53 protein-coding genes and 2 tRNA genes (2 of these 55 running past the window's edge) are annotated in these 57,671 nt (G+C 64.2%); 33 read left to right on the top strand and 22 right to left on the bottom strand.

The features are described from left to right. The 7 genes from HOP03_13610 to HOP03_13640 all read right to left on the bottom strand — a co-directional run. On the bottom strand, positions 1-387 hold the 5' portion of the coding sequence (locus HOP03_13610) for a type II toxin-antitoxin system death-on-curing family toxin (protein ID NOT89200.1). The gene continues 42 nt to the left of window position 1, outside the view; the window shows 387 of its 429 coding nt (coding positions 1-387); the start codon lies at positions 385-387; the stop codon falls past the left edge of the window. 16 nt (positions 388-403) lie between these two features. Then, positions 404-625: an AbrB/MazE/SpoVT family DNA-binding domain-containing protein gene (locus HOP03_13615; GenBank protein NOT89201.1), complete on the bottom strand. Its 222-nt coding sequence runs from the start codon at positions 623-625 to the stop codon at positions 404-406. A 277-nt stretch (positions 626-902) separates the two neighbouring features. Then, on the bottom strand, positions 903-1,904 hold the full coding sequence (locus HOP03_13620) for a magnesium and cobalt transport protein CorA (protein ID NOT89202.1): 1,002 nt from the start codon (positions 1,902-1,904) through the stop codon (positions 903-905). 85 nt (positions 1,905-1,989) lie between these two features. Beyond that, a complete protein-coding gene (locus tag HOP03_13625; GenBank protein ID NOT89203.1) occupies positions 1,990-3,204 on the bottom strand; it encodes a DUF4105 domain-containing protein in 1,215 nt (404 codons plus the stop codon). Then, on the bottom strand, positions 3,194-4,093 hold the full coding sequence (locus HOP03_13630; GenBank protein ID NOT89204.1) for a CBS domain-containing protein: 900 nt from the start codon (positions 4,091-4,093) through the stop codon (positions 3,194-3,196). Before HOP03_13630 ends, HOP03_13625 begins: the two co-directional genes overlap by 11 nt. Positions 4,094-4,178: 85 nt before the next feature. Beyond that, on the bottom strand, positions 4,179-4,670 hold the full coding sequence (gene ybeY, locus HOP03_13635) for an rRNA maturation RNase YbeY (GenBank protein NOT89205.1): 492 nt from the start codon (positions 4,668-4,670) through the stop codon (positions 4,179-4,181). Beyond that, a complete protein-coding gene (locus HOP03_13640) occupies positions 4,667-5,671 on the bottom strand; it encodes a PhoH family protein (GenBank protein ID NOT89206.1) in 1,005 nt (334 codons plus the stop codon). The genes ybeY and HOP03_13640 overlap by 4 nt, the downstream gene beginning before the upstream one ends. Positions 5,672-5,753: 82 nt before the next feature. On the opposite strand from HOP03_13640, the gene HOP03_13645 reads away from it, so the two are divergent. The 5 genes from HOP03_13645 (at position 5,754) to HOP03_13665 (ending at position 10,070) form a co-directional block, all read left to right on the top strand. Beyond that, the gene (locus HOP03_13645; protein ID NOT89207.1) at positions 5,754-6,482 is read left to right on the top strand and encodes a TetR/AcrR family transcriptional regulator; all 729 of its coding nucleotides are present in this window, start codon (positions 5,754-5,756) and stop codon (positions 6,480-6,482) included. Further along, positions 6,475-7,422 carry an HlyD family efflux transporter periplasmic adaptor subunit gene (locus HOP03_13650; protein NOT89208.1) on the top strand — a complete coding sequence of 316 codons (948 nt, stop codon included), beginning with the start codon at positions 6,475-6,477 and terminating at the stop codon, positions 7,420-7,422. Before HOP03_13645 ends, HOP03_13650 begins: the two co-directional genes overlap by 8 nt. 22 nt (positions 7,423-7,444) lie before the next feature. Beyond that, entirely contained in the window at positions 7,445-8,380 is a 936-nt protein-coding gene (locus tag HOP03_13655; GenBank protein ID NOT89209.1) for an ABC transporter ATP-binding protein, read from the top strand. Further along, positions 8,377-9,471: an ABC transporter permease gene (locus HOP03_13660; protein ID NOT89210.1), complete on the top strand. Its 1,095-nt coding sequence runs from the start codon at positions 8,377-8,379 to the stop codon at positions 9,469-9,471. The genes HOP03_13655 and HOP03_13660 overlap by 4 nt, the downstream gene beginning before the upstream one ends. Positions 9,472-9,635: 164 nt before the next feature. Then, a complete protein-coding gene (locus HOP03_13665; protein NOT89211.1) occupies positions 9,636-10,070 on the top strand; it encodes a hypothetical protein in 435 nt (144 codons plus the stop codon). On the opposite strand, the gene HOP03_13670 is transcribed toward HOP03_13665, so the two are convergent. Next, positions 10,051-10,194: a hypothetical protein gene (locus HOP03_13670; protein NOT89212.1), complete on the bottom strand. Its 144-nt coding sequence runs from the start codon at positions 10,192-10,194 to the stop codon at positions 10,051-10,053. The genes HOP03_13665 and HOP03_13670 overlap by 20 nt on opposite strands. Before the next feature lies 1 nt (position 10,195). On the opposite strand from HOP03_13670, the gene HOP03_13675 reads away from it, so the two are divergent. Continuing rightward, on the top strand, positions 10,196-11,551 hold the full coding sequence (locus tag HOP03_13675; protein NOT89213.1) for a DUF2252 family protein: 1,356 nt from the start codon (positions 10,196-10,198) through the stop codon (positions 11,549-11,551). A gap of 155 nt (positions 11,552-11,706) precedes the next feature. On the opposite strand, the gene miaB is transcribed toward HOP03_13675, so the two are convergent. Beyond that, positions 11,707-13,116, bottom strand: coding sequence for a tRNA (N6-isopentenyl adenosine(37)-C2)-methylthiotransferase MiaB (gene miaB / locus HOP03_13680; GenBank protein NOT89214.1), 1,410 nt, complete (start codon positions 13,114-13,116; stop codon positions 11,707-11,709). A gap of 155 nt (positions 13,117-13,271) precedes the next feature. Between miaB and HOP03_13685 the strand changes: the two genes are divergently transcribed. From HOP03_13685 to HOP03_13710, 6 genes are all read left to right on the top strand, one after another. Next, positions 13,272-14,210: a lytic transglycosylase domain-containing protein gene (locus HOP03_13685; GenBank protein ID NOT89215.1), complete on the top strand. Its 939-nt coding sequence runs from the start codon at positions 13,272-13,274 to the stop codon at positions 14,208-14,210. Between the two features lie 204 nt (positions 14,211-14,414). Then, positions 14,415-15,056 (top strand): ubiquinol-cytochrome c reductase iron-sulfur subunit, encoded by a 642-nt coding sequence (petA, locus tag HOP03_13690; GenBank protein NOT89216.1) that lies wholly within the window; start codon positions 14,415-14,417, stop codon positions 15,054-15,056. 3 nt (positions 15,057-15,059) lie between these two features. After that, positions 15,060-16,331, top strand: a complete 1,272-nt coding sequence (locus HOP03_13695) for a cytochrome bc complex cytochrome b subunit (GenBank protein NOT89217.1) — start codon at positions 15,060-15,062, stop codon at positions 16,329-16,331. 22 nt (positions 16,332-16,353) lie between these two features. Next, positions 16,354-17,100 (top strand): cytochrome c1, encoded by a 747-nt coding sequence (locus HOP03_13700; GenBank protein NOT89218.1) that lies wholly within the window; start codon positions 16,354-16,356, stop codon positions 17,098-17,100. Positions 17,101-17,177: 77 nt separating this feature from the next. Continuing rightward, positions 17,178-17,810: a stringent starvation protein A gene (locus HOP03_13705; GenBank protein ID NOT89219.1), complete on the top strand. Its 633-nt coding sequence runs from the start codon at positions 17,178-17,180 to the stop codon at positions 17,808-17,810. Between the two features lie 100 nt (positions 17,811-17,910). Continuing rightward, the gene (locus tag HOP03_13710) at positions 17,911-18,360 is read left to right on the top strand and encodes a ClpXP protease specificity-enhancing factor (GenBank protein NOT89220.1); all 450 of its coding nucleotides are present in this window, start codon (positions 17,911-17,913) and stop codon (positions 18,358-18,360) included. 87 nt (positions 18,361-18,447) lie between these two features. Here HOP03_13710 and HOP03_13715 read toward each other — a convergent pair whose 3' ends face one another. Then, positions 18,448-18,774, bottom strand: a complete 327-nt coding sequence (locus HOP03_13715) for a DUF3301 domain-containing protein (GenBank protein ID NOT89221.1) — start codon at positions 18,772-18,774, stop codon at positions 18,448-18,450. A 61-nt stretch (positions 18,775-18,835) separates the two neighbouring features. Here HOP03_13715 and HOP03_13720 point away from each other — a divergent pair, with 61 nt between their 5' ends. Beyond that, positions 18,836-19,594, top strand: coding sequence for an FHA domain-containing protein (locus HOP03_13720; GenBank protein ID NOT89222.1), 759 nt, complete (start codon positions 18,836-18,838; stop codon positions 19,592-19,594). A 25-nt stretch (positions 19,595-19,619) separates the two neighbouring features. Here HOP03_13720 and nadC read toward each other — a convergent pair whose 3' ends face one another. Both nadC and HOP03_13730 read right to left on the bottom strand, forming a co-directional pair. After that, positions 19,620-20,501, bottom strand: a complete 882-nt coding sequence (nadC, locus tag HOP03_13725; protein ID NOT89223.1) for a carboxylating nicotinate-nucleotide diphosphorylase — start codon at positions 20,499-20,501, stop codon at positions 19,620-19,622. Next, positions 20,498-20,758, bottom strand: coding sequence for a Trm112 family protein (locus tag HOP03_13730; protein ID NOT89224.1), 261 nt, complete (start codon positions 20,756-20,758; stop codon positions 20,498-20,500). Before HOP03_13730 ends, nadC begins: the two co-directional genes overlap by 4 nt. Positions 20,759-20,829: 71 nt before the next feature. Between HOP03_13730 and purE the strand changes: the two genes are divergently transcribed. The 3 genes from purE to HOP03_13745 are packed head-to-tail and all read left to right on the top strand — an operon-like array spanning position 20,830 to position 23,548. Beyond that, positions 20,830-21,333 (top strand): 5-(carboxyamino)imidazole ribonucleotide mutase, encoded by a 504-nt coding sequence (gene purE / locus HOP03_13735; protein ID NOT89225.1) that lies wholly within the window; start codon positions 20,830-20,832, stop codon positions 21,331-21,333. After that, on the top strand, positions 21,330-22,466 hold the full coding sequence (locus HOP03_13740; GenBank protein NOT89226.1) for a 5-(carboxyamino)imidazole ribonucleotide synthase: 1,137 nt from the start codon (positions 21,330-21,332) through the stop codon (positions 22,464-22,466). The genes purE and HOP03_13740 overlap by 4 nt, the downstream gene beginning before the upstream one ends. A gap of 14 nt (positions 22,467-22,480) precedes the next feature. Continuing rightward, on the top strand, positions 22,481-23,548 hold the full coding sequence (locus HOP03_13745) for a hypothetical protein (protein ID NOT89227.1): 1,068 nt from the start codon (positions 22,481-22,483) through the stop codon (positions 23,546-23,548). Positions 23,549-23,561: 13 nt separating this feature from the next. Here the strand turns inward: HOP03_13745 and HOP03_13750 are convergent, their stop codons facing one another. Together HOP03_13750 and HOP03_13755 are read right to left on the bottom strand one after the other, a co-directional pair. Continuing rightward, positions 23,562-23,990, bottom strand: a complete 429-nt coding sequence (locus tag HOP03_13750; protein ID NOT89228.1) for a hypothetical protein — start codon at positions 23,988-23,990, stop codon at positions 23,562-23,564. Positions 23,991-24,174: 184 nt separating this feature from the next. Further along, positions 24,175-24,753 carry a superoxide dismutase [Fe] gene (locus tag HOP03_13755; protein NOT89229.1) on the bottom strand — a complete coding sequence of 193 codons (579 nt, stop codon included), beginning with the start codon at positions 24,751-24,753 and terminating at the stop codon, positions 24,175-24,177. 153 nt (positions 24,754-24,906) lie between these two features. Here HOP03_13755 and grxD point away from each other — a divergent pair, with 153 nt between their 5' ends. From grxD to HOP03_13780, 5 genes are all read left to right on the top strand, one after another. Beyond that, positions 24,907-25,227 carry a Grx4 family monothiol glutaredoxin gene (gene grxD, locus HOP03_13760; GenBank protein NOT89230.1) on the top strand — a complete coding sequence of 107 codons (321 nt, stop codon included), beginning with the start codon at positions 24,907-24,909 and terminating at the stop codon, positions 25,225-25,227. Then, positions 25,227-25,970, top strand: a complete 744-nt coding sequence (locus HOP03_13765) for an SDR family NAD(P)-dependent oxidoreductase (GenBank protein ID NOT89231.1) — start codon at positions 25,227-25,229, stop codon at positions 25,968-25,970. The genes grxD and HOP03_13765 overlap by 1 nt, the downstream gene beginning before the upstream one ends. Continuing rightward, entirely contained in the window at positions 25,967-26,563 is a 597-nt protein-coding gene (locus tag HOP03_13770; protein ID NOT89232.1) for a hypothetical protein, read from the top strand. The genes HOP03_13765 and HOP03_13770 overlap by 4 nt, the downstream gene beginning before the upstream one ends. Positions 26,564-26,857: 294 nt before the next feature. Beyond that, positions 26,858-30,301, top strand: coding sequence for a TonB-dependent receptor (locus HOP03_13775; GenBank protein NOT89233.1), 3,444 nt, complete (start codon positions 26,858-26,860; stop codon positions 30,299-30,301). A gap of 143 nt (positions 30,302-30,444) precedes the next feature. Continuing rightward, positions 30,445-31,830, top strand: coding sequence for an LOG family protein (locus tag HOP03_13780; protein NOT89234.1), 1,386 nt, complete (start codon positions 30,445-30,447; stop codon positions 31,828-31,830). Positions 31,831-31,848: 18 nt separating this feature from the next. Here the strand turns inward: HOP03_13780 and HOP03_13785 are convergent, their stop codons facing one another. Beyond that, entirely contained in the window at positions 31,849-32,907 is a 1,059-nt protein-coding gene (locus HOP03_13785) for a histidine kinase (protein ID NOT89235.1), read from the bottom strand. 55 nt (positions 32,908-32,962) lie between these two features. Between HOP03_13785 and HOP03_13790 the strand changes: the two genes are divergently transcribed. The 6 genes from HOP03_13790 (at position 32,963) to HOP03_13815 (ending at position 39,412) form a co-directional block, all read left to right on the top strand. Beyond that, positions 32,963-33,649 carry a prepilin-type N-terminal cleavage/methylation domain-containing protein gene (locus tag HOP03_13790; protein ID NOT89236.1) on the top strand — a complete coding sequence of 229 codons (687 nt, stop codon included), beginning with the start codon at positions 32,963-32,965 and terminating at the stop codon, positions 33,647-33,649. Then, positions 33,650-34,126: a type IV pilus modification protein PilV gene (gene pilV, locus HOP03_13795; protein NOT89237.1), complete on the top strand. Its 477-nt coding sequence runs from the start codon at positions 33,650-33,652 to the stop codon at positions 34,124-34,126. Next, entirely contained in the window at positions 34,123-35,187 is a 1,065-nt protein-coding gene (locus tag HOP03_13800; GenBank protein NOT89238.1) for a type IV pilus assembly protein PilW, read from the top strand. Before pilV ends, HOP03_13800 begins: the two co-directional genes overlap by 4 nt. Next, a complete protein-coding gene (locus tag HOP03_13805) occupies positions 35,184-35,714 on the top strand; it encodes a pilus assembly protein (protein NOT89239.1) in 531 nt (176 codons plus the stop codon). The genes HOP03_13800 and HOP03_13805 overlap by 4 nt, the downstream gene beginning before the upstream one ends. Before the next feature lie 1,167 nt (positions 35,715-36,881). Continuing rightward, on the top strand, positions 36,882-38,939 hold the full coding sequence (locus HOP03_13810) for a pilus assembly protein (GenBank protein ID NOT89240.1): 2,058 nt from the start codon (positions 36,882-36,884) through the stop codon (positions 38,937-38,939). 2 nt (positions 38,940-38,941) lie between these two features. Next, a complete protein-coding gene (locus tag HOP03_13815; GenBank protein NOT89241.1) occupies positions 38,942-39,412 on the top strand; it encodes a type IV pilin protein in 471 nt (156 codons plus the stop codon). Between the two features lie 150 nt (positions 39,413-39,562). Here HOP03_13815 and HOP03_13820 read toward each other — a convergent pair. Then, a tRNA-Asn gene (locus tag HOP03_13820) sits at positions 39,563-39,639 on the bottom strand. Positions 39,640-39,725: 86 nt separating this feature from the next. Next, on the bottom strand, positions 39,726-40,289 hold the full coding sequence (locus tag HOP03_13825) for a prepilin-type N-terminal cleavage/methylation domain-containing protein (GenBank protein NOT89242.1): 564 nt from the start codon (positions 40,287-40,289) through the stop codon (positions 39,726-39,728). A 173-nt stretch (positions 40,290-40,462) separates the two neighbouring features. Between HOP03_13825 and uvrB the strand changes: the two genes are divergently transcribed. From uvrB to HOP03_13855, 6 genes are all read left to right on the top strand, one after another. Next, positions 40,463-42,484, top strand: coding sequence for an excinuclease ABC subunit UvrB (gene uvrB, locus HOP03_13830; GenBank protein ID NOT89243.1), 2,022 nt, complete (start codon positions 40,463-40,465; stop codon positions 42,482-42,484). After that, positions 42,481-43,143 carry a hypothetical protein gene (locus HOP03_13835; GenBank protein ID NOT89244.1) on the top strand — a complete coding sequence of 221 codons (663 nt, stop codon included), beginning with the start codon at positions 42,481-42,483 and terminating at the stop codon, positions 43,141-43,143. Before uvrB ends, HOP03_13835 begins: the two co-directional genes overlap by 4 nt. A gap of 32 nt (positions 43,144-43,175) precedes the next feature. Continuing rightward, positions 43,176-43,250: transfer RNA gene (locus HOP03_13840), tRNA-Val, on the top strand. A gap of 206 nt (positions 43,251-43,456) precedes the next feature. Further along, positions 43,457-44,884, top strand: a complete 1,428-nt coding sequence (locus tag HOP03_13845) for a protein kinase (protein ID NOT89245.1) — start codon at positions 43,457-43,459, stop codon at positions 44,882-44,884. Positions 44,885-44,887: 3 nt separating this feature from the next. Continuing rightward, positions 44,888-46,042: an AAA family ATPase gene (locus tag HOP03_13850; GenBank protein ID NOT89246.1), complete on the top strand. Its 1,155-nt coding sequence runs from the start codon at positions 44,888-44,890 to the stop codon at positions 46,040-46,042. A 125-nt stretch (positions 46,043-46,167) separates the two neighbouring features. Then, positions 46,168-47,457, top strand: a complete 1,290-nt coding sequence (locus HOP03_13855) for a hypothetical protein (protein ID NOT89247.1) — start codon at positions 46,168-46,170, stop codon at positions 47,455-47,457. 257 nt (positions 47,458-47,714) lie between these two features. On the opposite strand, the gene HOP03_13860 is transcribed toward HOP03_13855, so the two are convergent. The 5 genes from HOP03_13860 to HOP03_13880 form a co-directional block, all read right to left on the bottom strand. After that, positions 47,715-48,032, bottom strand: a complete 318-nt coding sequence (locus HOP03_13860; protein NOT89248.1) for a hypothetical protein — start codon at positions 48,030-48,032, stop codon at positions 47,715-47,717. 289 nt (positions 48,033-48,321) lie between these two features. Then, on the bottom strand, positions 48,322-48,999 hold the full coding sequence (locus tag HOP03_13865) for a response regulator transcription factor (protein NOT89249.1): 678 nt from the start codon (positions 48,997-48,999) through the stop codon (positions 48,322-48,324). Further along, the gene (locus HOP03_13870; protein NOT89250.1) at positions 48,996-51,968 is read right to left on the bottom strand and encodes a hypothetical protein; all 2,973 of its coding nucleotides are present in this window, start codon (positions 51,966-51,968) and stop codon (positions 48,996-48,998) included. Before HOP03_13870 ends, HOP03_13865 begins: the two co-directional genes overlap by 4 nt. 234 nt (positions 51,969-52,202) lie before the next feature. Beyond that, on the bottom strand, positions 52,203-52,661 hold the full coding sequence (locus tag HOP03_13875; protein NOT89251.1) for a hypothetical protein: 459 nt from the start codon (positions 52,659-52,661) through the stop codon (positions 52,203-52,205). A 132-nt stretch (positions 52,662-52,793) separates the two neighbouring features. Then, positions 52,794-57,671 carry the 3' portion of a hypothetical protein gene (locus tag HOP03_13880; protein NOT89252.1) on the bottom strand. The gene runs 1,575 nt beyond the window's last position, so 4,878 of the gene's 6,453 nt are visible here — the last part of the coding sequence; the start codon falls outside the window, past its right edge; the stop codon is at positions 52,794-52,796.

The following is a 57,671-nucleotide window of genomic DNA, read 5'->3' on the forward strand; positions in this document are numbered from 1 at the left end:
GGTGTCGAGCACGAGGTGCGCGCGCAACCACGTGGTGAGTTCGTCTTCGGTGAGGTTGCCTTCGGCGAGCTTCAGCATGGTGATGTATTTCTCTTCGTCCGATGCGATGAGCCGGGCGTCGTTGAGCGCGAGGAAGACGCGATAGCAGACGTGTGCCGTCCGTTTATTGCCGTCGACGAACGGATGATTGCGCGCCAGACCGAAGGCAAGACTGGCGGCCAGCGCCGCGAGATCCGGTGGTGGGTCGCCGTATGCGAACAACTGCTGTGGCCTCGCCAGTGCGGAATCGAGCAGGGCTTCGTCGCGTACGCCGGTGCCCCCGCCGTGTTCGGCGAGCTGGCGCTCGTGGATGGCAAGAGCGAGGGTTTTTTCGATCCAGACGATCATGATGGCCTCCCTCTTCTTATTGCGCGAGCTTGTGCAGGACGTGGCGGTCCTCGCGCATGACCTGTTCGGCCACTTCCATCTGCGCGGCGAGCTGCGGGTCGTAGCGGGTCAATTTGATGCCGTCGGGGGTTTCCAGCGCGTAGAGTTCGTCGCCTTTTTCCAGGCGCAGGCGGGCCAGCAGTTCTTTGGGCAGGATCACGCCGGCGGAATTGCCGATGCTGCTGATCTTCAGTTTCATGGCTTGCTCACAGAATGTAGTTATAACAAACGTAATACTACGGATGATTTCCGTAATTGCAAGCCAGCGCGCCGCGTTTCATGGCGGTCGCAATGCCGTCCGACCGGCGCCCGCCATGGGCCGAATGAAACGGGCCGAAATGAAACATCCGGTTTCAGATCGGCGACAAGTCATTGATGTGGCTGGCTTGGGTGATGTCGGTCCTGCAGGAATGGCGCGGTGCGCGATCTCGCCATCTCGGGTCTGGGCCCGTCCCCCGGTCGAGTCCGGTGCAGGCTTACAGCCACTTCACCTTTTTCAGATACCGGTACAGCGCGAAGCAGAAGACGGTGACGCCGCCGATCAGGATCCAGTAGCTGTTCGTGCCGGCGAGTTCGGGCATGTGCTCGAAGTTCATGCCGTACCAGCTGGTGACGAGGGTCGGCGCGGCGAGCAGTGCGGCCCAGCCGGCGAGCTTCTTCACCACTTCGCCCTGGTTGATGGTGACCAGCGACAGGTTGACGCTCATCGCGGCGCTGAGCATTTCGCGCAGGGTGTCGATGGCGTCGTTGAGGCGCACGACGTGATCGAGCACGTCGCGGAAGTAGAGCTTGGCTTCGTCCGTCACCTGGGTCATCTGGGTGCGGGTGAGCTGGGCGAGGATGTCCTGCAGCGGCGCCACGGCGAGTCGGAGCTGGGTGAGTTCTTTCTTCAGCTCGTAGAGTTTGACGATGGTTTCGCGGCGGAATTCGGCGGCGAAGATGTCGTGCTCCAGCACGTTGAGCTCGTCGCGGAACTCGTTGACGATCGGCTGGTAGTTGTCGACGATGAAATCGAGGATGCCGTACAGCGCGAACGCGGGTCCTTGCGCCAACAGCTCCGGCTCGCGCTCGAAGCGGGCGCGGACATGACGGTAGGACAGCGACGCGCCGTGGCGCACGGTGATCAGATAGCGGGAGCCGACGAAGGCATGGGTTTCGCCGAAACGGACATGGCCATCGAGCAGTTGCGACGTGTGCACGGCGAGGAACAGCGAGTTGCCGTAGGCCTCGATCTTCGGCCGCTGGTGCGCGTGCTGGGCGTCTTCGATCGCGAGATCGTGCAGGCCGAACTCCTCCTGCAGCTTGTCGAGCAGTGATTCCTCGGGCTCGTACAGGCCGACCCAGACGAAGCTGCCGTCGTCGATGGCGAGGGCGTCGCTGATCTGGTCGAGACCGATATCGACGCGCGCGCCGTTGCGGTACACGGCGCAATTGACGACGCATTGCGGCAGCGTCGGAGCGGAGGTGGGTTTGGTCATGGTGGGCATCGTGCCGGGAAGGTTCGGTTCCGGCAAGGTGGCCCGCTGCAGAAGCACGGCGTAGGAGGGCGGTTGCGGATGCGGCCTACGGGGTGCGCTCTGGCGAAGAGGGGTGCAACCAGGCGATGCCGAACGCGGCGTGGATCGGCATCAGCAGCGCGATCCAGTGTGCGTTGGCCTGCGGAACGGCAACGACCCAGTGCAGGAACGGCGCGAGCAAGGCGAAGCTCACTGTCGCCATCAACGCCAATCGGAACAGCCGCCCGGCCGACCGCCCGCGCGCGAGTCGCCAGCCGCCGGGCAGCAGCAGCCACGACAGCGGGCTGAGCAGCATCAGATTGTGGTTGGCCCAGCCGAAGCGGTGTTCGGTGCCGAGCCAGATCGCCAGCATCAGCGTGCCGAGCAGGGCGGCGGCGAACCAGAACGGCAGCGCGAGGCTTGCGGCGATGCGCGGACGGCGCAGCTGCAGCCACGACCATACTGCGGCGATGGCAAGGCCGGCGAGCAGCCAGCGCCACAAGGCGCGCTGGAATTCCGGTGGCTCGGGCGCGATCCGGTGCGGCGCGACGGTTTCTTCGCTGAACACCAGTGGACGGCCGTCGGGGCGTTTCGCTTCGCGCAGGCTGGCGGCCAGCCGCATCGGCACGTACGCCTCTTCCCAGCGCGACATCGGCTGGTCGGACAATGGGCCGAGGCCGATATCGAAGCCCAGCCACATCCAAGGCGCGGGCGATGCGAGTCGCACCGCTTCGCTGCGGAAGGTGTTGCCCTGCGAACGCGCGGTGAGCTGCGGTTTCAGCGTGCCGCCGAGCGCGCGGTCGATCGCGTCGCGCACGCGCGTGGCGCAGTTGTCGATGAAATAGTCGTAGCGGTAACGCGCGTTCTCGGGCCTGGCGTTCTCGGCCAGCGCGGCGGCCATCGCTTCGGCCTGCGCGTCGTCGAGATCGAGCCACTGGATCGATACACCGCGACCGCTGTCGAGGTAGTACTGCAGATCGTCGCGCCAGCGCAGCCGGGCGAGGTAATAGCGCATGTCGCCCTTGACGAAGCGGCCGGTGAACCCGGCTTCGCCCATGTCGAAGAAGCCGAAGTTGTACGACAGCGGTTCGCTCCGCGAAATGCCGCCGTCGTCGGAATCCTCGACGACGATCGCGTTGTGGCCGAAGCGCTCGAAGAAGATCTCGCCCGGCTGCATGGTGGCGATGCCGATCCGCGGCGCGGCCTGCGCGACCGACACGCAGCAGAGCAACGCCAGCCACAGCAGCGCGGCGAAGCGCGCGCGCAGGCGATCAAGCCGCATGCACGCTCACATGCAGGGTATGCAGGCGTCGTGCGTCCGCGCGCGCGACCCGGAAACCGAAGCGGCCGAGCGTGAGCTCTTCGCCGGCCTCGGGCAGATGACCGATGGCGGCGGTGATCAGCCCGCCGATGGTGTCGTATTCGTCGTCGTCGAAATCGGCGCCGAAACGCGCGTTGAAATCCGAAATGGGGGTCAGCGCGTCGACCAGGTACTGGCCGTCGGCCTGGGCGGCGATCAGCGCGTTCGGGTCTTCGGCATCGTCGTGTTCGTCGTCGATCTCGCCGACGATCTGCTCCAGCACGTCCTCGATGGTGACCAGACCGGCGACACCGCCGTATTCGTCGATCACGATCGCCATGTGGTTGCGCGACTGGCGGAACTCGCGCAGCAGGATGTCGAGGCGCTTGGATTCGGGTACCAGCACCGCCGGACGCAGCAGTTCGCGCACCGTGCTGGGGCCGTTGTCGGTGACCACGCCACGCAGCAGGTCTTTCGCAAGCAGGATGCCGAGGATTTCGTCGCGGTCCTCGCCGTGCACCGGGAAACGCGAATGGCCGGACTCGACCACGTCCTTCATCAGCGCGAGGAATTTGCCGTCGACCGGCAGCACCACCATCTGCGCGCGCGGGATCATGATGTCGCCGACGCTCATGTCGGAAATGCCGACCGCGCCTTCCATGATCCGCAGGGTGTCGGCATCGATCACGCCGTCGGCCTGCACGTCGCGCAGCAGCTCGACCAGGTCTTCCTGATTGTCCGGTTCGCCGGAGATCGCCGCGCTCAGGCGCGACAGCCACGAGCGGCGCTTGTCGACCTTCTTCTCGGCAGGCACCTTGTCGGCGGCTTTAGCACCTTCCGGCGCGGGGGTCGTACTGTCGTCCTCTGGCATTGCAGTCTTGGCGTCGCCCGGTGGGCGGAGGCATCAGTTTAGCGTGTCCGGGCGGGTGGGGGCTCGGGCATGGGCCGAAAAGCGCTCAGTCCTGGACCCGGTAGGGGTCCGCGATGTCCAGTTCGGCCAGGATCTCCCGCTCCAGCTGCTCCATGCACTCGGCCTCGCGTTCGTCCTGATGGTCCATGCCGAGCAGGTGCAGGACGCCGTGCACGGTGAGATGGGCGTAGTGGTGGGCGACAGGCTTGCCCTGTTCCCCGGCTTCGCGGGCGACCACCGGCGCGCACAGCACGATGTCGCCCATCAGCGGCAGGATCACGCCCTTGGGCAGTTTCACGCCCTCGGCCATGTCGGCCGGGAAGCTCAGCACATTGGTGGCGTAGTCCTTGCCGCGATAGTGGCGGTTGAGCGCGCGGCCCTCGTCCTCGCCCACCACCCGGATCGCCAGATCGGCTTCGCGGATGCGCCCCTGCAGCGCGGTGGCGACCCAGCGCCGGAAACTCGTCGCTGCGGGCACGCCGGTGCGTGGCGTGGCGTAACCCACGGCGACATCGAGACGGACGGGGCCTTGGGTCATTGCGGTTTCTCCGCGGCTGCGGTTTGCTCGGCGCTCTGCTTCTCGTATGCGCGCACGATCTTCGCCACCAGCGGATGGCGCACCACGTCGCGGGCTTCGAAGAACGTGAAACTCACGCCTTCCACATCGTGGAGCACATCGATGGCATCGCGCAGCCCGGATTTGATGTGCTTGGGCAGATCGATCTGGGTGAGGTCGCCGGTCACCACCGCCGTGCTGCCGAAGCCCAGCCGGGTGAGGAACATCTTCATCTGTTCGATGGTGGTGTTCTGCGCTTCGTCGAGGATCACGAAGGCGTCGTTGAGCGTGCGTCCGCGCATGTAGGCCAGCGGCGCGATCTCGATGACGTTCTTTTCCAGCAGCTTCGCGACCTTGTCGACGCCCAGCATTTCGTACAGCGCGTCGTACAGCGGGCGCAGGTACGGGTCGACCTTCTGCGACAGGTCGCCCGGCAGGAAGCCGAGTTTTTCGCCGGCTTCCACCGCCGGGCGCACCAGGATGATGCGCTGGATGCGCGCGGTGTTCAGCGCTTCGACCGCCATCGCCACGGCGAGGAAGGTCTTGCCGGTGCCGGCCGGGCCGACGCCGAAATTGATGTCGTGGGTGGCGATGAGGTGCAGGTATTTCTGTTGGTTCGCACCGCGTCCGCGCACGGTGCCGCGCTTGACCTTCACCGCGACGTCCTGCGGCTGGTAGGCGGGGGGATTGGCGGCGCGGCTGTCGTCGTTGCCGAGTCGCAGATGGATCGCCTGCGCGTCGAACGTGATGTCGGCGGATTCGTCGTACAGCGCCCGCAGCAGTTTTTCCGCATGCGCGACCACTGCATCGTCGTTGCCATCGACGCGGAACAGGTTGCCGCGGTTGGCGATCTGCACGCCCAGCCGCAGTTCGACCTGGCGCAGGTGGGCGTCGAAAGGCCCGGTCAGATTGGCCAGCCGTTCCGGATCGGCGGGGTCGAGCGCGAATTCGCGGCTGTGGGGGCTTCGTGCGTTGTTTTGCATCATCGAAGCGTAGCGTGCACGGCCGGACATGACCATTCCGACCAGCGGCAGGGTGTCTGCGTAGACATTAATTAATCGATCAATTAAATTAACGACATGTCCCGTACAGCCCCCGGCAGCGCCCGTTGGCCCGCCGAAAAGAACGCGCAATGCCGCAGTCGCCCGGCGTCGCCCGCCCGGACGCCCGTCGGGTGATGGGCGCGACCTGCGCCAGACGCTGCTCGACGCCGCCGTCGCCTGCTTTGCGCGGCAGGGGATCGCCGGCAGTTCGCTGCGTGCGATCGCGACCGAAGCCGGCGCCACGCCGGCGCTGCTGCATTACTACTTCGGCGGCAAGGATGCGCCGATGGACGCGCTCATCGCGGCGGTCATCGAGGAAAAACTGATGCCGGTGATGCAAAGCCTGCGCGATCCGCTGCTGCAGGCCGACGATGATCCGAAAACATTGATCCGGGGTTTCGTGCGCAGCGTGATCGCGACCGCATGGGCGCATCCGTGGCTGCCGCAGCTGTGGGTGCGCGAAGTGCTGCACGAAGGCGGCGGCCTGCGCCGGCTGATGTTCGATCGCATCGGTCCGCTGCTGCCGCAGCTGCTGGCCGAACGCTTTTCGCGACTGCAGGCCGAGGGGCGTTTGAACCCACGGCTCGATCCGCGCTTGCTGGTGCCGTCGCTGATCGGGCAGACCATGTTCATGGCGGCCAGCGCGCCGATCTGGCGCGGTGTTTTCGATGCCGGCGATGTGGGCGCGGACGCGCTCTGCGACCACGTGCTGGCCCTGCTCGAATCCGGTCTGGAGTTGCGCGATGTCTAGATACTGTCTGCCCGCCATGTTGCTGGCATGTTCGCTCGTCGGCTGTACCGCGGAAGCGCCGCAGGCGCTGGGCACGCTCGAATACGACCGCATCAGCCTGCCCGCGCCATCCGTGGAGCGCATCGTTTCGATCGAAGTGCGCGAGGGCGACCGGGTGAAGGCCGGCGCTGTCGTGATGACGCTCGAACGCACCCGCATCGCCGCGCAGACCGATGTCGTGCAGGCGCAGGCGCAGCAGCAGCGCGATGCCTTGGCCGAAGTCGAAGCCGGGACGCGCAGCGAACAGGTCGCGCAGGCGCGCGCCCGACTCGCCGCCGCACAGGCGCAGGCCCGCGACGCACGCGCCTATTTCGCGCGCGTGCAGCCGTTGGGCCAGCGCAGATTGATCGCGGCGGTCGAAGTCGACCGTGCCCGCGCCGCCGCCGACAGCGCCGATGCCAACGTGCGCAACGCACAGGCGTCGCTTGAAGAACTGGAAAACGGCGCGCGACGCGAGCGCATCGCGCAGGCGCAGTCGGCAGTCCGTGCGGCCGACGCACAGGTCGCGGCGCAGGCGGTGACGCTCGACAAACTGAAGATCGTCGCGCCGCGCGACGGACGCATCGACAGTCTGCCGTACAAGCTCGGCGACCAGGCGCCGCTGGGTGCGCCACTGGCGATCATGCTGGTCGGCGATGCGCCGTACGCCCGCGTCTACGTGCCCGAACCGATGCGGGCGAGCGTGAAGATCGGCGACCGCGCGACGGTGCATATCGACGGCAAGGCAGGGATGTCCGGGCACGTGCGCGCGATCCGCAGCGAACCGAGCTTCACGCCGTACTACGCGCTGAGCGGCAAGGATGCGGCACGGTTGAGCTATCTCGCCGAAATCGTCCTGGAGGGCGGCGACGATCTGCCTCCGGGCCTGCCGGTGCGGGTCGAATTCGTGGCGGAAAAATAGCGCGATGGACGCAGGACTCGCCATCCGTGCCCGTGGCCTCAGCAAGCGCTTCGGCGCATTGCTCGCGGTCGATCGCGTGGATCTCAGCGTGCCGCGCGCCAATGTCTACGGTTTTCTCGGGCCGAACGGATCCGGGAAATCAACCACCATCCGCATGCTGTGCGGTCTGCTCACGCCGAGCGAGGGCGACATCGATGTGCTCGGTTACAGCATTCCGCAGGAGTCCGAAGCGCTGCGCCGGCACATCGGCTACATGACCCAGAAATTCGCGCTGTACGAAGACCTGACCGTGCGCGAGAACCTGGAATTCATGGCCGCAGTGCAGGGCTTGTCGCGCGCGCAGCGCAAAGCGCGCATCGACGAACTGGTCGACGCCTACAATTTCACCGACCGTCAGAAGCAACTCGCCGGCACGATGAGCGGCGGGCAGAAGCAGCGCCTCGGATTGGCCTGCGCCATCGTCCACAAACCCGAGCTGCTGTTCCTCGACGAGCCGACCAGCGCGGTCGATCCCGAATCGCGCCGCGATTTCTGGGAAAAACTCTTCGACCTCGCCGACGCCGGCACCACGATCCTGGTGTCCACGCACTACATGGACGAGGCCGAGCGCTGCCATCGCATCGCGATTCTCGAAACCGGCCGTCTGGTCGCCGATGGCACGCCGGCCGAGCTCACGCGCGCACTGGTCGGGCGCACGATGGGCGTGCGTGCGCGCGAGCCGCGCAAGGTGCAGGCCGCGCTGCACGCGGCGCCGGGCGTGCTCAGCGTCGCCCAGATCGGCAACGAATTGCGGGTGCTGGTCGAGCCCGGCGGCGATGCCGCGCAGTTGCAGGCGCGGCTGCGTGCGTCGGCGATCGACGCCGAAGTCGCGGCCATCGAACCGAATCTCGAGGACGTGTTCGTTTCGGCGACGCATCGCGCCGTAACAACGGATCGGCATGCGGAGAGGGCGGCATGACATTCGCGCGGATCATCGCGGTGATGATGAAAGAACTCCGCCAGATGCGCCGCGACCGCTTGACCGCGGCGATGATGATCGGCATTCCGACCATCCAGCTGATGCTGTTCGGATTCGCGATCAACCCCGACGTGCGCAATCTGCCTGCCGCGATCGCCGACATGGCCGACAGCGCCGGCTCGCGCGCGCTGGTGCAGGACATGCTCGCGACCGGCATCGTCCGCCAGACCGCGTCCGCGCGCACACCGCAGGAACTGCAGGTGTTGCTCAATCGCGGAAGGATCAAGATCGGCATCGTGATTCCGCCGGATTACGAGCGCCGCAAACTCGACGGGCGCGAAGCGGTGCAGGTGATCGTGGACGGCAGCGACACCACGGTGCAGGCCACGGCGCGACAGCTCGCGGCGATGCCGCTCGATGGCGGCAGCGGCACGTCGTCGAAAAGCGGCGCGACGCCGATCAGCGTGCTGTCGCTGTACAACCCCGAGCGCCGCGCGGCGGTGAACGTGGTGCCGGGCTTGATCGGCGTGATCCTCACCATGACCATGGTGATGTTCACCGCGATGGCGATCGTGCGCGAACGCGAGCGCGGCAATCTTGAACTGCTGATCACCACGCCGGTGTCCAGCGCCGAACTGATGATCGGCAAGGTGGTGCCCTACATCGGCGTGGGCCTGATCCAGACCACGGTGGTCCTGTCGCTGGGCATGACCGTCTTCGACGTGCCGGTGCGCGGGCATCTGGTCGATGTCTACGGCGCGGCGATGCTGCTGATCGTGGCGAATCTCACCCTGGGGCTGCTGGTATCGACCAAGGCCCAGACCCAGTTCCAGTCGATGCAGATGGCGTTCTTCCTGTTCCTGCCGTCGATTCTCCTGTCGGGTTTCATGTTCCCCTTCGACGGCATGCCGGTGGCGGCGCAGTGGATCGCTGAAGTATTGCCGCTCACCCATTTCGTGCGCCTCATCCGCGGCGTGATGCTGCGCGGCGCGAACCTGTTCGAGCTGTGGCCGGATGTGCTGGCGCTGCTGGCTTTCACCGCCATCATGATGACGCTGGCGATTTCGCGGTTCCGCAAGCGCTTGGATTGACTCGGGATGCCGCTTCTGTGGGAGCGGCGGGAGCCGCGATCCAGGTCGGCGATCCCTGGTCGGCGATGGCGGCGCGCATGCCGCCACGCATTGCGCTACGCTGCCACCGCCGCAGGCAGGTGAAGGCACGACCTTTCCGGTGCCGCATCCAAGGGGAAATCGCGATGACGATGACATTCGCCCGCATACGCATTCTGCTGGTCGCCTTGGCGCTCGCCGCATCGGCGGCTGTCGCGCTGGCGCAATCCCAAGCCTCGCAAGGTGCCGCTGCTGCAGACACCAGTCCGAGAACGCCGCCGGAGCGCATCGATCGCCCTGCGCCGGGTGTCGCAACGGCCGAGGCGTCGGGACTGCCCGGGGCAGGCCCCCGCAAACCGACATATCCGGTGGTGAAAGACGCGCGCCTCGTCGCCAGCCCCAAGGTGCGTTACCTCGGCCCGCCGGGTACCACCAGTCCCTTCGACAGCACCAACATGACCGAGAACCAGTGCCGCGACATGGAACGCTGCCAGGTCGTGCAGGGGCAGGGCCCGTCGTATGCGACATGGTGCCGCTGCGGCAAGGGCAAGTTGACGACATTCACTTATATCCACGATTGAGTACATCCACGATCGAGTGGTCAGACCCGGCATCGCGTTCGCCAAGTGCCATCGCACTGACATCTGCCGCTGCTACAAAGCAGCGGATGGATATCAACAGGATGATGACGATGCGCAGGTTCACGATGTCGATGTTTTGCGGGCTGGTGTGCGCGGTATCAGGCGCGGCTTCGCAGGCGTATGCGGCGACGCCGCGCGCGAGTTGGGTGGTTGCCGAAGTGTATGGCTACAACCATCCGTACGCCGCGACCGCCAGCAATGAGCTGGACGTCAAGATGGCGACGATGTCGCTGAGTGCGTACAACTTCTACCGTGGCACCGATCACATCTTCTTCCGCGACATGCTCACCCGGCCGGCTTCCGCCTACGCCACCAGTCAGACCGGCTACGCCTGGATCGGTGGCGACGCCCATCTGGGCAACTTCGATGCCTCCCGCGACAGCGGTGGCAAGTCGGTGTTCAAGGTCTCGGACTTCGACGAAGGCTATCTCGGCCAGTACGTGTGGGATGTGCGCCGGCTCGCGGCCAGCATGGTCTTGGCGGGCCGCGAAAACGGTCTGGCCGACAGCGATATCCGAGCTGCGATCGATACGATGACCGGCGCCTACGCCGACAAGATGAGCGACTTCAAAGGCAGCAGCGCCGAGCTGGCTTTTCAACTCACGCCCGGCAACACCACCGGTGCGGTGGACGACACCATCGTCAAAGCCGACGGCAAGACCCGTTCAAGCCTGTTGTCGAAATACACGCAACTCAGCGGTAGCGCCCGCGTGTTCCAGAATCTTTCCAATCTGGCGCCGGTCCCGGCGGCCACATACAGCGATATTTCCGGCGCGATGGCTGCATATGTGAATTCCATCGCAGCCTCCAAGCGCTACGCCGCCGCCTACTACGGGGTCAAGGACATCCACCAGAAACTCGGCTCCGGTGTCGGCAGCCTCGGCAAACTGCGCTACTACATCCTGATCCAAGGACCATCTTCGGCGACGACCGATGATGTGATCCTCGAAATGAAGCAAGAAGCGACCAGCGTGGTTGCGACGGTGAACAACGGCCAGTTGCCGACTTGGGCCTACGGTTATCACGAAGGCGGGCGGGTGTCGAAGAGCGCCAAGGCGCAGCTCATCAACGTCGATGTGTTGACCGGTTACACCACGGTGGCAGGCAAACCGTATTACCTGCACGAAAAATCCCCATATCAGGAAGATTTCGACTACACCTTGCTCAGCACCGCAGGCAAGCTGAATACAGCCGCCGCCTACCTTGGCCAAGCCTTGGCTTCGGCACACGCGGTATCGGACCAGGATTACGACGCCACTATCGTGACCTACAGCATCGACAAACAGGTGGCCGACGCGATCACCAGCAAGAGTGGGCTGAAGACCGAGATCGCGAACTTCGCTTTCGATTATGCGGCACAAGTGCAGTTGGATTGGCAGGCCTTTGTCGCGGCTTACAACAACGGCACGCAGTTGTATTGATTTTCACGGGACCCGCTGCCGGGTACGCATGACGGTCGTGGAAGGTCGTGGAAAGTCACTGGGCGAACCCAATCGCGCAGTCCGGATGTCGCCACGCGGCATGCGGGCCATGAGCTGAACCGGCAGCAGTCGATCGATTGAGTGTCCGGTTCTGCTCAGCTCGCCAGCCGCCCCCGCAGCGAATTGCTCATCGCCTCCGTCACCACCACATCCACGAACTGCCCGGTCAGCTTCACGCCCGCCGGCGCCGGAAAATTCACGAAACGCATGTTCTCGGTGCGGCCGGTGAGTTCGCCCGGATCTTTCTTCGACGGCCCTTCGACCAGAACGGTTTGGGTACTGCCGATCATCGCCTGCGAGATGCGCCTGGCGTTCGCGCTGATGGTGGCCTGCAGACGCGCGAGGCGTGCGTGCTTCTCCTCGTTGCCGACGGTGTCTTCGATGTCGGCGGCGGGCGTGCCCGGGCGGCGCGAGTAGATGAAGGAATAGCTCTGATCGAAGCCGATGTCTTCGATGAGTTTCATCGTCTTCTCGAATTCGGCTTCGGTTTCGCCGGGAAATCCGACGATGAAGTCGGAGCTGATCGAGATGTCCGGACGCACCGCGCGCAGTTTTCGGATCTTCTGCTTGAATTCCAGCGCGGTGTAGCCGCGCTTCATCGCCGAGAGCACGCGGTCGCTGCCGGACTGCACCGGCAGGTGCAGATAGTTCGCGAGCTGCGGCACGTCGCGGTAGGCCTCGATCAGCGAGTCGCTGAATTCGAGAGGATGCGAGGTGGTGAAGCGGATGCGGTCGAGGCCGTCGATTTCGGCGAGGGTGCGGATCAGCAGGCCGAGGTCGGCGACTTCGCCTTCGCCCTCGCTTTCAATCGACGCGATGGGTCCGCGATAGGCGTTGACGTTCTGGCCGAGCAGATTGACCTCGCGCACGCCCTGGGCGGCGAGTTGGGCGACTTCGACCAGCACATCCTCGAACGGGCGGCTGACTTCTTCGCCGCGCGTGTACGGCACCACGCAGAAGCTGCAGTACTTCGAGCAGCCTTCCATGATCGAGACGAAGGCGGTCGGGCCTTCGGCGCGGGGCTCGGGCAGGCGGTCGAACTTCTCGATCTCGGGGAAGCTGATGTCGACCTGCGGCTGGCCGGTCTCGCGCTTGGCGCGCAGCAGGTCGGGCAGGCGGTGCAGGGTCTGCGGGCCGAACACCAGATCGACATAGGGCGCGCGCTTGAGGATGGCCGCGCCTTCCTGGCTGGCGACGCAGCCGCCGACGCCGATCACCACCGGCCGTTCGCCGCCCTTCAGTTTGCGCCAGCGGCCGAGCTGGCTGAACACCTTCTCCTGCGCTTTTTCGCGGATCGAGCAGGTATTGATCAGGATCACGTCGGCTTCATCGACGTTCTCGGTGATGACCATGCCTTCTTCGGCGCTGAGGACTTCGGCCATCTTGGCCGAGTCGTACTCGTTCATCTGACAGCCGTGGGTCTCGATGAACAGTTTTTTCGGTGCGGGTGTTTTCGGCGCGGCGGCGGGGTGTGCGGTGACGGCAGGAGCAAACGTGTCGGTCATGGGCGTGTCCGGGGCGCGGCGGTGATTCCGGGCCGGAAAGGTGGGAAGAGGCATCAGTGTAAGCCGGAGCGTCTCCGGCGTCCGCGAGTGATGGCGGTTGCCGTTTGACAATCAAACACTTGGCAAACCTTTCGAATCCGGGGACACTCCCGCGCATGACTTCGGGCAAGACGATCCTCAGGTGCGGGCTGTGGCTGGCGTTGGTGCTGGCAGCGCCCGCATTCGCCGGCACGGTCTACCGCTGCGAGAGTCCCGATGGCAGCCGCACTTACGGCAGCAAACGGGTCAAGGGCGCCAAGTGCAGCGTGATCAGCAGCTATACGCCGTCGCCTGCCGCCGTGCGCAGCGCCCCGGTCAGCGTCACCACCGCCCGCTCGGCGAGTGAAGCGCCCGCGGCCGGCGGGGGCATCGCTCCGACGCCGACGGCCGGTTCCTCTACGTTGCCAGAGGGCACGGTGACCGGAACGCCGACGGTGGCGATGACGGCCATCCCGCGTCAGGGCACGTCCCGGCGCGTCGAGGGACAGGTCTACTCCTATATCAAGGACGGCGTACGCAACTACACCAGCAAGCAGCCCAAGGGCGTGGCCGGTGCGACGGCGATCCGGTCGATCCGCTACAGCTTCCTCGAAACCTGTTACGCCTGCGCACCGCTGCCGGGCGTGAACTTCGGCACCCTGCGGCTCAATGTCGCCGCCTACGCGGCCGAAATCCGCACCGCCGCGACCCAGCATGGCGTCGATGAGGCCATCGTCCGCGCGATCATCCATGCCGAGTCCTCGTTCAACCCCAACGCGCGGTCGCGGGTCGGTGCGCAGGGCCTGATGCAGCTGATGCCGCCCACCGCGCGCCGCTTCGGGGTGAGCAACGCCTACGACCCCACCCAGAACATCCATGGTGGGGTGCAGTATCTGGCCTGGTTGCTCAAGCGCTACAACGGCGATCTCACCCTTGCCGCTGCCGGTTACAACGCGGGCGAGGGTGCCGTGGACAAGTACAGGGGCGTGCCGCCGTACAGCGAAACCCGTCGTTATGTCGAGCGGGTTCGGGTCCTCGCCGAGCGCTATCGCGGCATGCTGGCCGGGCGCGGCTGAGCGCCCCGGGCGTTTCGGCGCCCTTCGAAACTTCCGTTCCGCTTCCTCCCGCCTCCGGTCCGGCGCGACTTGTTGTGGGCGCGGGACAGGTAAACATTGTCGGCCGATTCAGCGTTCCGTTACACTTTGTCGTCTTTGCCGGCCGGCTTCGGGAACGAAACCGGCCGACAGTCCAAATGTAGCCTACGTTTTGCGGAGTGCCGGATGGCAACTAAAGTCGTAAGCGGGTCTGATCACCCCCAGGGTGACGGCGCGCAACCGGTGGACGCGGGGCGTCGCCGCTTCCTGACCGTGTCCACCGCTGTGGTGGGTGCCGTCGGTGTTGCCGGTGCCTCGGTGCCGTTCATCAAGTCCTGGATGCCGAGCGCCCGAGCCAAATTGGCCGGCGCGCCGATTTCGGTCGATATCAGCGCACTCGCGCCCGGGCAGCAGCTCGTCGTGAAGTGGCGGGGCCAGCCGGTCTTCGTCTCGCACCGCACGAAGGCGATGCTGGACGCTCTTCCCGGGATGAATGCGCTGGTCGCCGATCCGTCCTCGGAGAACACGGACCAGCAGCCGAAATACGCGCAGAACGAGTTCCGTTCGATCAAGCCGGAGTTCCTGGTGCTGATCGGGGTCTGCACCCATCTGGGTTGCGCGCCCGACTTCCTGCCGGAAGTGAAGCCGCAGGTCTTCGACGCCGACTGGAAGGGCGGTTACTTCTGCCCCTGCCACAAGTCGCGCTACGACCTGTCCGGCCGCGTCTACAAGTCGCAGCCGGCGCCGGCCAACCTGCCGGTCCCGCCGTATCGGTTCGACAACGACAGCACGCTTGTCATCGGTCTCGATCCGCAAGGGAGCGCATAAGTCATGTCGAACATCCTCATGCGTACCGCCGACAACGTGATGGAATGGGTCAACTACCGCGCGCCGGGGTTGATGCCGTTCTACCGCAAGCACATGTCCGAGTACTACGCGCCGAAGAACTTCAACCTCTGGTACATCTTCGGCATCCTGGCCACGGTCGTGCTGGTCAACCAGATCGTGACCGGCATCTTCCTGACCATGCATTTCAAGCCGAGCGCGGCGGAAGCCTTCGCCTCGGTCGAATACATCATGCGCGACGTCGATGGCGGGAACTACATCCGCTACATGCACAGTACCGGCGCCTCGATGTTCTTCATCGTCGTGTACCTGCACATGTTCCGCGGCCTGATGTACGGCTCGTACCAGAAGCCGCGCGAGCTGGTCTGGATCCTCGGCATGCTGATCTACCTCGTGCTGATGGCCGAAGCCTTCATGGGCTACGTGCTGCCTTGGGGACAGATGTCGTACTGGGGCGCCAAGGTGATCATCTCGCTGTTCGGCGCGATCCCCTACATCGGCACTTCGCTGACAGAATGGATCATGGGCGATTTCAACCCGGGCGACGCCACCCTCAACCGCTTCTTCGCGCTGCACGTCATCGCGATGCCGCTGGTGCTGCTGCTGCTGGTGGTCCTGCATCTGGGCGCGCTGCATGAAGTGGGTTCGAACAACCCCGATGGCGTCGAGATCAAGAAGGGCCCGAAGGGCAACCGCTGGTCGCCCACGGCGCCGGCCGATGGCGTGCCTTTCCATCCGTACTACACGGTCAAGGACACGTTCTTCGTCGGCTGCTTCCTGATCGTCGCGGCGTTCATCATGTTCTTCGCCCCGACCTTCGGCGGCTGGTTCCTGGAGCACGACAATTTCACCGAAGCCAATCCGCTCGTTACTCCTTTGCACATCAAACCGGTGTGGTACTTCACCCCCTACTACGCGATGTTGCGCGTGGTGCCGTCGTTCTTCGGCATCAAGCTGTGGGGCGTGCTGGTGATGTTCGGCGCGATCGTGATGCTGTTCCTGGTGCCGTGGCTGGACCGGGCCAAGGTCAAGTCGATCCGCTATCGCGGCACGCTGTACAAGGTCATGCTCGCGATCTTCGCGATCTCCTTCGTCTGGCTGGCCAAGATCGGCGCCGGCCCGGGCACCGACCCGGTCGAGACGATCATCGGCCGCGTGCTGACTTTCCTCTACTTCGCCTTCTTCATCACCATGCCGGTGTGGACGAAGCTCGACAAGACCAAGCCGGTTCCGGAACGGGTGACGATGCATGATTAAGCCATCCACGATGAAGTCTTCGATGAAGCCTTCGCTCCTCGGCCGTGCTGCGCTGCTGCTGTCTGGCCTCGTGCTGTCGTTTTCGGCGCTTGCCAATACAGCGGGCGGTTTGATGCAGGCCGGTACCGATCTGGAAGACAAGGCCTCGCTGCAGCGCGGCGCGCAATCGTTCATGAACTACTGCGCCGGCTGCCATTCGCTGAAATACATGCGCTATTCGCGGATCGCCGAAGACCTCGGGCTGAGCGAAGACCAGGTGATGAACAACCTGAACTTCACCGGTGCGAAATTCGGTGAGCAGATCGTCAGCCCGATGCCCGCTGTCCACGCCGAGAAGTGGTTCGGCAAGGCGCCGCCGGACCTGAGCGTGATCTCGCGCGTCCGCGGCAGCGACTGGATCTATACCTACCTCAAGTCGTTCTACCTCGACGAATCGCGCCCGCTGGGCTGGAACAACAAACTGTTCCCGAACGCGTCGATGCCGAACCCGCTGTGGGAAATGCAGGGTCTGCAGCGCGCGCTGTACGGCAAGAAGGATCCGAAGACCGGCGAAGCCGCGGTCGAGCGCCTCGAAGTCGCCCAGGCCGGTTCGCAGAACGCGGAAGAGTTCGACCGCACCGCGCGCGATATCAGCGCGTTTCTCGAGTATGTCGGCGAGCCGGGCGCGATCAAGCGCCAGCAGGCCGGTGTCTGGGTGATCCTGTTCCTGACGTTCTTCACCCTGATGGCGTGGCTGCTCAAGAAGGAATACTGGCGCGACGTACATTGATGGCGCGGCGCGCCTTCGCGCGACGATCACCTGCAGGGGCGGCCGGCTTGTCCGGTCGCTTTTGTTCTTGAGGATGGATGGCGAGTCTGCGTATGCGAAATGCCCTGACCCTGTTTTCTTCCGTCGACGACGTGCTCTGTCATCGCGTCCGCCTGGTGCTGGCCGCCAAGGGCGTGACCTACGATCTGGTTTCGGTGGATCCCCAGAATCCGCCCGAGGATCTGATCGACCTGAATCCCTATCACTCGGTGCCGACCCTGGTCGAACGCGACCTCGTGCTCTACGCGGCATCGGTGGTCAGCGAATATCTGGATGAGCGGTATCCGCACCCGCCGTTGATGCCGATCGATCCGCTGTCGCGCGCGCGCCTGCGCCTGGCGATGCTGCGCATCGAGCACGACTGGGTGCCGCAGGTGCAGGCGGTGCAGTTCGGCAACCGGCAGCAGGCCGAAGCCGGTCGCAAGCGCTTGAAGGAACTGCTCACCGCTGCGGTGCCGCTGTTCAAGGCCAGCAAGTTCTTCCTCAACAACGAAATGAGCCTCGCCGACTGCGCGATGGCGCCGATCGTCTGGCGCCTGCCGGCGCTCGATGTGCCGCTGCCGACCGACGGCAAGGTGATCGAGGATTACGGCAACCGCATCTTCCGGAATCCGGGTTTCGTCCGCAGTCTGACCCATCAGGAAAAGAACCTGCGCGAGCTGCCGGCCTGATGGTCGCCCTGGCGCCGCTGGTCGGGACATCGATCTGTCGGAGCGATCGCCGCGCGGCGAAGGCCTGCGCAGCCCGGAAATGCGGGAGTAGACTGCCCGCATGAGCGACGGAATCTCGCCTCGCATGACCAGTTTCCGCCCTTACCTGCTGCGGTCCCTGTACGCATGGATCGCCGACAACGACATGACGCCGCATCTGCTGGTCGACGCGGCGCGTCCCGGCGTGCAGGTGCCGGCGTCCGCGGTGAACGACGGCAAGGTCGTGCTCAACGTCGCCGCGCGCGCGGTTTCGGGCTTGGAGATGGGCAATGACGGGATCGCGTTCACCGCGCGATTCCGCGGCGTCAGTCATCCGGTGTGGGTGCCGATGGCCGCAGTGCTGGCGATCTATGCCCGCGAAACCGGGCAGCTCATGCCGCTGCCGGAGGAGATCGAGGATCCCGCGTCGGCCCAGGCCGAAAGCGTCGATGCTCATTCCGGGGACGCGGACGGCGGCGATGACCATGCGCCGCCGCCCAGGCGCGGCAATCATCTGCGCGTGGTGAAATAGCGACGGTCGAGATCCCATCGCGCCGTCGATCGCGCGCCGCTTCGAATCGCAGACTGCAGGGGGCAGTGTCCGATGGCAACCATGGTTTCAATCCAGCGTGATGCGACTCGCGGCCTCCACCGGGCCGCTGAAAGACACCAGTCGCTCGCCACGCAGCACCAGACGCGCGACATGCCGGTCGGTGCCGTCCTGCGAGTATTCGAAACGGAAGCTGCGTTCGAAACCGAGCCGGCCGTCTTCGCCGCGTCGAAGACGCAGCCCGGTCGCGTGCACGGTCTGGTCGATCAATTGCACTCCGGCCGTGCGGCAGGCGTCGCCGCCGAGCAGGATCGCCTGTTCGGCGGCGGCGCGCGAAGCGCTCCAGAATGCGAACCCCATCGCACCCAGAATCATCAGGATCAGTAAAGTCGGCATTCCCGTAATCTGCGGCCCACGAGCCGCAGATGCAATCCCCGTCACTGGAGTCAGATCGCCCATGAAGCTCGTATTCGCCGCCGGCGAATTCCCACCTCTCCTGCTGCAGCAGGGTGTCAAGCGCATCGGCTCGGCCGTGGATGCCGACATCGCCCTTCGCGACCCCGAGATCCTGCCGCAGCACTGCGAGCTCCATGTCAACCCGCAGGGCGTGATGCTGAAGATCGCGCGCGGCGCGACGGTGACGGTCAACCAGCGCCCGGCCGATGGTCTGATTTCGCTGCGGGTCGGCGACCTGATCGGATTCGCGGGCGTGCAGGCTTCGATCATGGCGCTCGATGCGCCGCGCCCGCCCAGCCCGGCGCCAGAGCTCGACGACGTCGGCGCCACCACCGTTCGCGCGGCGCTGCCGAAATACGCCTTGCGCTCGCAGACCGGTCGGATGCTGGGTCGCAGCTATCCCCTGACCGGCGCGACTTTCGTCGGTCGCGCACCGGATTGCCAGCTTCGCCTGGATGACTCCAACCTTTCGCGCAAGCACGCCAAACTGATTCCCACCAACGAGGGCGTGGTGATCGAAGATCTCGGTTCGACCAACGGCAGCTTCCACAACGGCAAGCGCGTACAGCGCGCGGTGGCCAAGGCCGGCGACGAAATCGGTTTCGACACGCTGCGTTTCCGGTTGCTGGAATTGGGCGCGGAAGGCGTGCACGCGATCGAAAACACGGCACCATCGCGTGCCGGATTGTCTCGTTGGGTATTCGGTCTGCTGGGCGTGATCGCAGCGACTGTCGTGGTCGTACTGCTCTGGCAGCGCTGAGGGTCGATGCGTTGACCGCCCGCTTTCAGCCCGGCGGCGGCCCCAGCTTCAAGGACAGATCGATCGCGCGGACATGCTTGGTCAAGCCGCCGATGGAAATGCAGTCCACACCGTCCTCGGCGATCCCGCGCAGCGTGGTCATGTCCACGCCGCCGGAAACCTCCAGCGGAATGCGTCCGTCGAACGGCGCGGATTTCGCGATCCGCACCGCGTCGCGGCGCGTCGCGGCGTCGAAGTCGTCGATCAGGATCCGCGTGCAGCCTTCGCGCAGCGCCTCTTCCAGTTGCGCCAGCGTTTCCACCTCCACGATCAGCGGCAGCGTCGGATGCATCGCGCGCGCCGCGTGGATCGCGCCCGCGAGCGAACCCGCCGCGCGGATGTGGTTTTCCTTGAGCATCACCGTGTCGTAGAGACCGATGCGGTGGTTGGTTCCGCCGCCGACGCGCACCGCGTATTTCTGCGCCAGGCGCAGCCCGGGAAGGGTCTTGCGGGTGTCGAGGATCTTCGCGCCGGTGCCGTGCACCGCGTCGACGTAGCCTGCGGTGACGGTAGCGGTGCCGCTCAATGTCTGCAGAAAATTCAGCGAGGCGCGCTCGGCACTGACCAGCGCGCGGCTGCGCCCGGCGAGCGTGGCGATCACGGTGCCCTTGGCGACGCGGTCGCCTTCTGCGATGCGCCAGTCGATACCCACGCCAGGATCGAGCGCGCGATGGCAGGCGTCGAACCATGGACGCCCGCAGACCACCGCGTCCTCCTTGCACAGCAGATACGCGATGTCCGGACCGTCGGGCAGCAGCGCGGCGGTGACGTCGCCGCTGCCGAGGTCTTCGGCCAACGCCGCAGCAACGTTCGCGGCGATGACCGCCGCCGGTGGCGGCGCGATTCTCGTGTGCGTGTCCACGCTCACAGCCCTTCCACCGCCGCGACCGGGATGCCTTCTTCGATCAACAGCACCGGGATGCCATCGTCGATGCGGTAAATGGTTTTGCGGTCGCGGGTGATCAGCGCCTCGCGGATCGTTTCGGTCTGTGGCGTGTCATCGACGCGCTTGACGCTGCCTGCGGCGATGGCGCGGTTCAACGCCTCCAGACCGGGCTTGTCGAGCAGCGCCAGCGGTTGGCGGGTGGCGGGACAGACGAGGAGATCGAGCAACTTGCGGTCCATTCGATGAAGCCGGGGGTGAAGTGCCGCTAGAATACCGTTTTGCAGCAGGCGTGACGCCGCAGGGTGGGGCCATGGCAGACACAGACAACCGGCCCCTGGTCGGCGTGGTGATGGGCTCGCGCTCCGACTGGGAGACGATGCAGCACGCCGTGTCCAGACTCGAAGCGCTGGGTGTGCCGCACGAGGTCCGCGTGGTATCCGCGCACCGCACGCCGGATGTCCTCTTCGAATACGCTGCCACCGCGCGACAGCGCGGTCTTCGCGCGATCATCGCCGGCGCGGGTGGCGCTGCGCATCTGCCCGGCATGCTCGCGTCCAAGACTGCGGTTCCGGTGCTCGGTGTTCCGGTGCAGAGCAAGGCGCTGAACGGCATGGATTCGCTGCTGTCGATCGTGCAGATGCCGGCCGGCATTCCCGTCGCGACCTTCGCCATCGGCAATGCGGGCGCCGCGAATGCCGGGCTGTTCGCTGCGGCGATGCTGGCGGCCGATCATCCGCGGATCGGCGCTGCGCTCGATGCGTACCGCGCCAAACAGACGCAGGATGTCTGCGACAACGACGATCCACGCCGATGACGACCGTCGGTATTCTCGGCGGGGGCCAGTTGGCGCGCATGCTCGCGCTGTCCGGCGCGCCGTTGGGCTTGCGTTTCCGCGTGCTCGATACCGTCGCCGACGCCTGTGCCGGCCAGTTCGCACCGCTGATCGTCGGCGATTACCGCGACCGGGCCGCATTGGCCGAGTTCGCATCGCAGGTCGATGTCGCCACCTTCGATTTCGAGAATGTGCCCGCCGAATCCGCGCAGTGGCTGAGCGAGCGCGTGCCGGTGTTTCCGAATCCGCGCGCGCTGTCGATCGCGCAGGACCGCCTCGTCGAGAAAACCCTGTTCCGCGAACTCGGCATTCCGGTGCCGGATTTCGCCGATGTCGCGGATCGCGCCGCGCTCGAGGCCGCCATCGCCCGTATCGGTGTGCCGTGCATCCTGAAAACCCGCCGGCTCGGCTACGACGGCAAAGGCCAGTTCCGGATCAAATCCGCTGGCGATGTCGATGCCGCCTGGGATGCGCTCGGGACGCAGGCCGAGACCGTGGGCTTGATCCTCGAAGCGTTCGTGCCGTTCGAGCGCGAGTTGAGCGTGGTTGCCGTGCGCGGTCGCGACGGCGCGTTCCGCACTTGGCCACTGACCGAGAACTGGCACGTCGACGGCGTGCTGTCCGCGAGCCTCGCGCCCGCCCGTGTCGACGACGCGCTCGCCCGGACCGCGCTCGCGCATGCGCAAGCGCTGGGCGAGGCGCTGGATTATGTCGGCGTGTTCGCACTGGAGCTGTTCTGCCGCGATGGCGTGCTGCTGGCGAACGAACTCGCGCCGCGCGTCCACAACTCCGGCCACTGGACCATCGAAGGCAGCGAGACTTCGCAATTCGAGAACCATCTGCGCGCGGTGCTCGGTCTGCCGCTGGGCGATACGCGCATGATCGGCCATGCCTGCATGCTCAACTGGATCGGCGCGATGCCCGATGCGAATGCGGTTCTGCGCGAACCGTGCGGACATTGGCACGATTACGGCAAGGAACCCCGCGCGGGCCGCAAGGTCGGCCATGCGACATTGCGCGCAGGCACGACACACGAACTGGCTGCCGCGCTGGCGCGCATCGGCGAGACGCTGGGGCGCGCGGATATCGTCGCGCACGCGGCCGGCATCGGCTGACGGAGGAGCAGGGTATGGCAGGCACGCGGACATGGGCGGCGGTCGGAGGCGTGCTGGTGGTGGCGCTGGGCATCGTGGTCGCGATGCGCTACTTCATGCCGCAGGACGGGAAGAAGCCTTCGGTATCGACGACCGGCGATGCCATCGGCGCTGTCGGTTCTCGCGACACGAAGCGGCAAGAAGAAGAGGTTGCCGCACAGGTGCGGACAGGGCATGCCGCTTCGATGGCGAAGTCGACCGCACCGTTGCCGCCGTTGGATGCGCCGCTGTCGGCGATCGTGCGCGAACTGAAACCGCGCGCGGAGGCCGGCGATGCGCGCGCGCTGTGCCGGCTGGCCGTCGAATACCGTTATTGCGTGGACTTGCAGGACCGCATGCAGATGATCGAGAGCGGCGTCGCACGCGCGCAGCAGAGCGCCGAGAACGGCCGGCGCAGGGGCTGGGGTTCTCCGGAGCGGATGGCATCGGCATTCGAGGAAACGAACCGGCTCTACCAGCACTGCGAAGGTGTCGAGACGCCGTCTTCGACCGAGATCGTGCGCTACATGCGCGAATCCGCGACGGCGGGGCATCCGCAGGCGGCGAGCTATTACGCCTCGGGCGATATGTTCAGCGGCAGCGACATGTTGGACAACCTGTCCGAACTCGCGTTGTACCGCGACAACGCCGAATCGATCGCCCTTGCCGCCGTCGCGCAGGGCGATCTGCGCGCCGCCTGGGAGCTCGCCCAGGCCTACGCCAGCGCTCCCGACGACCGGCGTCGCCCGCTGTTGGCGCAGGCGGTCGATCCGCAGCCGGCGACCGGGCTGGCGCTGCTGTACGCGCTGCGCACTTCGATCGGGAATGCGGGCGCGGCCGGCGCCCTTGATGTCCAGTCGCTCATGCCGCGCGTGCAGGAACGCATCGCGTCTCTGGAGCAGCGGCTGCCTTCCGCCGACGTCGCGCGTGCGCGCAATCAGCCGGCGAAGATCGGAAACGACGCCGGCGCGGGCATCCCCGGCGCCGGCGCGTTGCAACGGCTCAGCGGCGCGATAGCGTCACGCGGTCGCGGTGGAGACTGGTCGCGCGATATCTGCGACTGAGCTTTTCGGGCTTTCAGCGGCAGCGTCCGTAACGATCCGGCGACGCACCCGGCCCGCCTTTCCTGCCCGGAGGATTTTCCCAGTTCGTGCCGCGTCCGCCCGCGCGGCCCGGTGGATTGCCGTCGTTGTCGCGCCAGCAGCGGCTGCTCTGGTTCCACCAGCCATAGCGCGGATGCCAGTACCCGAAGTTCGCATTGAAGTAATAGCCGCCGTCGACGATGGCGAACTTGTAGCGGGTCTTGCCGTGACGGTAGTAGCGGTAATCCGGCGATGCGCCAGGGCCGCCGCGCCAGCCGGGCGGATTTTCCCAGTTGGTGCCGGGGCCGCCGGCCGGGCCGGGCGGGTTGTTGTCGCGGTCATGGCTGCGCGCGCAGGCAGTACCGGTGAAAGCGAGCGCGAGCGTCAGGGCGAACGCGGACAGCAGGGATCTGGACGATGTCATCGGGTGGCTCCGTGTGCGTGGAAGACCACCGGGAAATGCCTGCGAGGGCCATGGCGTTGACGCTGCAGTCGCGATCGTTCATCGGACGGTCGGTTTGCGTTGCCTGCGTCACTGCCCGCAAAAAGCAGGCGCAAAAAAACGGCCGGGTTTCCCCGGCCGTTCGCGATTCACAAGAATGCTTCGATCACTTCATCTGCGCAGTGACGAAATCCCAGTTGACCAGGTTCCAGAACGCTTCGACGTACTTCGGGCGCGCGTTGCGGTAGTCGACGTAGTAGGCGTGTTCCCACACATCGCAGGTGAGCAGCGGGGTGTCCTCGCCGGTCAGCGGAGTGGCGGCGTTGGAGGTGCTCGCCAATGCGAGCGAGCCATCCGGACGCTGCACCAGCCAGCCCCAGCCCGAGCCGAAGGTGCCGACGGTGGTCTTGGTGAATTCTTCCTTGAATTTGTCGAAGCTGCCGAACGCGGCGTTGATGGCATCGGCCAGTTTGCCGGACGGTGCGCCACCCCCATTGGGTTTGAGGCAGTTCCAGTAGAAGGTATGGTTCCAGATCTGCGCGGCGTTGTTGAACATCGCGCCCTGCGCCTTGCGGACGATGTCTTCCAGCGACAGATCGGCGAATTCGGTGCCCGGGATCATGTTGTTGAGGTTGGTGACATAGGTCTGGTGATGTTTGCCGTAATGGAAATCGATGGTTTCCGCCGAAATGTGCGGTTCCAGCGCGGTACGGTCGTAGGGCAGGGCGGGCAGCTCGATGGCCATGGGCGGGCTCCTTGGGGGTGGGGGTTGGCGCGGGCGCTGGACGGGTCCGGAGCCGCGCGAACGATTACAATGCGCGATTCTAGCCGCATGATTCTAACCCCACCTTGGCCGTCGCGACCCGAACGCGGCCGGCCCCATCCGCAGGAGACTCCCATGCCGGTGTTGGCACGTATCCAATCCGAGATCGAAGCCCATCCCATCGTGTTGTTCATGAAGGGCACCCCGCAATTCCCGATGTGCGGTTTTTCCAGTCGTACCTCGCAGGCGCTGAAAGCCGCTGGCGCGACCGATTACCACACGATCAACGTGCTGGAAGACCCGGAAGTGCGCGCCAATCTGCCGCGCTTCTCGAATTGGCCGACCTTCCCGCAGTTGTTCATCAACGGCGAATTGATCGGCGGCTGCGACATCACCATCGAGCTGTTCGAATCCGGCGAGCTTGCGCGCATGATCGCCGAGGCGCAGAAGGCCTGATGTCGGAAAACGTGATGCCGCCGGGCGCGGGCGCGCTCGAGAGTCGCGTGGTGCTGGTGGTCGGCGCGCACGGCGCGCTGGGCCACGCGGCATCGCTCGCCTGTGCGGATGCGGGCGCGACGGTGGTGCTGCTCGGGCGCAAAGTGCCCAAGCTCAATCGTGTGTACGACGCCATCGTGCGACAGGGCGGCGAAGCGCTGCTGTATCCGCTCGACCTCGAAGGCGCGACACCCGACGATTACGCCGAAATGGTCGAGCGCATCGAATCCGGACCCGGTCGGCTCGATGGCCTGCTGCATTGCGCTGCGGACTTTCCCGGGCTGACGCCGCTGGAAAACACCGATCCGGCCGCGTTCGCGCGTGCGCTGCACGTGAACCTGACCGCGCGCTGGTGGCTGACCCAGGCCTGCCTGCCGCTGTTGCGTCGTGCCGATGACAGCGCCGTGGTGTTCACGATCGACGACGCGCTGACGAGCGGCCTTCCGTACTGGGGCGGTTATGGCATCGCCCAGGCCGCATTGAAGGTGATGCTCGGGACATTGCATGCCGAGCTGGCGAATTCGAGCGTGCGCGTCGCGGGTCTCGCGCCCGGTCCGATGCGCACGCCGCTGCGCGCCAAGGTGTTCGTCGAAGAAGACACCGCCGACGCCCGCGATGTCGCTGCGATCGCGCCGGCCTGCGTGCATCTGCTGTCCGCTGCGGGCGCCGGACAGCGCGGAACGCTCTGGACGCCGATCCGGTGAGCATCGCTTCGGCCGCACTGTTGCTGTTCCTGATCCTCGATCCGCTCGGCAATATTCCCGTGTTCCTCAGCCTGCTGCGTGGCCTGCCGCCGCAGCGGCAGCGCATCGTGCTCGGGCGCGAGCTCCTGATCGCGCTGGTGGTGCTGATGCTGTTCCTGTGGTGCGGCAAGTACGCCCTGGAGCTGATGCACCTGCGCGAGGAGTCGGTGTCGATCGCTGGCGGCATCGTGCTGTTCCTGATCGGCATCCGCATGATTTTCCCGCCGCCGGAAGGCTTGATGGGCGAGATGCCCGACGGCGAGCCGTTCATCGTGCCCATGGCCATTCCACTGGTCGCCGGCCCATCGGGCATGGCGGCGGTGATCCTGATGGGCAGCAACGACCCCGCGCGACTCGATGACTGGAGCCTGGCGTTGATGATCGCCTGGGCGGCGACCGCCGTGATCCTGTTCTCGGCCACCTACCTCTACAAATGGCTCGGCCAGCGTGTCCTTGTCGCCGTCGAGCGGCTGATGGGCATGTTGCTGGTGGCGATCTCCGTACAGATGCTGATGGATGGCATCGCGACCTATCTGCAGGTGAAGGGGCCTTGATGGTTCTGTGACGAAATGCCTGTGTGACTGTGTAATGCGTTGAACCCCTTGCGGTGTAACGTTCAAGTGAAACCTCAGGCATGTTCAGTCAATGAATTCAATGGCTTACATGCGGGGAATCCGTCATTCCACTGTCATGTTCAGGCTCTATCGTGTTAACCTATAGTTAACCCAGACCTATCGGCTGTACAGGTTCCGGGTCCAATCTCCCCCGCTGACCGGATCGCGGCGCCACAAGCGCCCGCGATCTTTATGTACGACCCATCGCATCGTTCTCCACCGAGGCCAATAGCAATGAACCATACGAATCGTCTCCGACTTTCCAAACTGTCGATCGGACTCATCGTCGCCCTCGCAGCGGCGCCTGCGTTCGCGCAGAACACCACTGCCGCCCTGGGCGGTCAGGTCGTCGGGGCCGATGGCCAGCCGATCGCCGGCGCTGAAGTCACCATCGTGCACAGCGAGTCGGGCACGGTCAGCCGCGTCGTCACCGACGCCAACGGCCGCTACAACGCACGTGGCCTGCGCGTCGGCGGTCCTTACGCGATCACCGCGAACAAGGACGGCTCGGGCACCCGCAGCGAAGACGGCGTCTACCTCGCGCTGGACCAGGTCTCGGAAGTGAATCTGTCGATCGGCACGCAGGAACTGGATGCGATCACGATTTCGGGCAACGCCGGCCCGCAGATCTTCAGTGCCGACAAGATGGGTGCCGGCACCTCGATCAGCCGCCAGGACCTCGACAATTACGCGTCCGTCCAGCGCAACCTGCAGGATTACGCGCGCTTCGATCCGCGCATCTCGCAGACCGACAAGGAGCGCGGCGAAATCTCCGCCGGCGGCCAGAATTCGCGTTACAACACCGTCACCATCGACGGCGTCGCCACCAACGACACCTTCGGTCTGGAAGCCAACAACCTTCCGACCGCCAAGCAGCCGATCTCGGTCGATGCGATCCAGTCGGTGCAGGTCAACATCTCCAACTACGACGTGACCCAGAAGGGCTACACCGGCGCCAACATCAACGCGGTCACCAAATCGGGCACCAACGCGTTCAAGGGTTCCGTCTATTACGTCTACCGCGACGAAAACGGCGCGGGCGATCGCTACAACCGCACCACCGGCGGCTACTTCGCGGCGCCGGCCTTCGAAGAAACCACCAAGGGCCTGACCTTCGGCGGCCCGCTGATGAAGGACCGCCTGTTCTTCTTCGCCTCGTACGAAGAACTGAACAGCTCGCGCGGCACGCCCGAATTCGGCCCGCTCGGCAGCGCCCGGACCAACGTCGCGATCACGCCGACCGCGATCACCGGCGCGCAGACCATCGCCAGCACGCAGTACAACGTCGATATCGGCTCGGCCGAAACCTCCGAGACGGAACTCACGGTCAAGGATGCGCTGATCAAGCTCGATGCCAACATCGGCGACAATCATCGCGCCAGCCTGCGCTGGAGCAAGACCGAACAGTCCGATCCGATCTTCCCGACCTTCTTCAACAATGCCATCTCGTTGAGCTCGCACTGGTACAGCCAGGAAAAGACCATCGAAACGTTCGTCGGTGAATTCTTCTCCGATTGGAACGACAAGTTCTCGACCGAGTTCAAGGCGTCCTATCGCGACTACGCCAGCACGCCGATCAACAACTCCGATCTTCCGCAGATCCGCCTGAATTTCGCCGGCGCGCTGCCGGCCGGTTCGCCGGCGGTGTCCAGCACCAATGCCGGCCTCGTGTTCGGTACCGAACGCAGCCGTCACTTCAACGATCTCGCGACCGAAACCTGGAACTTCTACGCGGCCGGCAACCTGTTCCTCGGCGATCACACGCTGAAGTTCGGCGTCGATTACGACGACAACACCGTCTACAACGCGTTCCTGCAGGATACGAAGGGCAACTACACGTTCGCCTGTATCAATGGTGCAGCAGGGTTCTACCAGTTCACTGCCGCTGCAGTGACCTGCAACACGGCTACGCGCGCGCAGAACGAAGCGGCGGTGCTCGAGAACTTCCGTCGCGGCCGTCCCACCAGCTATCAGGTGCAGGTCGGTGCCCCGGGCTTCGGCATCAACGACGGCGTCGCCAACTGGGATTACCAGAATCTCGGCGTGTTCCTGCAGGACACCTGGGTGGTCAACGACGGCCTGACCCTGACCGCTGGCGTACGCGTCGACCGCAAGGGCATGGGCGAGAGCCCGCTGTTCAACAGCGCCGCTGCGGCTGCTCCCGTTGCCGGTGCGCTCAACGGTTCGACCACGCCGCAGAACGGCACGGTCGTCCGCAGCACCGGCGGCTTCGGTCTCCGCAACGACGTCACCCTTGACGGCAACACGCTCTTCCAGCCGCGCTTCGGCTTCAACTACACCTTCGCCAGCGATCGCCAGACCCAGCTGCGCGGCGGTTTCGGCCTGTTCGAAGGCGCCGCCGCCAACGTGTGGCTGTCCAATCCTTACTCCAACACCGGTATCGCTACCCGCATCATCGGTTGCGGTATCGCCGGCTTCGCCGCATGCCCGACCACGGGCGGTCTGTTCACCCCGGATACCGGCGCGCAGCCGACCAGCTTCACCGGCGCCATTCCGGCCGCCAACGTCGACTTCCTGTCCTCGGACCTGCGTCAGCCGTCCGTCTGGAAAGCGAACATCGCGTTCGAGCATGAGCTGCCGTGGTGGAACATGGTCGCGGGCATCGAGTACATCCGCACGCAGGTGAAGGACGGCGTGTATTACCGTCATCTGAACCTGGGCGGCGCGACCCGTCAGGGCAAGGATGGACGCAATCTGTATTACACCCCGCAGGGTTACAACGGCGCCTGCTGGAACACCAACGGCTCCAACACCACGTCCGGCGCTTGCACCGGATTCCGCAACCGTGCGCTCAGCAACGCCAGCTTCGCCAACGTGCTGCTTGCCGAGAACACCAACAAGGGCTACGGCGACAACCTGACCCTGTCCTTGAACGGGCAGTTCATGGAAGACTTCCGTTGGGGCCTGGGCTACGCCTATACCCGCGCGAAGGAAGTCAGCCCGCTGACGTCTTCGGTGTCGAATTCGAACTGGAACTCGGTGTCGGTGTTCAATGCGAACGAAGAAGTGGCCGCCAATTCGGCGTACCTGGTGAAGGATCGCTTCATCGGCCAGCTGACCTGGAGCCACAAGTTCTTCGGCGACAACGCGACCACCTTCGGTCTGTTCTATGAAGGTCGCAAGGGCAAGCCGTACAGCTGGATCTACAACAACGACCTCAACGGCGACGGCATCACCAACGACCTGATGTACATCCCGACCCGCTTCGGTTCTGGCGATGTGGTGTTCCGCGACGTCAATGCGAGCGGCAGCGGCGCCGACGAAGAAGCGCTGTTCTGGCGGATCGCGAACGCCAACGGTCTCAACCGCTATGCCGGTGGCGCCGTCGAGCGCAACAGCTCGTTCGGTACCTGGACCAACAACTTCGACGTGCGCTTCAGTCAGGAATTCCCGGGCTTCCTCGAAGGCAACAAGGTGCTGGTGTCGCTGGATATCATCAACGTCGGCAACCTGCTGAACAAGGATTGGGGCCACATCGACGAGGTCGCGTTCCAGTCGGCCGGTGGTCTGGCGCGCAGCTTCGTCAACTATCAGGGTCTGGATGCCCAGGGCCGCTACATCTACGGCGTGGATGGTCAGGTCGAAGACTACGTGACCCGCCAGCAGCGCGGCGAATCGCAGTGGGCCGCCCAGCTGACCCTCAAATACAGCTTCTGATCTGCAACGGTAATCCGCAGCGGTAAACCGCAGCGAGGACGACGGCCGGAGCAATCCGGCCGTTTTCTTTTGTGGCGCTGTTATTGGCCGTGGCCCTGCGATAAAGTCGGCCGGACACACTAATGACGAATACATCGAACGCAATGAACGATTCCAACGCTTCCATCCTTCCCACCGTCGCCGCCCACATCTATCCGCGCGGCGGTCTCGACATCCTGTCCCGCGACGAGGTCGCGCGCCTGCGCGACGCCTCGGCCGGCGGCATGCACGATCTGCTGCGCCGTTGCGCCTTGGCGGTGTTGACCAGCGGCAGCGCATCCGACGACCCGCGCGCGGCAGCCGAGCTTTATCCCGATTTCGATATCCAGGTGCTGCAGCAGGATCGCGGCGTACGCATCGATCTGGTCAATGCGCCCGCGATGGCCTTCGTCGATGGCGAGATCATCCGCGGCGTCGCGGAGCTGCTGTTCGCGGTGGTCCGCGATCTGGCCTACACCGCGATCGAGCTGCGCGAAAACACCGGCAGCCGCGATCTTGCGACCTCCGAAGGCATCACCGACGCGGTATTCGGACTGCTGCGCAACGCGCGCATCCTGCATCCGATCGATCCGAACCTGGTGGTCTGCTGGGGTGGGCATTCGATCAACCGCGACGAATACCTGTACACCAAGCAGGTCGGCTACGAATTGGGTCTGCGCGGACTCGATATCTGCACCGGTTGCGGCCCGGGCGCGATGAAAGGTCCGATGAAGGGCGCGACGATCGCGCATGCCAAGCAGCGTCATCGCCGCATGCGTTACATCGGCATCACCGAGCCGGGCATCATCGCCGCCGAGTCGCCGAATCCGATCGTGAATCACCTGGTGATCATGCCGGACATCGAAAAGCGCCTCGAAGCGTTCGTGCGCATGGGGCACGGCATCATCGTGTTTCCGGGCGGCGTCGGTACGGCCGAGGAAATCCTGTATCTGCTCGGCATCCTGTTGCGCGAGGAGAATGCATCGCTGCCGTTCCCGCTGATCCTGACCGGCCCGGCCGCGTCGGCGCCGTATTTCGAGCAGATCGACAAGTTCCTGCGGCTGACGCTGGGCGAAGTCGCGACTTCGCGCTACGAAATCATCGTCAACGATCCGGAGAAAGTGTCCAAGCGCATGGCGACCGGCATCCGCAAAGTGCGCGAATACCGCATCGCCGAGAAGGATTCGTTCTTCTTCAACTGGTCGCTGGAAATTCCGCTGGCGTTCCAGCAGCCCTTCATTCCGACCCACGAGGCGATGGCGGCGCTGGATCTGCATCACGGCCGCAAGCCGCACGAACTCGCGGCCGATCTGCGCCGCGCGTTCTCGGGCATCGTCGCAGGCAACGTGAAGGAAGACGGTCTGCGCCGCATCGAAGAGTACGGGCCGTTCAAGATCCACGGCGATACCGACATGATGCAGTCGCTGGATGCGCTGCTGCGCGCGTTCGTCGAACAGCGCCGGATGAAGATCTCCGGCTCGTATCGCCCGTGTTACGAAGTCATTGCGTGATGCGGATGTCGGCGGGCGTCAAACGCCCGCCGGCAATGTCACCGTCACGATGAAGCGGTCATCGTCGGCGCGGGCGACGACGCTGCCCCGGCCCTCGGTGTAGGCTTCGATCTGCGCCAGCGATGCCGGCAAGCCGACGTTGTGACCGGTCGATGCGCGCGCAGGTTCCGACGGCATGGGGTTCGAGATCACGATGACCACGCCCTTGTCGTCGCTGTCGATGCGGATCTCGATTTCGCCGCCTCCGGCGATGCGTTCGATGCCGTGTTTGATCGCGTTCTCGACCAGCGGCTGCAGCGACAGCGCGGGCACCAGGGTGTTCGGCATCGGTTCGGGACGCGTCCAGCGCACGCGCAGGCGTTCGCGGAAGCGCAGCGATTCGATTTCGAGATAGCGCTCGATCAGTGCGATCTCCTCGCTCAGCGGGATCTCGCGCGGACCGCCGAGCGCGGCGCGGAACAGGTCGGCGAGATCCAGCAGCAGATGTTCGGCTTCATCAGGACGGTGGTGCACCAGCGCCGCGCCGGTATTGAGCGTATTGAACAGGAAATGCGGACGTACCCGCGCCTGCAGCGCGGCGAGTTCCGCCTGCTTCGCGCGCACCGCGAGTTGGCGTACGCGCCAATGGTTCTGGAATGCGGCAAGCGCCAGCCAGCCGACCACCAGCACGATTCCGGTGACGCGCAGGAACACATCGATGCGTTCGGAGGCGGGCGTTCGCCAGAGTTCGCCCAACAGCAGATCGCTGACCCCCAGCACCGACCAGCTGCTGAGAAGAAGCAGGGCGAGGGCCAGATAGGCGACAAGCTGTGGTTTCACGTCGCGCAGGCGCTCGCGCAACAGATACAGGCCGCCCAACGTCAGCAGCGCCACCCACTGCACCACCAGCGACAGCAGCCCGAAGCGGATCCAACGCCCGAGCGGGGCATCTCCCGCAAGCGTCAGCACCGCAGCCAGGCCTTCCGCCGCGAGTACGACCCAGATCACCACCCGTCCTTGCCACAGGCTGTCGAGTGGCGCACCGGTCCTGGCGGCGGGGACGGTGGTCGCGGGCGGGGTGCTGGAAGGGATCGGCATCGCACCATGATGCCTCGGGCACGTCCGAACGGGCAGGGGGACCGCTCATGCCGCCGTGCCCGCCGCCCATCGGCCATCGGTTGGTGCCCTCGGAGACGCAGCCCTATGCTGCCCCTCATTGATCCATGGAGGCGAAATGCGACTTTCCCGCCGAAGCAGTTCCCCGCCCAAAAGCGCGCATGCGCGCGTCGCGCGCGGATTCACACTGGTCGAGCTGGCCATTACCGTCGTGGTCCTGTCCGTATTGATGGCCATGGCGGCACCGCTCTTCACCGGGATGTCGAACGGCAATCGCCTGACATCCAATGCCAACGAAATCGTCGCGGCCATGCAGATCGCCCGATCGGAAGCGGTCCGCCGCAATGCCCCCACCTTCTTCTGCCAGAGCACCAACGGCACCACGTGCAGCAACGTGTCGCCCTGGCAGGGCTGGCTGGTCTATGCCGATGCCGATCGCGACAGCGTCGCCGATCCCGACGAAATCGTGAGGGCCGGGGTCATCGAAGCGCCGATGGAGATCAGATCCAGCGCCAACATCGTCAACAGCGAGATGGTCTTCCGTGCCGATGGGCTGGCCTACACCACAGGCAACAACCTGCTGGAAGCGAACATGCGTGTTTGCTTGCCGGTCACCGACCCGGAGCTCAACGTCCGCGATGTCAATATCGCCATCGGCGGACGCATCACCGTCAGGCCTCCAATCGATGAGTCAGGGGCTTGCCCGAATCCGGCGGATAACTAAATGTCAGCTCACTCTTCCTCCCATCCTCCTCTCCGTAGACGGGCACCCGGGTCGGCCGCTGCCGTTCGCGGTGTGGGCCTGATCGAAGTGCTGGTGGCGGTGCTGGTGCTTGCGATCGGCCTGCTCGGCGTCGCGGCCATGCAGGCGACCGCACTGCGCAACAGCCAGAGCTCGCTCGAGCGCAGCCAGGGCGTGATGCACGTCTACACCATTCTCGATGCGATGCGGGCGAATCCAAACGCGGCGCGCGCAGGCGCCTACAACATGGGCATGACCTGCGCGGTTCCCGGTGCGGGCAATCTGGTCGCCAACGACAAGCGCGCGTGGATCGATATCCTCCAGCAGAACCTCGGTGCGACCGCCTGCGGCCAGGTCGCCTGCGATGGCGGGCTGTGCACGATCTCCGTGCGCTGGGACGATTCCCGCGGCACGTCTGGCTCCGCCACGCAGACCTTCAGCACGACGACACGCATATGACCCAGAACATGATGTCCCTGCGGCGACATGCCGCTCAAGGTCGGGCTGCAGCGCGTTCCGCCGTTCGCGGCCTCACGCTGGTCGAATTGATGATCGCGATGATGCTCGGACTGCTGGTGGTCGGCAGCGCCAGTGCGATCTTCATCTCCAATCGCGCGACCTACCGCGCGACCGAAGGTCTGGGGCGCGTGCAGGAGAACGGACGCATGGCGTTCGAGCTCATGGCCCGCGATCTGCGCGAAGCGGGCGGCAATCCCTGCGGCAATGCCGATCGCAAGGAACCGCTGAAGATCGTCAATGTGCTCAACAACCCGGCGGCGCAGTGGTGGACCAACTGGAACAACGGGATCCGCGGCTATGAAGCGGCGATTCCGGGCGGCAATCCTCCCGGCCGCGTGGTCGGGGCCGATGCCATCGATCTGATGTCGGCGGACAGTTCGAGCGCTGCCACCATTGTCGACCACAACATCGCCGGAACGGAGTTCGAGCTGAATACGGCGGACCATGGATTCAAGGATTCCGACCTCGCCATCGTATGCGATTGGCGCCAGGCTTCCCTGTTCCAGGTGACCAGTGTCGCCGGTGCCAATATCCGGCACAGCAACGCGGGCGCGGCTCCGGGGAATTGCACCAAAGGCCTGGGTTACGCAAACCCTGCGTTATGTACCCCCGGTGGCAGGACCAAGCAATACGGGCCGAACCCGGCGGACAACATGGCCAGCGCCACGGTCGTGCGCATGCAGCCGGTGCGCTGGTACGTGGGCACGGCGCCGAATGGCGGGCGTTCGCTCTTCCGCAGCGCGGTCGTCAACAACGGCGGTGCCTTGGCCGTTCGCGAACAGGAAATCGCCGAAGGCGTCAACGACCTTGAAATCCAGTATCTGCTCGAAGGTGCCGCGAACTATGTCGACGCCACGCTGATCCCCGCCGATCGCTGGAACGATGTGAATGCCGTGCGCGTAACGCTCGACATGCTCAGCGCCGACGGCGCCGGTGTCGGCGGCGCGCAGTTGCAGCGTCGCATCGCGCATACCGTCACTCTCCGGAATCGCATGGAATGAATACCTATCCACGCCATCGCATCGCATCGAATCGACGCCAACACGGCGCCACACTGGTGGTGGTGCTCATCCTCCTGCTGTTGATGACGCTGCTGGGGCTCGCCAGCCTGCGCAGCACGATCCTCGAAGAGCGGATGACCTCCAACCTTCTCGATCGAAGCCTGGGCTTCCAGGTGGCGGAGGCCGGGCTTCGCGAGGCCGAAGCGACGCTGACGCCGAATCCGGCGAATTTCCCCGCCGCTGGCTGCAATGCCCAGGGGCTGTGCTCGCGTCCCGACCCGAGCGATCTCGAGCGTTGGCTCGATCCGGGCTTCAACGCATGGCGCGTGGGCACGGTCGCCGACGCCAGCACCGACGCGCCCCAGTACATCGTCGAAGAGATGGGCGAAGGCCCGAACTGGCGCGACTGCGACAAGCTCTCGCCGATCCATCCCCTGTGCCTGACGCCGCGCTATCGCGTCACCGTGCGCAGCCAGCAGGACGGGCGCGCGTCCGTCCTGCTGCAAACCATTTACGCCGGCAAATAAACCGAGGCACCCGTGAACACTACTTCCCGTAACGTCGTCACCGCCCGTCCCTCGCGCATGTCGCGTCTGGCGCCCGTGCTGGCCTGCATCGTCACCGTGCTGGGCCTGCCCGTGCACGCGGCGGTCTCGCTGCCGGAAACGCCGATGCAGACCAACAACGGCGTGCCACCGAACATCTGGTTCATCCTCGACGATTCGGGTTCGATGGCGTGGGACTTCATGCCGGGTCCGTTCAATTCGGCCGGTGTGCCCGCAACCGCGCCGAACGCGATCCAGTTGCAGGCCTATACGCGCAACACGCTGTACTACAACCCCAACACCACGTATCGGGGCTGGCAGCGCGCCGACGGCACCTTCATGAACGACACGCCGTATACGGCGGTCTTCACCAGCACTACGTTGGCGAGCGGCGGCGTCACCAACTTGAGTGGTTCGACGCAGACGTTTTATGTGCCGACCGCGACCAATACCGATCTGGCGGACTCGCGCCAGTACACGCGCTATCAGCTCCGCTCCGATGGCACCGCGACTGCTTGCAATTGGCAGTTCGTGTTGCCGGTGGGCTACAACAGTTGCAACAACGTCGCGTCTTTCACCTGGGGCAGCGTGACCCGCAGTCTGGCCCAGGAAAAGGCCAATTTCGCCAACTGGTATTCGTATCACCGGACCCGGACCAAGGTCGCCAAGGCCGGCGCCAGCTATGCGTTCAACGATCCGAGCGTGTTCAACGACGACAGCGATTACCGCGTCGGCTTCACCACGATCTGGCAGATCAACGAATTCCGTATCCCGGTGGCCAACAACAACGGTTTGTTCAAGGGCAACAACCCCGGCGAAAACCGCCGCGTCTGGTTCGACCGCCTGTTCGCTGCGGGCGCCAACAACAGTACGCCGCTGATTCCGGCGCTGTCCCGCGCGGGCGCGTATTTCTCGGAAACCGGGGCCACGGGTCCCTGGGGCCCACAGGCGACCGCAGCCCAGTTCGAGTGCCGTCAGAACTTCACGATCCTGACCACCGACGGTTACTGGAACAACGGCACCACCGCCATCGGCAATACCGACAATACCAACGGTGCGGCGATCACGAGACCGGACGGTCCGCCCTATACCTATGTCGCAGCGCGGCCGTTCCAGGACAGCTGGAGCAATACGCTGGCGGACGTCGCGATGCATTTCTGGAAGCGCGATCTGCGCGCGGATCTCATCAATACCGTGCCGGCATCCGCATCGAATCCAGCGTTCTGGCAGCACATGGTCACCTTCGGTATCTCGATCGGTCTCAAGGGCACGCTCGACCCGAAGGTCGACATTCCGGCGCTGACCAGTGGCGCCAAAGTGTGGCCGAACCCGATGGACGCCGAGGACCAGGAGCGCATCGACGACCTGTTCCACGCATCGGTGAACGGTCATGGCGCGTTCGTGGCGGCCGGCAATCCGGATGAATTCGCCGATGGTCTCGGCAGCGCGCTGCGCGCGATCGCGGCACGCCGCGGCTCGGGTTCCAACGCGACCGTGACCGGCACGTCGACCTCCGCCGGCACCAAGGTGTTCCAGGCGAAGTTCTTCTCGTCGAAGTGGTACGGCGAAGTGCAGGCCTATCCGGTTTCGGCTTCGGGCGTGGATATCGCCAATCCGATCTGGACCGCCAGTGTCCCGGTGCTCGCTGCACGCAGCATCTACACCCACAACGGCACGGCCGGCACCACCTTCCCCACGGCCGCGCAGAACCTTGCGCTGACGCCAGTGGTTGCGAATTACATCCGTGGCGACCGCACCCAGGAACCGCAGTTCAACGCGGCCGGTCTGCTGCGCGATCGCAATACGCTGCTCGGCGATATCGTCAACAGTTCGCCGACCTACGTGAAGACTTCCACCACCGTCGAAACGGTCTATGTCGGCGCGAACGACGGCATGCTGCATGCGTTCAATGCGACCGATGGCATCGAACGCTTCGCTTATGTTCCCCGTGGCCTCGATCTGGCGAAACTCAAGGCGTTCAGTGCGCCCGACTACAGCCATCATTTCTTCGTCGACGGTCCGATCGTCACGTCGACCAGCCGCGACCTTTCGAACCGTACCGTGCTGGTCGGCAGTCTCGGCCGTGGCGGTCGAGGCCTGTACGCGCTCGACGTGACCGATCCCACCATCTTCGGCCCCGCCAAAGTGCTGTGGGACAAGGACAGCAGCTTCGATGGCGATATGGGTCAGGTCCTGAGCCGGCCGATCATCGCCAAACTCAACGATGGCAGCACCGGCCTGATCGTCGCCAACGGCCTCAACAGCTCCAGCGAGCGCGCCGTGCTGTTCGTGCTGGATCTGGTCACCGGCGCCAAGATCGCCGAGATCGACACCGGCGTCGGCTCGCCCGCCACCTCCAATGGCCTTGCGGCGCCGCGCGGCTGGGACGACGATGGCAACGGCACGGTCGACATCGTGTACGCAGGCGATCTGCGCGGCAATCTCTGGAAATTCGACCTGTCCGACAGCAATCCCTCGCAATGGGATGTCGCCGACAACAGGCCGCTGTACGCTCCCATCGCGGCAGGCACGCAACCGGTCACCGGCGGCGTCACCATCGCCGTCGATCCCGCGACCGACAAGCGCTGGGTCTTCTTCGGCACCGGTCGCCTGCTGAGCACCGGCGACATCACCGATACGTCCCGTCAGACCTGGTACGGCGTGATCGACGAAGTGGGCGCTTCCTCTTCGGTGACCCGCACCAGCATGACCGCGCGCAACATCGCGCTCTTCGACGCCGGGACCAAGAATCGCGCGTTCGAGCCGAACAGCCCGCTTCCCAATGGGAGCAAGGGTTGGTACATCGACCTCGATTTGCCGCCGGGCAATACGCTGGAAGGCGAGCGCATGGTCGGCGACCAGCAGGTGGTGAAGAACGCATTGATCGCGGGCAGCATCATTCCGAGCACCAGCAACCCGTGTCTGCCCGGTCGCGGTTACATCAATGCGATCGACGCGTTCACCGGCACCAGCCTGTTGACGGGTTTGTTCGACGCCAATCGCGACGGCGAATTCGGCAACGATACGATGGGCGCAGGCAATACCGCCGTCGGCTCGATCGACCTTGGCGTCGGCATGGTGACCGACCCCGCATTGCTCGACCGACTGCTGGTCGCCGGCGGTTCGTTGGCGACGCTCGCATCCACACCGCTGGATCCGGCCCTGTACGGTGGCCGTATCTCGTGGCGCGAAATCATCCGGAGATGACGATGATCCACAGCCGTATCACCCGTCGCCGTTCGAGCCGCCCGGCATCCCGCCGCACGGCCGGTTTCACCCTGGTCGAGTTGATCATCGTCGTGTTGATCATCGCCGTGCTGGCGGCCATCGCCTATCCGGCGTACCAGGATTCGGTGGTCAAGACCCGTCGCGGTGCGGCGAAGTCCTGCCTGCTCGAATCCGAGCTGTTCATGCAGCGCTTCTACACCACCAATCTGCGCTACAACCTGACGTTGCCTCCGGCCAACGCGGCGGTGGTGCTGCCTGCCTGCACCGCAGGGACCGATGTGACCAACCACTACAACGTCGCGCTCACGGCGGTCGCCGCCAGAACGTACACGCTGACGGCGACGCCACAAGGCCTGCAGGCTGCGAAGGACACCGATTGCGGCATCCTCAGCATCAACCAGCTGGGCGCGAAGACCAAGACAGGTACGGAGACGCTCGATTACTGCTGGTAATCACGACTGCTCGTGAGCATGCGTAAACGCAAAAGGCCCGTTCACTGAACGGGCCTTTTGCGTTGGCTTGCAGGCTCGCGCGTCGTGCGGGACCCGACGAGCGTGCGGACATGAAAAAGCCCGCGACTCGCGTCGCAGGCTTTCTGGATCTGGCGCCCGAAGTTGGACTCGAACCAACGACCCCCTGATTAACAGTCAAGTGCTCTAACCGGCTGAGCTATTCGGGCGGGGCTGCATATCCTAATGGCCCGGCCCGGTCCGATCAAGCACGGCGCGTTGCCGGCGCACACAAGCAGGACTCCCATCACAGCCGTCACAGCCCGACCGCACAGGCGGCCCCGGCAGGCGGCGCGGCCCGCGTGCTGCGCAAGCGGCCACCGTTGGACAGGATCAGCGCCAGCGCGTCCCTGGGCCCGCGCCGGTCGCAGAGCGTGAACGTGATGTTCGCGCCGGCATTGCCACCGTTGGGTTGATACACGATGCGGGGGCGGCCGACGGTGCCGCGCAGGCGCACACCAGCAGGCAGTCCGGGTTCCTGGCGGACGATCTGCTCGCCCGGTCCGTGCATGCGGTCGCCGTTGTGGTCGATGAACGCCAGCCAGCCTTGGCTCCAGTCGGCGCCGCCGACGCACTGCGATTCGCCGGGGCAGATCACGACCTCCCGCCCGAGAACGGTGGCGTGCCGCTGCGCATCGAACAGGGTTGCGGTGAGCGCGCTGCGCGCCGAGCCGGCCTGGACCCGGGCGACGGCGTTCTTCAGGCCGGGGATGGCGATGCCGAACAGGATGCCGAGAATGGTCAGCGCGATCAGCAGATCCAGCAGGGTGAAGCCGTGGGCGCGGCGGTGGGACGACAGGGGCGGGCGAGGGCGGGACATGAATGGACTCCGGATGCGCGTGGACGGGAGTGCAGTGTCGACAGGCCTGCGATCGCGCGGCATCGGCGACGACCGTATCCGCGTGTAGGAAAAACCCGCTCCGTGCCGCGACGACCCGCTAGACTTCCGGGCTTGACCCGTCGACGCCCGCGATGAACGAACACGTACGCTATCTGTCCGATACCGCCTTCCAACTGGTGGCGCCCTACGAGCCCGCCGGCGACCAGCCGCAGGCGATCGCGGCGCTGATCGACGGCTTCGAAAGCGGATTGGCGAAGCAGACGCTGCTGGGCGTGACCGGTTCGGGCAAGACCTACACCATCGCCAACGTGATCCAGGCGGTGCAGAAGCCGACCCTGGTGATGGCGCACAACAAAACGCTGGCGGCGCAGCTCTACGGCGAGTTCAAGGCGTTCTTCCCGCACAACGCGGTCGAGTATTTCGTCAGCTATTACGACTACTACCAGCCCGAAGCCTACGTGCCGTCCAGCGATACCTTCATCGAGAAGGACAGCTCGATCAACGAGCATATCGAGCAGATGCGGCTGTCGGCGACCAAGGCGCTGCTGGAACGCCGCGACGCGATCATCGTGTGCACGGTGTCGGCGATCTACGGCTTGGGCGACCCGAACGAATACTTCAAGATGGTGCTGCACATGGTGCGCGGCGAACGCATCGACCAGCGCGAGCTGATCCGCCGCCTTACCGCGATGCAGTACTCGCGCAACGACACCGAACTGCGCCGCGGCACCTATCGCGTGCGCGGCGAAGTGATCGATGTGCATCCGGCCGAATCCGACGTCGAAGCGCTGCGGATCGAGCTGTTCGACGGCGAGATCGAGCAGTTGACGGTGTTCGACCCGCTGACCGGCGAAACCATGCGCAAGCTGCCGCGCTACACCATCTACCCGAAGTCGCATTACGTCACCACGCGACGCACGGTGCTGGATGCCATCGAAGCGATCAAGGTCGAGCTTCGCGAACGCCTGGAACAGCTGTACGCGGCGAACAAACTGGTGGAAGCGCAACGCTTGGCGCAGCGCACCCAGTTCGATCTGGAGATGATGGCCGAGGTCGGCTTCTGCAGCGGCATCGAGAATTATTCGCGACATCTGACCGGGCGCATGCCGAACGAAGCGCCGCCGTGCCTGTTCGACTACCTGACGCCGGACGCGCTGCTGGTGGTCGACGAGTCGCACGTGACCGTGCCGCAGATCGGCGCGATGTTCAAAGGCGACCGTGCGCGCAAGGAAACGCTGGTGGAGTTCGGCTTCCGGCTGCCGTCGGCGCTGGACAACCGGCCGCTGCGCTTCGAGGAATGGGAAGCGCGCTCGCCGCGCACCATCTTCGTGTCGGCGACGCCGCGCGAGTACGAAATCGAGAAGTCGCAGGGCCAGGTGGTCGAACTGGTGGTGCGGCCGACGGGGCTGATCGATCCGATCGTCGAGATCCGTCCGGTCGGCACCCAGGTCGACGATCTGCTCGGCGAGATCAGCGAGCGGGTGGCGATGGGCGATCGCGTGCTGGTGACCACGCTGACCAAGCGCATGGCCGAGAATCTCACCGAATATCTCGGCGATCACGGCGTGCGCGTGCGCTATCTGCACTCCGACATTGAGACGGTCGAGCGCGTCGAGATCATCCGCGATCTGCGCCTCGGGAAATTCGATGTGCTGGTGGGCATCAACCTGCTGCGCGAGGGCTTGGACATGCCGGAAGTGTCGCTGGTGGCGATCCTGGACGCCGACAAGGAGGGTTTCCTGCGTTCCGCAGGGTCGCTGATCCAGACCATCGGCCGCGCCGCGCGCAACGTGCGCGGCAAGGCGATTCTCTACGCCGATGTGGTGACGCGTTCGATGAAGGCCGCGCTGGAAGAAACCGGCCGGCGCCGTGAGAAGCAGTTGGAATACAACGCGGAGCACGGGATCGTGCCGACCTCGATCATCCGCGAGATCATGGATGTGATGGAAGGCGCGCGCAGCGAGCTGGCGCCGGGCGACCGCAAGGGTCGCGGCAGGAGTCAGCGCGTGGCCGAACCGATCGAGAACTACGCCGCGTTGCCTCCGGCGCAGATCGCGGCGCGGATCGCGGCGCTGGAAGCGGCGATGTACCAGCACGCGCGCGATCTGGAATTCGAGGATGCGGCGCGCGTGCGCGACGAGATCCGCAAACTGAAAGAAGCGAGTCTGGGGTGAGCGCAGAGGTGCTGGCATCCCGCTTTCCGCGCATCGGTTGGCTGGGTGCGCTGTGGCTGCTGGTGTATCTGCCGACCTATCACGCCGCCTACGGTGCGCTCAACTTCCTGTTCCTGTGCAATATCGGCGTGATCCTCACCGCCATCGGCCTGATCGTGCACAGCCGCCTGCTGCTGTCGAGCCAGGCGGTGGCCGCGCCGGTGATCGCAGTGGTCTGGGCGATCGATGCCGCGTGGAAACTGGCCACCGGCGATTTCCTTTACGGCGGCACCGAGTACCTGTGGGATTCCGCCTATCCGCTGTTCGCGCGCTTGCTCTCGCTGTACCACATCGCCTGGCCGCTGCTGCTGTGGTGGGTGCTGCGACGCATCGGCTACGACCCGCGCGGCTGGTCGCTGCAGGCCGGCATCGCGGCGCTGGCGATCCTTGCCGGCCGGCTGCTGGTGCCGGCGGCGGACAACGTGAATTTCGCGTGGATCGATCCGTTCTTCGGCCGCCAGCTCGGGCCCGCACCGCTGCATCTGCTGATCTGCTGGGGGCTGCTGTCCGGCGTCGCCTACGGCGCCACGCACTGGGCGCTGCGACGGATGTTTCCGGGCCCCGCCGATACTTCCGTGCCGGCACATGGTTCCGTCGCGCCGCGTCGGGTGTTACCATAATCGCCCTTTCGGGTTGGCGGTATGGACTCGACGGGCGGTTAGCTCAGCGGTAGAGCACTACCTTGACATGGTAGGGGTCACAGGTTCGAACCCTGTACCGCCCACCAATTAAATCAACGGCTTAGGCCGTTTTTTGATTGTTCGGCTGTAGCAAGTACGACACAAATACGACAAACCACCCCTTGAAACCGGGTGGTTTTTTCGTTGTAGGTCCGGCATCCGCACTAGGTGATCATGTGCGGCGTCAGTAAGGCATTACACTGATCGGGAAGCCGTACGCCGTGAAACAACGACTGAGTATTTAGGAGGGTTCGTGCCGGACATTTCGGACGCTGTACTTCAGGATATTCAAGTCCGACTCGAAGAATTCTTGAAAGCACGCGCGGGGTATACGGCAGCGACGTATATCGACTCAGGCGGCTCAGCCGCCATCTTCCGAGTTGACACCCCTGCCGGGTACAGGGCTATCAAGGTGTACGACCCCAAGTTCTTCTTGGAGTCAAACGCGAAAGCAGAAGCCCGGCGGCTGGACCTTCAACGCGCACTGATTGGTCATGAATGTCCGACCCTTGTCGCTGTCTATAGCGTAGAGGAGGCGGTGGGAACCGCCTTTATCGAAATGGAGTACGTGGCATGGCCGCAGCTGAAAAAGGTACTGCCGAACGTTCCTGACGACAAGGTTTCAAGCCTCACGCAGCAGCTCGTCGAGGCAGTCACGTTTCTAGAGAAGCTCGATATTGTTCACCGAGACGTTAAGCCTGAGAACATTCATGTCACGGAAGACTTCTCGAAGCTTAAGCTCATTGACCTCGGCGTCGCCCGCGGGTTGACCCTGCCGGATGAAGAGGGAGCAGAAGCAACCGACCACGGTAAGCGTCGTCGTTTTATCTCCACTGCACAGTACAGCTCGCCGGAATACCTATTCCGGCTTGACGCTCCATCTCCAAGCCTGTGGAAGGCGCTCAACCTCTACCAAGTTGGCGCTGTCCTCCACGACCTGATTAACAAGAGGGCGTTATTTCAGGACGAGGTTGACATCGATAATAGGTTCGTGGTCGCCAAAGCCGTCCTCACTAAGACTCCTACATTTCCCGATACTGATCCAACGAGGCTCGCCACGCAGAAGGCCCTTGCAGCGAGGTGCCTCGCGAAGGACATGAACACGCGCTTGCAAATTGTTGGTTGGAGTGATTTCACTTTCGAGACGTCAACTGACCCGCTCGCCGCATTGAAGTCACGCCTTGCGAAGGGGGCCGGGCTTGCGGGGAGCCAAGCCGCAGCGTCTGCTGAAGCACGACTGCAATTCGAACGCGAGACTTTCTCCAAACGATTCTGCGAATCAATCCGTACCGAGCTGATTGCCGTCGCGAATAAGGCCGTACAAATCACGATGATGCAGAATCACAGAGGGGCAGCTTTCGGCTACAGCTTTGGCCTCGCAATTGGTGCTGTCACTGTAGTGACGGAAATTTGCTTCGATTGGTTTGAGGACATGCAGAACACCTCTGCTCGCGTATCAATTGGCGCCGTCATCAAAAGTGGAGAATCGGAAGTCCCCCAACCAAGTCCACAGGTAATTGCGGCGGCCACAATCAATCAATCCGAGGAAGTTGTTTCGCTAGAAGTCGCTTATCGCGTGGCCGAGGTACTTAGCCAAGTGCTGGACATGCTAGATTCTGTAGAAGACAAGAGCGTGCTTCACGGGACCGACATTGGCCGAATTTGCTTTGGCAAGGGATAAAGGATGGACACTAGCTGGTGGGTTTCCAAGGAAGAGCTTGACGAGGCGCAGCAAGAATTCATCAAGCTGCCTGCGCATGGGAAATACCAACTCGAAGGCCCTGCAGGCTCCGGTAAGACTAACCTCCTTTTGCTGCGCGCTCAGTTCGTGGCGGGCAAGGGTGAAAAGAACGTACTTATCATTACATTCACGAAGTCACTATGTGACTTCATGCGCAGCGGCTTAGTTGGCATCATTGAAGCTGACCAAGTACGAACCTTTCATTCGTGGGCGTATTGGCACATTCGGCGCTACCTAAAGGTTAACCTCATCGAAAAGGGCGTAAATTTTGATGACGCGACACGGCTCAAGACCGTCGAGTTGTTGCGAGAAGCCAACACGAAGCTTCCCACTGCAAAACCCTATAGCTCCATCTTCGTTGACGAGGTTCAAGACCTTACGGTTGACGAACTAGAGTGCCTCCTCACCCTTGCGGACAATGTCTGTGTTTGCGGGGACCTGAAACAGGGCATTTACCAATGCAACGGCCTCGATATTGCGAATGTATTGGGGCTTCAACGCCATACGCTAAGTCGCCACTACAGAATAGGACAACGAATCGCTCAAGTTGCTGACCGACTTCTGCCGCCGCCTTCGCCGGTGGAGTCACTCGAAGCCACCTCAAACTACAATGCAAAGAAGATGGGCACATCGAGCGCCGAACTGCACCATTGTGCCAATCGTGACGAACAGTTTCAGAAGATGTATGACCTCATTGGAATCCAACTTGTTGCTTTTCACGGCGACAAGATTGGGATCTTCTGCGGAAAGCGAGATACCGCGAAAGAAGTCACGGAGAGATTCCAAGGAACGGATCTAGAGGGGCAGGTCTGCATCCATAATGGCGATAGCGACGGATTCTCTAGCGACTGCCCAATTCACGTCATGACGATGACATCGTCGAAAGGCGTCGAGTTTAGGGCGGTGCACCTCTACGGCATTGAAGAACTTCATAGCGGCAGTCCGCTCTCTCGGCCAACGCTGGCGTATACGGCCATCACGAGAGCTAAAACCGCCTTAAATTCGTACTGCACTGTAAAGACAAACTCCGAGCTTGAGTCCGCATTCGCGCAACCCAAGCACATGGAACTCGACGACCTTTTTCCGAAAAAATTATGAAAACTGAAAACCTCATTTGGTACGCTGCGGAAAAGGAGGAAGTTCCTGACGTCGCTTTTGGCGTAGGGAACCTTCTGAGACGCGAATCGCTACTAAACCCCACCGCATATTCATGCAAAACTCCCGTGAGAGTTGCGTTCTCTCGGGACAATGTCGCGGCGCTCGACTATCGCCCGCCTGCAATGTTTATGCTCCGACAGGGCGACGCTGCTGAGACTTTGTCCTGGCTGCGTGTTTTCGCGCGTGAGGCATTTCCCCTTAGTCAATTTGCCCGTGTCATCACCGACACGGATTGGGATGCGATCTTTTCCAAGCCAAGCGACGGCCTATCCACTCGCTCGGACAAGTGGTCCAGCGTGGTCCTCGGCGAGGCACTCGCTCAAGGCGAATCTGAAATCGGGCTGGAAAGCTTGCCGTTGTCGCGCGCGAATGCGTGCTTCTCAGCCGCAATAGCGCGGGCCAACGTCATCCACGATTCGTACTCGGTCACCCGCGCCTGTGCCGAACGCATGCGCTTCATCGCCGACGACCCAAGGTTCGTTAAACGGGCTGTTTCGATTGACACTCTTGTCCCAATCTGGGCTTTAGTGTCAGCTAATATTGAGGACACTACGGACCTGCGAGAACTTGTCGAAGTTGTACTGCACGCAGCCGAAGGCATCGAGAACAACCCCTCTAACGTCGCGCTGGCTCGAAATATCCTTAAGTCAAACGCTCAACTTTTCAGTGACTCAGCTGAGGAGAGAGTTGTAGCATTTCAGCGGATGGCAAGCGAGGCAGTGGCAAACACAGCCCGTAGCGGCAAGACGCCAGCGACGACAGCCGCCCTCCTTGCGGTCGGCGCCTTCTTGGTTGGCCGAAGCACAAGCCACGCCTTCTTGCTGAGGAAGTTTCCCTCGGTCGCCTCAACTGCTTTCGTCTGGTTTGGGCTTGTCGCCGCGCTTAGGGGTGTCCGTGGCTGGGACCCGAACTGGTTACGACTTGCGAAGGGAATCGAACGTCAGCTCAGAACTTCCTTCGACATCCAGGACCCGCCTGCCGCCGATATCTGTTGGACCGAGTACAACTGGTTGTCGCAGTCGTTTAGCGGCACTCAAGGTGTTTCGGAAATCGCTCGTCTGTTTCCCAAGACACTATCGATCGAAGTCGTTCCCGGGGCGGTGTGCCAATTCCGACTCAGTGCGGAAAGTCGCGCTCCGCAAGAGGTCGAGCGCCGACCCGATGCAGCGCGCGAGTCCGAGATTCGCCAGACCTTAGAGCAGTTTATTTCGCTATCCTCCAAGGCCCGTGCGCTTCTCGACTCGTTGGCACCTAAGTCACCTCCCACACAGGGACAGCCTTCTCTCGGATTTGATGAGACTATTCCCTCTTCGAAATCCAAGGCGAAGAAGGGCTACAAGCGCCTCGATAAATAGTGACGTTTCCCGGGTGTCGTACCTCGATCCCCGGGAATCGGAATTCCCGCAGTGGTCCCGGGCTCGTCGGGGCGGAAGTCGGGCTACGAAAACATGGCTCAGCCTGCTTCGCGAATGTCCGCAGCAGGCCGAACAGAAGTTGAGTCTATTCAGCTCGCCAACTGAAGCGCTCAAGCTCCCGCAGGTGCCGGGCCAATTCACGCAGCATTGCGCGCGTGCCGCCTTTATAGGCGTTTCGAGATGCCTTGGCTTTACCGTCAACGGTGCGCGGCCCGGTGGACCGCTCCCACGGTTTCCAGCGCCTGACGGCTTCGGCCTGTCGCGCCCGTCGTTCCGGCGTCCATTGACTCATGTGCTATCCCCTCTATTACTTCGTTCTGCGCGGTTTCGTTTTCCGCGCGCGGGATGGTGTTGTTTATCTGCTGTGGCCCGTGAGCAATATTGGCTTGCCGTGCGAACACTACGGTCGGGTTTTTGACTGCCGCCAGCGTTTCCGCAGTGGCTCGCGCCTGATTCTGCGCTCGTAGCGCCATGCGCATGTTTATCTCGAAGCACGGCACGGTGTCGCAAGACATGGCGCGCTCAGCTGGTGCGTGGCTGCGCTGTTGGTGGAAGTTTCTTGCTCGTCATGAACTATCTCTCATCCGGGCTTCACCAGCCCGGAAAATGGTGGGCTGTTCGCCGAGTGCGGCTGCGTTGGGGAATTGGAATCCAGATCGGCTTCAACTCAAAAGCGGGGGCGTCGCAAGGGCACAGCCCTTCTCTTATTGCTGATGGTCCAACAGCAGTAGACAAAGCAAACAAAAGGCCGCCCTGTGAAAGGGGCGGCCTTTTCGTTTCCGGCATTCCGGCGCGATCGCCCGGTCAACCTTCCCGTACGGCGCCCGGGTCGATGATATCGAGCCGCACCGCGCGCGCCACCGCGGCCGTGCGCGATTTCGCGTCGAGCTTGAGCAGCACCGCACGGACATGCGATTTGACCGTGTTGACCGACATGAACAGCGTCGACGCGATTTCGTCGTTGCTCTTGCCGCGCGCGATGTGCGTCAACACGGAGAGTTCGCGAGGCGACAACAGGTCGCGCTGGGGCGACATCAGCCGTTCCAGCGCCGCTGCGCGCTGTACGGCAGCTCCGCCGGTCGCGAGTCCCCCCGTGGAGAACTCATTGTTGGCGAGGTTGCGGATCGTGTCGACCAGCGTGTCCGGTTCTGCCGTCTTCAGCACATAGGTCTTCGCGCCGCAGCGCAGCGCGCGCAGCAGGCGCTCTTCGTTGTCGTACATGGTCAAGACGATGATCCGCGCGGCCGGATCCTGTTCGACGATGGCCTGGATCGCGACGGTTCCGTCGGTGTCCGGAAGATTCAGATCCATCAGCACGATGTCCGGGCGCAGTTGCGGATACTGCGCGATGGCTTCACGCCCGGACGACGCATGCCCGGCGATCCGGAAATCGGGCTGCAGTTTCAACAGCGCCGCAAATCCCTGCCGGACGACGGCATGGTCGTCCACCAGCAGGATGCGGATGGGGTCGGCGGTGGTCACGCGCTCTCGCTCCCGGGCTTCCGAGGAATCGCCAATGTTACCCGCGTGCCTTTTCCAGGGTGCGATTCGATTTCGAGCACTGCCCCGAGCCGCCCGGCCCGTTCGCGCATCCCCGCGAGCCCCAGCCGGTGCGCCGAAACGGGATCGCCCGCTTTCGGCACGGTGTCGAAGCCGCGGCCGTCGTCGACCAGTTCGATCAGCAGCGCGTCCGGCCGTTTCTCGATCCGGACGCACAACGACGTCGCCATGGCGTGATTGATCGCGTTCGTCGCCGCTTCGCGCACCAGGCGCAGCAACTCATGCTGGCGGTCGGCATCCATCGTGATGCGGACGTCCGGCGCTTCGATCCGCAGATCCAGCGGCGCGTGCATGGTCAATGTCTCGAGCTGCTGGACGATCGCCCGGATCACGTCGCGATGGCCGGCGTCCGGATCGCGCAGGGCATAGACCGAGCGGTGCGCTTCCTGGACGCTTTCGTCGGCCAGCGCGCGGGCCTGGTCCAGATGCTGCTTGGCTTCGGACGGCTGGCTGTCGACGAGTGCCTTGGCGGCATCCAGATTCAGGCGGATCGCCAGCAGTCCGTGCGCGAGCGTGTCGTGGATTTCCCGCGCGATGCGCGAACGTTCGGCGAGTACCGCGTTGCGCGCCCGCAGTTGCGCCAGTGCCAGGCGATGGGCGACGACGATCAGCAGGGCCGCGACGAGGGCCATGAGCGCATAGAACGGCATCGAGCGGTGGAACGGCGGAAAAACGACCAGCGGCAGCGCTGCGACCGCACCCCAGCCGTCCTGGCCGATCTGCGCCTGTACCAGGAACCGGTATTTTCCCGGCGAGAGTTTGGTGTAGACGGCCTCACGCGATGTCATCGCTGCGGACCAGTCGTCGTCGAAGCCTTCCAGGCGGTGCCGGAAACGCAATCGCTGCGGCGCGCGCAGCGAAATCGCGCTGAACAGCATGCGGATCCGCCGGGTTTCGGGGCCGATGCGCAATGGGTTGCGGAAGTCCCAGGGCGCATCGTCCAAGGTCACCGCAGTCATCCGCGTCGTTGGCGGTGCGGCGGAATTCCCGGCGCGGGAGGTGTCGATCGCGATCGCTCCGCGCGTCATCGAGAACAACAGCAGGTCGTCGCCGGTGCCGCGCGCGATGGTCTGCGCGGTTCCGCTGCAATCGATTTTCGGCATGCCTTCTTCAACGCCGAACGGCAATGCGTCGACGATGCCCGGGCGCGGCGCGTCTTGTCCGGTCTTCGTGTCGGTGATGCGGATCTTGAACAATCCACGCCCCGTGCACATCCAGAGGTTGCCCGCGCGGTCGTGCAGCATCGACAGCATATTGCTGCTGGGCACGCCATCGGTGGCGGTCAGGCCGCTCATGCGCCCGTGCGCCAGGCGATTCAATCCGGCGCCCGAGACGGCGATCCACAGCGCATCGTCCGCATCCGTGTGCAAGGCGGAGATATTCTCGCCGAGCAGACCATCCGCGCGGGTGAACCGCTGCAGCCCGTCCCGTCCGACGCGGAACAGGCCGGCATTGTAGGTGCCGGCCCAGATGTCGCCGTTCGCCGTTTCCGCGAAGCTGGTCGTTGCGGTGCGGCGGATCTCGCCCGGATACGCGATTTTCCGCAACGCGCCGTTTTCGACGAAATACAGCGCGCCCGCGACGAATCCGCCGAGCCACAGGCGTCGACGCGAATCGAGGAACAGGGTCGTGATCGATTGATCGGCGAGTTCCGATGCGCCGGCGACCGGTACGAAGCGATCATCGACCAGCGTCCGCAGGCCGCCCCGGGAGGGAGTCGCCCAGAGCGCGCCGTCGGGCGTGCCGACCACGGCATAGACGCGGTTGGCGCCAAGCCCGTGTTCCGCGGTGTAGCGCCGTGTTCCGCTCTTTCGCGTGTGGACCAGCCCATCGGATTCCGTGGCGATCCAGTAATCGTCTTCCGCGGCTGCGAACACCGACCACGTCGGACGGTCGAACCACGCGCCCGAAACCTGCAGTCGCTCGATCGGGACATCGCGCAGGCGATACAGTCCTTCCGATGTCCCGACCCAGAGATTGCGTTCGCGGTCTTCGAGCAGGGCGATGACGTGGGCACGCGCCATGGGATGTTCCGCGGGGAAACGTTCGAACCTGCCGTTCGCATAGCGCCGCAGTCCATGGCGCACGGTGCCGATCCAAAGCCGGTTCGAGCGGTCGACGAGAAGCGTGCGGATATTGTCCGACTGCAATTCCGGTGGACGCGCGATGCGTCGCATGCGTGTTCCGGACACGGCGACCAGCGAACCATCCTTCAATCCGAGCCAGAGGGTTCCGTCCTTGCCCTGGGCCATGGCGGCGACGCCCGGTTCGGCCAATGCTTCCGCCGGCAGTACCGTTTCGATGCGATCGTGCCACCGCCGCTGGAGTCCGAGTGCGGGGCTCATCAGCCAGACACTGCCATCGTTGCCGGCGATCGCAAGGGAGCCCGAGAAGGCATCCACCGTCGGCGTGGGCGGCGCGAGCTGTTCAAGCTTGCCCGACCGCAGCCGCTGCAATCCGCGCTTGCCGCCGCCAAGCCAGACCGCATCGCCGTCCGGCACGAGCGCGATCGCGCTCTGCGTGCCGGCTTCTTTTTGCGCACGCCACACGGCGGTGTTTCCGCGCGTCTGGTAATGGACAAGGCCGCCATGCGTGGCGATCCAGAGCGCGCCGTCGCCGGTGGCGGTCAGTGCGCTGATACTGTTGTTGGGAATCGCCGTGACGGTGTCGCTCTGGAAGGTTTCGAAATCGAAACCATCGAATCGCACCAGACCGTCGTGGGTGCCGATCCACAGGTGGCCGTCCGTGGTCTGCGCCAATGCCCGGATGACGCCGTTGGGCAGGCCGTCGTTGACCGACCAGGTGCGCATGCCCAGATCTTCGAGCCGGTCATCGGCTTCGGCGGCGGCGCATGGCAGTTGCGAGCAGAGCAGCGCCGATCCGAATGCCATGGCCGCGAGGAAGCGTCGAATCCGGCAGGCGGACGATGTTCGCGGACATGATCGATGACTGCGGCCCGCATGCGCTGCGTCGGTGCATGACCGGCACGGTGGCATCGCATCATGGCAACACGACCGCTTGATCACTTCGCATGCCATCGACGCTGCGATCGTTCCGACGCTTGGGGTGGTGCCGAGTATATCGCCCGACCCTCGATGCGCGCCGCTTGCGATCCGGGCAGCGGATCAGCGCTCGAAGCCGGGGACCGGTCGTGCGGGCCGGCTGCCGTTGACGCCGCCGGGATTCTGCGAGGGTGGCTGGTTCGGGCCCGCTGCGCTGGCGAACGATTGCGGTGGCGGCGGTAGTGCGACCAGCGCGTTGCGCGGTGGACGCGGCATCTCGTTCGCGCGCACGGGAATATGGTTTGCGGGGGGCTGCGCGAGGCGCTGCGCGGCCTCCTGCGCCAGGCGCTGCGCCAGTACGTCTTCCTGCTCCGAATCGAGCGCCCATGTCTTTGCGTCTGCCGGTTGCTTCGTTGCGATCGTATCCGCGCCGAGAAGCGTCTCGATCGCATCGTGCTTGCCGGCCAGATGGATGCCGAACCCGACCAGGCCGACGAAGGCCACGCCCAGCGCGTATCGAAAGAAGGTCCGATGCGGTCGCGTCGAAGCCGGTGCGGATGCGGGTGTCTGGTTGTGTTTCATCTTGCTTTCCTCAATGCGGCCCTGCATCGGCGAACAGCCCACGGTTCGGGCGGATCCGCACTTGCGTATGTCGTCCTGCGGCAACGCCGATAGTCCGGCGTTGCCGCAGCGTGCGCCTGCGTTCGAAGCGGATCACCAACCCCATGGCGATGACGTGTTTTGACCGAACGGGTCGTTGTAGAAGTTGGAACCGAACGGGTCGTAGAAGAAGGGGTCGTGGATATTGGAGAATCCGCTTCCCAGGTATTGATTGATCTGCGGGGCGAACGCGTCGTAATTCACCGAGGAAGGCTTGCCCTGATACGACCAGAATACGTTCGTGCGCGAATAGTCCCCGGCCATGCCCCACGACATCGGCTTTCTGCCCAGCAGCGACATGCCGAGGCTGGCGCCCTGGAAACCGCCGCTTTCGTCGAAATCGAGACCGGCGTTCCAGCGACCCATCAGGTTGTCCACGCCGGTGTGGAAGCTCTCGCTGCCATCCATCGCCCACAGCGACGAGTTCTGGAAGCCGACTTCGACATGGGCATAGCCAACGAGCATCGCGGTCAGATTCATCGACATCATGGTGTTCAGGCCGCCGGCGACATGGTTGCTCCACGTCCAGCCGCTCTTGTCCACGGTGCCGGAGAACAGCCCCAGCATCGAGCCGAACGGAAGGCTCGCCCCCGCGCCGTACTGTCCGTAGACGCCGATATCCGCATTGTGTTGCCCGTGGGAATCCAGGACCTGGACGCCCACGCCGAGCGATCCCGAAGGCGTGAGGTGCTGCAATTGTGCCGGGGTGCCGAGCGCCGAGATCATGCCGGGCTGGAAGCCTGCGGAGGCGGTCATGGTGAAGCCGTTCGGGAACATCTGCGGCAGGCCGTTGATCACGTGGTTCATGAGGAAAGCGGCGGAATTGCCGTTGTCGATCAGGTTGACCGGGTCGTTCAACGAATAGGCGTAGCGGTTGGTGCCGACGCCGCGCTTGGTCGTTTCCAGCCAGTCGGGCGAGGTGTAGCGAGCCAGCACGGGGTCGTAATAGCGCACGCGCTGGTAGATCAATCCGCTTTCGGCATCGCGCAATTCGCCGAGGAAACCCGTCTGTTCGACGTGAGCACTCTGGGCGCTGGCGCGTTCGCCGTAGGCGTGGTTGCGCATCCGCTGGACAGCGTTGCGGTTGCTGTCGGTGACCATATCCACGCTGCCGAGGTGGTCGGTGTTCAACCAGAAGATCGTGCCGCCGACGCGCTTGGCGACTTTCTTCCCGGCGATGCTGGCATAGCGCGTGACCACGCCAGCCGTCACCTCGTAATCCGGGGCCGGGTAGTGCGTGATCAGGCCTCCGCTGATTTTCTTCACGCGTTGGCCTTCGCCGTCGTAGGCGTAAGCGGCGGCGCCGTGGGCGACCAGACGGTTGGCGCCGTCCCAGGTCATGGGATTGCCGGTGCGTGAGGTCATGTTGCCCGCGGCGTCGTAACCGTAGCTGCCGGTGCCCGCCACCAGCACGGCATGCGGCCTGACGCTGCCCGCCCCTGCCGCCGGATAGCTGTAGGTGCCGATGCGCGAGTTGTAGGTCATGTTGTGCGCGTCGTCGTAGGTGAAGCTCTGGGTGCCGCCGTATGCAGCAGAGGTGGTCGCCGAGCGCAGACGGCCGATGTCGTCGTAAGCGAAGCTGCGGTTGTCGTTCACATCCATGGCATTGGTGATCGTCTGGATGCGGTCGGTGGCGGTATAGGTGTAGGTGTAATCCTGTAGCGCCTGCTCATCGGCGAAGTGGGTCAGCCAGCATGGATCGCCCTCGATCTCGGGAATGCTCCAATATCCGAGTTGCTTGTCGACCTTGAGGCGGGTCAGGCGATTTTGGCTGTCGTAGGCGAACGCCTGCCTGACGCGCGGCAGGTTGGGCGAGCCGCAACCGCCGTAATAATCGCCTTGATAAGCGGAGATGCCGACCACCAGCCCGGCGGCGTTGTAGGCGGCGCCGACGCGGAGTTCCGGTAGCCACTCCAGGCGCCCGAAGACGTCGTATTCCAGCGGGCCGCTGCTGGTGCCCAGCGTGGTGTTGTCCGGGTAGGTGGTCGATTTCAGGCGGCGGCCGGGGTAGTAGCCGTGCCGGAACGTGTAGGCGATACCGTCGATCGTCTTGATCCGGCGCACGAGATTGCCGGCCAGATCGTAGTCGTAGGTGGTTCCGCCGGTCGGCTCGGTCTGTGCGGTGAGGCGTCCGCGATTGCGGTACACGGTGGCGCCTTCGGTGCGCGCCTGGTCGTAGGTCCAGGTGTAGGCCTGCGCCTGTGCCGTGCCCGCGCGCAATGTCTCGCTCCGCTTGCGGCCCAGACCATCGTACGACCACTCGGTGCGCTGACCACGCGCATCCACGCGTGCGCGCAACGCGCCATCGGCGAAATATTCGTAGGTCAAGGTGCCGCGATCGGGATCGCGTTCGACGATCTTGCGGCCGAGACTGTCGTAGGTGTAGCTCCACAGGTTGGATGCCGGATCGGTCACCTGGGTCAGGTGGCCGAGCGCGTCGTAGCTGTAGTTGCTCTGGCGCCACACGCCATCGAGCTGATGCGCTTCGGCGGTCACGCGGCCGTAGGCATCCTGCAGTTGCGCGCGCCATTTGTTCTCTTCATCCACGATGTATTTCCACCGGTGGTAGGTGTAGCTCGTGGTGACCACGGTGTTGTTGGGTTTGACCACCCGGATCGGACGGTCCAGCGCATCGAAGAAGGTTTCGGTGCCTACCGTCCAGGCATCCGTGCAGTCGAAACTCGGTGAGTTCTGTTTGCGAACCTGTCCGCGTGCGTTGTAGAGCGTGTGGTCGCAGACGTAGCCGTTCACGCGGTTGCGGTTGGTGCGACTGAAACCGTCGAAACGACGTTCCGTTGAAATCACGCCAGTGCCGCGATCGGAGGGCTCGGTTTCCACGATGCGCTGCAAACTGGGCGTGCCGAAGTCGAGATAGGCCCATGTCTTGTATGCGCCCAAAGGCTGGCCCACGCGGGTCTTCCGGCACAACGGGTCGTATTGCACGATGGTCGTGTCGTCCGCGCCGTTCGGACCGACCGACCGTTCCTGCGTCGCACAGGGGAACAGCCAGCCGGTTTCGGTCACTTCCTGTTCGGCCTGTCCGAGTGCGCGCGTGGTGCGCACGGGATAGAGATTGAACGCCGTGTCGTAGTCCGTGGAAGTGACATAGCCGCGCTCATCGGTGGACGTGCGCTGATTGCCGTAGCCGTCGTAGCTGGCGTATCGCGACACCCATGTATTGCTTTCCTTGTGCAGATTCAGCGTTTGGGTCGGATTGCCTGTGGTCGGAGCGCTCGCCCAGCTGCCCATGCCGTCGTAGTAGGTCAAGCTTGACTGCAGCAGATCCGCACTGGTGGACCAGGGATAGCGATAGACATTGTGCGCAGCGGGCGCAACGATGAACTTCTCCGGATTGATGCCTGCGAAGAAGTATTCGAGGTGATCGTCTCCGGTGGGGTTGGCGACGCCGTCGGTACTGCCGATATCGCCGTAGTGCACGACGGTGGAGGCTCTGCCGAAGCGCCAGCGGCTGCGTTCCGCTTCCTGCGCAGGATCGGTGGTGACGGTCCACCACTGGTCGTAGGCATGGTCGACGCTCGTGCGCCTGCAGCTTGCGGTGGGGCAGGGCAGCCAGACGCCGTCGGCCGGATAGCTGGGCAGGGTCGCGGCGGAGTTGTACGAGTATTCGATCGTCCTGATCAATTGCGAGATGTAGGGGCCTTCGTGCGCGATGGGGCCATGCGTACCGGTGTTGTACATCTGCTGGGTCGCGGCCAGCAGCCTGCCGTCGCCGCCCAGACGGTTGACCAGGACCGGTTTGCTGACCGAGCCGTAGTTCTGCGAGTAGACGGTGACGTCTTTCGGGCATGCGGTTTCGCCCTGCACGCAGGGGAGTGTGCGCTCGACCGTTCGGAAGCCGAGGAAACGACGCGACAGTGCATCGTAGAGACCGCCGATATAGCTGTATTTCGTTTCGGCATACCGGTCTGCTGCGGCACCGAAGCCGGCGTCGGTGCGGATGCTGGACACCGTATCGGTCACCAGCGGCATGGTCTGGTTGGTCCAGGTGCTGGATGGCGTGTATGTGATGTCGGTCGTCGCACCCATGCCGTTGCTGCTGCGGGTCATCAGCAGGCGCGTCGTCGCGGTCAGGGTGGCCTTGACCCGGACGCCGAGATTCACCCAGTGGCTGTGCTGGAACGTGCCGATTTCGGATGCGACCTGACCCAGCAGCAGCCACACGGGTTCCTGGACGCCGTTGCCATCCACGTCGGCCATGTGGATCGACCACGGTGTGCCGTAATAGCCGGTAGTGGACACGACGACCCTCTGGCCGGGTCCGAAACGACCGTCGCCGAGATTCAGCGACACTTCCATCCTGCGCCCGAGGTTCTGGTTCTGGACATTGCAGACATAGCCGGGCGGGGCATAGCACTCGAAATAATACGAATAGAACCAGAGCGCATCCGGGAGATTGTCGCCATTGACGTCGGCGACGCCCTTGGAGCTCCAGTTCTCGTTGCCGTAGGCGCCGGTGGTCTGCGGCGTGCTGATGATCAGCGGCCCGAAGCTGCCGTCGCCGTTGGACAACCGGACGTGGACCCGGGTGCCGTTGCTGTTGACAGTGGCTGCGCCATAGGTCCATACGGCATCGAGTTTGCCGTCTCCGTTCACGTCTGACATGACCGCGTGGCCATTCCAGCCGTCGTTGTTGTAATTGCTGGTGCCTTCAGCGGTGCTGGTCTGCAAAGGCGCGAAGCTGCCGTCGCCGTTGGACAGCGACACCGCCACTTTCGCCCCGGTGCCGTGGAACAGCCAGACCATGTCCATCCGGCCGTCGCCGTTGACGTCGGCCATCGAACGCTTCCAGTTGGTGACGAAGTTGCCGGTGGCCTGCGGCGTGCTCAGCGTCAGCGGGCCGAAGCTCACGACATTGGGGTTGCCCGCTTGTGACGAGGCCAGAGAAACCAGGGTCTTGACGCCGGTGTTGGA

Source organism: Lysobacter sp. (genome assembly GCA_013141175.1).
In the GTDB taxonomy this organism is placed as follows: domain Bacteria; phylum Pseudomonadota; class Gammaproteobacteria; order Xanthomonadales; family Xanthomonadaceae; genus Lysobacter_I.

Bases quoted from the DNA above. Each gene is read 5' to 3' on its own strand.
- HOP03_13615 (NOT89201.1), bottom strand. From the start codon at position 625: ATGAAACTGAAGATCAGCAGCATCGGCAATTCCGCCGGCGTGATCCTG.
- HOP03_13620 (NOT89202.1), bottom strand. From the start codon at position 1,904: ATGACCAAACCCACCTCCGCTCCGACGCTGCCGCAATGCGTCGTCAAT.
- HOP03_13625 (NOT89203.1), bottom strand. From the start codon at position 3,204: ATGCGGCTTGATCGCCTGCGCGCGCGCTTCGCCGCGCTGCTGTGGCTG.
- HOP03_13630 (NOT89204.1), bottom strand. From the start codon at position 4,093: ATGCCAGAGGACGACAGTACGACCCCCGCGCCGGAAGGTGCTAAAGCC.
- ybeY (NOT89205.1), bottom strand. From the start codon at position 4,670: ATGACCCAAGGCCCCGTCCGTCTCGATGTCGCCGTGGGTTACGCCACG.
- HOP03_13640 (NOT89206.1), bottom strand. From the start codon at position 5,671: ATGCAAAACAACGCACGAAGCCCCCACAGCCGCGAATTCGCGCTCGAC.
- HOP03_13650 (NOT89208.1), top strand. From the start codon at position 6,475: ATGTCTAGATACTGTCTGCCCGCCATGTTGCTGGCATGTTCGCTCGTC.
- HOP03_13660 (NOT89210.1), top strand. From the start codon at position 8,377: ATGACATTCGCGCGGATCATCGCGGTGATGATGAAAGAACTCCGCCAG.
- HOP03_13665 (NOT89211.1), top strand. From the start codon at position 9,636: ATGACGATGACATTCGCCCGCATACGCATTCTGCTGGTCGCCTTGGCG.
- HOP03_13675 (NOT89213.1), top strand. From the start codon at position 10,196: ATGTCGATGTTTTGCGGGCTGGTGTGCGCGGTATCAGGCGCGGCTTCG.
- miaB (NOT89214.1), bottom strand. From the start codon at position 13,116: ATGACCGACACGTTTGCTCCTGCCGTCACCGCACACCCCGCCGCCGCG.
- HOP03_13685 (NOT89215.1), top strand. From the start codon at position 13,272: ATGACTTCGGGCAAGACGATCCTCAGGTGCGGGCTGTGGCTGGCGTTG.
- petA (NOT89216.1), top strand. From the start codon at position 14,415: ATGGCAACTAAAGTCGTAAGCGGGTCTGATCACCCCCAGGGTGACGGC.
- HOP03_13695 (NOT89217.1), top strand. From the start codon at position 15,060: ATGTCGAACATCCTCATGCGTACCGCCGACAACGTGATGGAATGGGTC.
- HOP03_13700 (NOT89218.1), top strand. From the start codon at position 16,354: ATGAAGCCTTCGCTCCTCGGCCGTGCTGCGCTGCTGCTGTCTGGCCTC.
- HOP03_13705 (NOT89219.1), top strand. From the start codon at position 17,178: ATGGCGAGTCTGCGTATGCGAAATGCCCTGACCCTGTTTTCTTCCGTC.
- HOP03_13710 (NOT89220.1), top strand. From the start codon at position 17,911: ATGAGCGACGGAATCTCGCCTCGCATGACCAGTTTCCGCCCTTACCTG.
- HOP03_13715 (NOT89221.1), bottom strand. From the start codon at position 18,774: ATGCCGACTTTACTGATCCTGATGATTCTGGGTGCGATGGGGTTCGCA.
- HOP03_13720 (NOT89222.1), top strand. From the start codon at position 18,836: ATGAAGCTCGTATTCGCCGCCGGCGAATTCCCACCTCTCCTGCTGCAG.
- HOP03_13730 (NOT89224.1), bottom strand. From the start codon at position 20,758: ATGGACCGCAAGTTGCTCGATCTCCTCGTCTGTCCCGCCACCCGCCAA.
- purE (NOT89225.1), top strand. From the start codon at position 20,830: ATGGCAGACACAGACAACCGGCCCCTGGTCGGCGTGGTGATGGGCTCG.
- HOP03_13740 (NOT89226.1), top strand. From the start codon at position 21,330: ATGACGACCGTCGGTATTCTCGGCGGGGGCCAGTTGGCGCGCATGCTC.
- HOP03_13745 (NOT89227.1), top strand. From the start codon at position 22,481: ATGGCAGGCACGCGGACATGGGCGGCGGTCGGAGGCGTGCTGGTGGTG.
- HOP03_13750 (NOT89228.1), bottom strand. From the start codon at position 23,990: ATGACATCGTCCAGATCCCTGCTGTCCGCGTTCGCCCTGACGCTCGCG.
- HOP03_13755 (NOT89229.1), bottom strand. From the start codon at position 24,753: ATGGCCATCGAGCTGCCCGCCCTGCCCTACGACCGTACCGCGCTGGAA.
- grxD (NOT89230.1), top strand. From the start codon at position 24,907: ATGCCGGTGTTGGCACGTATCCAATCCGAGATCGAAGCCCATCCCATC.
- HOP03_13765 (NOT89231.1), top strand. From the start codon at position 25,227: ATGTCGGAAAACGTGATGCCGCCGGGCGCGGGCGCGCTCGAGAGTCGC.
- HOP03_13775 (NOT89233.1), top strand. From the start codon at position 26,858: ATGAACCATACGAATCGTCTCCGACTTTCCAAACTGTCGATCGGACTC.
- HOP03_13780 (NOT89234.1), top strand. From the start codon at position 30,445: ATGAACGATTCCAACGCTTCCATCCTTCCCACCGTCGCCGCCCACATC.
- HOP03_13785 (NOT89235.1), bottom strand. From the start codon at position 32,907: ATGCCGATCCCTTCCAGCACCCCGCCCGCGACCACCGTCCCCGCCGCC.
- pilV (NOT89237.1), top strand. From the start codon at position 33,650: ATGTCAGCTCACTCTTCCTCCCATCCTCCTCTCCGTAGACGGGCACCC.
- HOP03_13800 (NOT89238.1), top strand. From the start codon at position 34,123: ATGACCCAGAACATGATGTCCCTGCGGCGACATGCCGCTCAAGGTCGG.
- HOP03_13805 (NOT89239.1), top strand. From the start codon at position 35,184: ATGAATACCTATCCACGCCATCGCATCGCATCGAATCGACGCCAACAC.
- HOP03_13810 (NOT89240.1), top strand. From the start codon at position 36,882: ATGCATTTCTGGAAGCGCGATCTGCGCGCGGATCTCATCAATACCGTG.
- HOP03_13815 (NOT89241.1), top strand. From the start codon at position 38,942: ATGATCCACAGCCGTATCACCCGTCGCCGTTCGAGCCGCCCGGCATCC.
- HOP03_13825 (NOT89242.1), bottom strand. From the start codon at position 40,289: ATGTCCCGCCCTCGCCCGCCCCTGTCGTCCCACCGCCGCGCCCACGGC.
- HOP03_13850 (NOT89246.1), top strand. From the start codon at position 44,888: ATGGACACTAGCTGGTGGGTTTCCAAGGAAGAGCTTGACGAGGCGCAG.
- HOP03_13860 (NOT89248.1), bottom strand. From the start codon at position 48,032: ATGTCTTGCGACACCGTGCCGTGCTTCGAGATAAACATGCGCATGGCG.
- HOP03_13870 (NOT89250.1), bottom strand. From the start codon at position 51,968: ATGGCATTCGGATCGGCGCTGCTCTGCTCGCAACTGCCATGCGCCGCC.
- HOP03_13875 (NOT89251.1), bottom strand. From the start codon at position 52,661: ATGAAACACAACCAGACACCCGCATCCGCACCGGCTTCGACGCGACCG.